Origin of the sequence: Paenibacillus albiflavus, assembly GCF_004344915.1 — a bacterium.
Taxonomy (GTDB): domain Bacteria; phylum Bacillota; class Bacilli; order Paenibacillales; family NBRC-103111; genus Paenibacillus_AM; species Paenibacillus_AM albiflavus.
The window spans coordinates 1-57,671 of sequence record NZ_SKFG01000016.1 but is presented as its reverse complement, the minus strand read 5'-3'; the positions used below and the strand labels follow the sequence as shown (position 1 = coordinate 57,671).

Below are 57,671 nucleotides of genomic sequence, written 5' to 3'. Positions count from 1 at the left end.
TAGAACCAAAGCGTTCAACTTCTTGACAGCCCGATCATATGTATGTTATAAAATCAATAATTAACAACTTGATAAATTTGATGACGAGAACGAGTAAGTTGTAGATCTGATCTTCAGAGAGCTGGTGCATTGCTGAAAGCCAGCGTTCAGGTAACAGCCCAAAATCATCTCTGAGAAACAAAGCTGAACATTGATTGTGATCAGTAAGCCTAGTCGGAATTCCACCGTTACAAGGAACACGTATGATGGTACGTTGATGGAGTGCTATGATCATAGGGCAATGACCTTATGATTGTGGAATTTGGGTGGTAACGCGAGTAATAACTCGTCCCATATTGGGGCGGGTTTTTTTGTGTTTTATTGGTCTGTTTTTTCTTGGCTTTTGAAGATGAATATTGTGATAAGGGGTTGGAATCGATGAAGAAGATTGATGTCAAAGAAAAAGCAAGAGCACGCGAGCTGCGTGTACTGCAGAACTGGAAAGAAAAAGATACGTTCAAAGAGTCTATTCGTTTAAGAGGAGACAGCCCGGCTTTCGTATTCTATGAAGGCCCTCCAACTGCAAATGGCGTACCCCACATCGGTCATGTACTTGGCAGGGTAATTAAGGATTTTATCGGTCGGTACAAAACGATGTCTGGTTTCAAAGTTATTCGTAAAGCAGGCTGGGATACGCATGGCTTGCCTGTAGAGCTCGGAGTTGAGAAGCAGCTTGGCATTTCGGGCAAACAGGAAATTGAGAAATACGGTGTTGAGAAATTCGTGCGCAAGTGCAAAGATAGTGTGTTCGAATACGAGAAGCAGTGGAGAGAACTAACGGAAGCTATCGGTTACTGGACAGATCTGGATAACCCTTATATTACATTGAAAAATGAGTATATCGAAAGCGTCTGGAACATTCTATCGACCATTCATGGTAAAGGCTTGTTATATCGCGGACATCGAGTCAGTCCTTATTGTCCTTGCTGCCAAACGACGCTCAGCTCTCATGAAGTGGCGCAAGGCTATGAAGATGTCAAAGATCTAAGTGCAACTGTGAAATTCCGCTTGAAAAATTCAAGTGAGTTCATACTGGCTTGGACGACAACACCTTGGACATTGCCTGCGAACGTCGCACTAGCGGTGAATCCAGATTTAGAGTATTCCCGTGTGAAGCAGGAGAATGAAGTATTTATCATCGCAAGCAATCTTGTCGAGGATGTAATGAAAGGCGATTATGAAGTTGAATCTACTTTAACTGGTGCTGAGCTAGTGGGTAAGGCTTATGAGCCGCCATTCAGCTATGCAACAGTCCCAGGCGGGCATGTTGTCATTGCCGGTGATTTTGTCAGTGATTCAAGCGGTACAGGGATCGTGCATATCGCACCTGCTCATGGTGAAGATGACTATAAAGTAGCTAGACAGAACAGTATTGGTATGCTGAGCGTAGTAGATACTGCAGGTAAATATACCGATGTTGTTACAGATTTGGCTGGACGATTCGTTAAGGACTGTGATGTTGATATTGTTAAGCTGCTAGCTGAACGCGGACTTCTGTTCTCGAAGCAAAAATATGAACATAGTTATCCATTCTGCTGGCGCTGCAAATCCCCACTTCTTTATTACGCAATGGAAAGCTGGTTTATAGAGACCACAGCAGTTAAGGATCAATTAATTGCGAATAACAATGAAATCGATTGGTACCCATCCCATCTGAAGGAAGGTCGCTTTGGCAAGTTCTTAGAGGATTTGGTGGATTGGAATATTAGTCGTAACCGATACTGGGGAACACCGCTGAATATTTGGACATGTGAAGATTGCCAATCGGAGTATGCGCCAAGCAGCTATGCTGATTTGAAAAATCATGCTGTAGGAGACATCGGGGATCATCTTGAGCTTCATAAGCCATATATAGACGATGTGAAGCTGAAATGTCCGAAGTGTGCAGGAACGATGGAAAGAACATCTGAGGTTATCGACGTATGGTTCGATAGCGGTTCAATGCCTTTTGCACAGTATCACCATCCTTTTGATAACGAGGAGCTGTTCCAAGAGCAATATCCTGCGGATATGATCGTGGAAGGTATTGATCAGACAAGAGGCTGGTTCTATAGTTTGCTTGCGGTTTCAACTTTATATAACGGGCAGACGCCTTATAAATCTGTATTAGCAACAGGTCACGTGCTAGATGAGAACGGTCAGAAAATGTCCAAGAGCAAAGGGAACGTCATCGACCCTTGGGAGATAATTGAGGAATTGGGTACGGATGCGTTCCGTTGGTCGCTATTAGCAGATAGTGCACCATGGAATAGCAAACGATTCTCCAAGCAGATCGTTACCGAAGCTAAGTCGAAGGTGATCGATACCCTTCATAATACACATGCGTTCTATGCGCTGTATGCGTCACTTGATTCATTCAATCCGGATGAACATGAGCAATTGCCTAAAACGAATAAATTGGATCGTTGGATCATATCGAGATTGCATTCGACGATCAAAGCGGTTCATACAGGACTTGAAACGTATGATTTCATGAATCCTGCCAAATTAATTGAAGCTTATGTTGATGAGCTAAGCAACTGGTACATCCGTAGATCCAGAGATCGCTTCTGGGGCAGTGAGATGACGGCTGACAAAATCACCGCTTATCAGACATTGCAAGAAGTATTATTGACATTAAGCAAGCTTATCGCTCCTTTTGCGCCATTTATTTCCGAGGAAATATTTGAGAATTTGGGTGGTCAGGGCAGCGTTCATCATACGGATTATCCGATGGCAAATGAATCTTTAATTGATTTGCAATTAGAGAAGGATATGGAAACGACTCGTAATATGGTTGAATTAGCGCGCAATATTCGGAATGAGGTGGCGATTAAGACACGTCAGCCATTGTCCGAAATGTTCGTATCCATGGATGATGATTTTGACTTAGAAGCGTATAGTGCAATCGTGAAGGACGAAGTGAACGTCAAAGAAATTCATATCGTGCATAGTGATAGTGAATTTGTTGAACTGTCCTTTAAGCTGAATCTGAAGATTGGCGGGCCGAAATATGGTAAGCATGTAGGTTTGATTCAAGGCTACTTGCAGAAGCTTACGCCAGAACAAGCTCGTGCAGTATCGCAGCAAGGATTTGTCGAGATAGCAGCTGCTGATGGCGAGAACCTGCATATTACAATCGATGAGTTATTAGTTCAGAAGCAATCGAGAAAAGGCTTTGCATCCGCGTCTGGCTATGATCTCGCAGTAGCACTGAATACAGAAATTACCCCAGAGCTGGAACAAGAGGGTCTCGTTCGTGAGGTTGTGAGGGTTATTCAAGATTATCGCAAGAAACTTGATCTGCCAATTGAACAACGAATTCAATTGGTCCTGGATGTAGCTCCAGAAATTCAGCATGCCATCACGAATAACGAAAGCTTACTATGGGATAATGTTCTGCTGTTAAAGCTGTCATTTGGCAAAAAAGACAATATGGAATACGCCACATTCGGTGATCAAGCTGTAGGCATGTGGATTGAGTAGAGTAACCTGTCGATTTTCACATAAACGATAAAAATAACATGCCACATTCCTGTTAATTTCGTCGCGTACAATATTGACATATCCGTCTTACTCGTTGAGCATGATTGTCACTAAAAAACGAAGAACAGCAGCTAGGAAATATGCCTAATTGCTGTTCTTTGCGCTTTATTTGAATTTACGCCAATCCATCTTGCTATTCTCAAGAAGATGCTCGAAATTGTTGTCGAGGCGCTTTTGCTCTTTCTTGCGAGCTTCTTCAGCTTGCTTACGCGCTTCTTCCTTCTGCTTGGCCTCTACTTCTCTCATTGCATCAGCTTGTGCTCTAAGCTTGCTGACAAGCTCTGGATTAAGCAAATCCTTGAGCGTTGCAGGTTTATCTTCCTGTAGAGCTGCTGATCTAGCGGAAGCGGGAGTCTGTCTGTTTTTCTTAGCCATATTCATCACCTCGGTTGTTAGTTATCAACATTTTAACATAAATGAAATATTCCTATTATGGCAAGTGTAAATTCTTTGATTTCAGATATTCAAAAACTATCAGTATCTCAACAAGAACAGTTGCATTTCATGGAGGATAAATTGTAATGATAAAAAATAATTTCAAAATAGAACACATTCCAGCAATTTTGTGGGGTGACAAATCAGATAAGTTATTTGTGGTGGTGCATGGTAACATGTCAAATAAGGCAGATGACTCGATTATTGTATTTGCAGAAGAAGCAACAGCAGTAGGTTATCAAGTGCTTAGTTTTGATTTACCTCAACATGGTGACCGTAAGGATGATACTTATCTTTGCAAAGTTCAAAACTGTGTTCAAGACCTTAACACAATTATGACCTATGCAAAATCGTTATCAAATAATATAAGCATTTTTGCTTGTAGCATGGGAGCATATTTTTGCCTATTAGAATATAGCCGTGAGCCGTTAAAGCAGTGCTTGTTTCTCTCTCCTGTGGTAAATATGGAACGTATCATAAATAATATGATGACATGGTTTAACGTAAGTGAGAGTAGACTAAAAATAGAGAAAGAAATATCTACACCTATTGGACAAACTCTCTATTGGGATTACTACTGTTATGTGAAAGAACATCCTATTGTTGCTTGGAATAATCCAACTTCAATTCTCTATGGTTCAGAAGATAACTTATGTGAGTTTGACGTTGTATCTGAATTTAATAAACGTTTTAACTGTAATTTGCAAGTAATGGAGAATGGAGAACACTATTTCCATTCTGAGGAACAGTTGCAGTATTTCAGACAATGGCTGAAAAAACATATTTACGTTAAATGATAATAAAAAATGATTGATGTATAAATTTCTTTAAAAGCGAATTAAGGGAAGTCAAGATGGCTTCCCTTAAAAGTTATTTAATTTCAACATTGTTTTAAAACATCGCCCAATATAAAAACCTTAAGGATCTGCCACGTTGGCGAGCTCCTCCTTTTTTGTCGAGCCTTCTGTCTTCAAAAAAGTATTGCTATAGTAGCACTATAGATGGCTTTCTTGATCTACACCTTAAAATTTTGAATTTTCTAAAAATTGTTAAATAATAATAAGAACTAGGTACTAATCTAATATGAATTATAGTAAATTCAAAAAATTGTCACCAAATTCCTAAATTATATGAAATGTTTATGATAGAATTAGAATAATTTTTTAGCGACATGAATTCATATAATATAGCATTTTTTATAGCATTTTTCGTTTTATTTAGACATTTTTTTTCAATAAATTTCTTTTTTCGCTAAAAGAGGTAGTGACAAACTAGTCAAATAGTCTTATTATATACAAAAATGAGAATTTTGCACTATACTTTAACAGAGTGAAATGAAGGTGAGCAACATACGTGAAGCAATTTTGGAAGTAAAGGCGCTTAAGACAGTGTTTAAAGATAGAAAGAGTGAGAAAACCATTGTCGATGGCATTGACTTTGAAATTGGACAGAATGAAGTAGTCGCCCTGGTCGGCGAGTCTGGCTGTGGCAAAAGCATGACTTCCTTGTCAATCATGCAGCTTCTGCCAGGGGATGGTGAAGTAACCGAAGGAGAGGTCTGCTTTCGCGGACGTAATCTGGTTGGTCTGAAGAACAAAGAGATGTCGAAGGTACGGGGTCGGCATATCGCGATGATCTTTCAAGAGCCAATGACCTCTCTGAATCCCGTACTAACCATTGGTGTACAAATGACGGAAGCGATTAAAAGGCATCTGGGGCATACGAAAACAGAAGCAAACGAAATCGCAGATAACTGGCTGCGCAGGGTAGGTTTTCCAGAGCCGACCAGAATTCGCAAGGAGTACCCTCATCGTCTGTCTGGCGGTATGCGGCAGAGAGTGATGCTGGCCATGTCGATGGCCTGCAAGCCAGATCTGCTAATAGCGGATGAACCAACGACTGCACTGGATGTAACCATTCAAGCCCAAGTGCTAGATTTGATTCGAGACTTGATTCAGGAGTCCAGTATGTCCGTTCTTTTCATTACACATGATCTGGGAGTGGTAGCCGAGATGGCACACCGTGTCATTGTAATGTACGCTGGACAGATCGTAGAAACCGCTGATGTTCGCACATTGTTTACCTCTCCATTGCATCCTTATACCAAAGGATTGCTGAATTCCACTCCTCGTATGCAGGGAGCAATTGAGAAATTGTCCCCGATTCCTGGTACAGTACCTCAAGCAGGCAATTTTCCAGCTGGATGCCGTTTTGCAGACCGCTGTTCAATGGCAACAGAGGCATGCAGAGCTCAGATGCCTGAATTGAGGGAGATGGGTTCGGGTCATAAGGTACGATGCATCATGGTTTAGCAGACGTAAAGGGGGATATAGAACGTGAGTACTCCACTTCTTGAAGTAAAAGGACTCAAAAAGCATTTTAGGATAGGCAATAGCTCCAAGAATGGCGCAGTTAAAGCAGTTGACGGAGTTGACTTTACAGTTAATAAAGGTGAGACATTGGGAATCGTAGGCGAGTCTGGCTGTGGCAAATCGACAGTTGGCCGATTGGTTTTACGTTTGCTTGATTTGACCAATGGCCAAATACTCTTCGACGGTGTCGACCTTGGTAAATTGAATCAGCGGCAGCTTCGCCCGCTGCGCAAAGATCTACAATGTGTTTTTCAAGACCCATATGCTTCTCTTAACCCACGTATGACAATTGGTAAAGCTATCGCAGAGCCTTTAATCATACAGGCAGGATTAAGCGGACAGGAAGCCATGCAGCGTGCAGAAGCTTTAATAGAAATGGTAGGACTGAGAGCACAAGCTTCGAGGCTATACCCTCATGAGTTCTCGGGAGGCCAGAGGCAGCGCATTGCTATTGCCCGGGCCATTTCCTTAAACCCTAAACTCATTGTAGCGGACGAGCCTGTTTCTGCCCTGGATGTTTCTGTCCAAGCTCAAATTGTCAATCTGCTTGGTGAGCTGCAAACGCAAACCAAAGTGTCCTACTTGTTCATCTCTCATAATTTGAGCATTGTGAGACATATCTCTGACAGAGTGGCAGTAATGTACTTGGGACAAATCGTAGAGACGGCTAGCCGTGATCAGTTATTTGATAATCCGAAGCATCCCTATACGCAAGCGCTCTTGTCAGCTGTTCCTGAACCTGACATAGAAAACAAGCGAGACCGAATCGTTCTAAGCGGTGAAGTCCCAAATGCGGCTAATCCGCCATCAGGATGTCCGTTTCATCCTCGGTGCCCGCATGCAGTTCAACGCTGCAGCGCAGAGAAGCCTATTTTTCGAGAAATTGAGCCGGGGCATTATGCATCGTGCCATTTCATATAAAAACAATTATACAATGAGGGGGATTATTTTTAATGTTGACAAAACGTTCTAGAAAGTTACCAACTATTATGCTTGCAAGTGTCATGTCAATAGGTTTGCTATTGTCAGGCTGCGGGTCAAGCAACAACACGGCCAAGACTGATCCATCAGCAACGCCTGCCGGTACGGCACCAGCGAGTACGCCTGAAGCACAGAAGGGTGAGAAAGTGGATGGCGGAGAAATTATAACTGCCTACCTTGCAGAGCCTCAGGGATTTATCCGTTTCTGGGCGACGACTACAACATCAAGTGAATCAATTGATTTGGTGTTCAGCACTTTGTACAAATTTAACGAAAAACAAGAGATTGTACCAGATTTAGCAGATGGTCAGCCAACATTTTCAGACGATAAAATGGAAATGACAATCAAAATTCGTACCGATGCTAAGTTCTCAGATGGTCAGCCGGTAACTGCAGATGATGTTGTATTCACATATAACATTCCGCTTAGCGAAGATTATAAAGGTCCTCGTAAAGGAACTTTTACGTCTGTAGATAAGGTTGAGAAGGTAGATGATGCTACAATCAAGTTTACTTTCAAAGAGCTGAATGCTGGATACATCGATATGATGCCTTATAACATATTGCCGCAGCATTTATTGAAAGATACGCCAATTAAAGATATGGACAAGTCCGAATTTTTCAAAAATCCAATCGGTTCTGGTCCTTATAAGCTAACGGAATGGAAGGCGGGGCAATACCTGACCTATACACGTAATGAAAATTACTATAATGGTAAACCTGCAATTGAAAAAATTACGACTAAAATTATGGCAAATGCCAATGCAATGATGGCACAATTGCAGACAGGTGAACTGAACTTTGTAGCGGTACCACCAGATAATCTTTCTGTTATTGAGCAGTATGCCCAAACAAGCGGTAATATTAAACTGCAAAAAGGTATTAGCTCTAGCTCATACAGTTTCGTTGGTTGGAACTTGAATAACCCGTTATTCCAGGACAAGAAGGTTCGTCAGGCGTTAACGATGCTAATCGATCGCCAAGCTATTGTTGATAATGTTGCAGAAGGACAAGGTAAAATTGTAAACAGCGAGACGCCTCCATCTTACTGGCACTATACAGATGATGTGCCTAAATTTGAGTATAACGTTGAGAAAGCCAAGGAATTGCTTGCAGAAGCTGGATGGAAACCGGGTGCCGATGGAATCATGGTTAAAGACGGCAAGAAATTTGAATTCGAGATGCAGAATATCCAAGGTAACGTAATCCGTGAGAAAGCGATGACAGTTATTCAACAACAACTGAAAAAAGCTGGAATTATCGTAAATACTCGTCTATTTGAAGGCTCTGCTTTCACTAAAAACTTCCAGGGTAAAAATTTCGAAGCGATTTACTACGCTTGGAGTATCTCCGGTGACCCGAATCCAAAAGGTATTTGGCATTCAAGTGAAATCGAAGGCGGTTTGAACACAGTATCATATAGTAATCCAGAGGTTGATAAGTTGATTGACGAGGATTTGAAATCATTTGACATGGCTAAGCGTAAAGAATTATTAAATAAAGTTGATGCATTAATCGCAGAAGACCAGCCGTATACATTCTTGTATTCTCCAACGACTACACTAGCATATCCTGCTAAATTAGAAGGATATAACCCGAATAGAGATTCTCTTAAAGAGGTCGAGAAATGGTACTTCACTAAGTAAGACAAAGTATTAAAGAAAGAAGTGAAATTCGGTGGGCAAATATGTACTACGACGATTACTTAACGCCATCCCGATTCTGATCGGCATCACGATCATATCGTTCACCATTATTCATATGGCTCCGGGAGGGCCACTATCAGCCATTGCCGAAGATCCGACTATTAAGGCTATCGATAAGGAAAATTTAATTGCGTCCTACGGTCTTGATAAACCTCTTCCGGTTCAATACTGGGATTGGTTGACAGGAATGCTGCAAGGGGATTTTGGTACTTCCTATCTGAAGAACGAACCTGTGACCAAAGTAATTTTGGAACGTCTTCCGAATACGTTACTTTTCACTATCTCGAGCTTTGTTGTATCCTTATTGATAGCAATTCCACTCGGCATTATATGCGCGATCAAGGCGAACTCTCGCCTTGATCGGATAGTTTCGGGATTTAGCTTTGTAGGCATGTCGATACCTGGATTCTGGCTAGGGCTGATGCTTATTATGTTTATTGCCGTCAAGCTAGGCTGGCTTCCTTCAGGCGGAATGCAAACTATCAACGCAGAGTTCAGCTTATGGGATCGCATTGAGCACTTGATTATGCCGGTGTTTACATTAGCGTTGGCTGAGGCAGCGGTCTGGACGCGCTATATTCGCTCCAGCATGCTGGAGGTAATCCACCAGGATTATATGCGAACAGCCAAAGCTAAGGGATTAAGTGGAAGTCGGGTGCTTAATGTGCATGGCATGCGGAATGCATTGATGCCAATTGCGACATTACTCGGTTTGGCTATTCCTGGTTTATTTGCCGGTTCATTAATTTTGGAAGCTATTTTTACTCTTCCAGGAATGGGCCGACTATTCACAGAAGCTGCTTTCCAGAGAGATTACCCTGTATTGTTCGCGATTACAACGATGGGAGCTTTCTTGACGGTTGCAGGGAGCATTATATCGGATGTCTTGTATGCTATTCTTGATCCGAGGGTCAGCTTAAGTAAATCGGAAGTGAAGGGGTGAGACGATGAACGTAGTTATTTCGCAGAACAATCCAGTCATAGAAAAGCCTAAGAATCGTTCATGGGAACGATTTAAACGGAATAAGCTGGCGATGATCAGTCTCATCATTCTAATCGCGCTCATTATACTTTCGGTGTTAGCTCCTCTTATTGCTCCTTATGATCCAGCAGAACAGGATTTGCTGAGTCGGCTTCAGGCGCCAAGCTGGGAACATTGGTTTGGAACGGACGATCTGGGACGCGACTTGTTCAGTCGGGTGCTTTACGGTGGACAAGTATCACTTGCAGTGAGTATTATTTCTGTTGTGTTCACCGTGATAATTGGAATAACGGTAGGATCGCTTGCTGGTTATTACGGCGGTAAGGTAGATAGCATATTGATGCGTTTCGTCGATGTCATGCTTGCTTTTCCGACAATTTTCATGCTGATTACCGTGGTTACGCTCTTAAAACCCAGTCTGATGAATATTATTATCGTACTGATTGCTTTTGGGTGGATGGGTAAAGCCAGACTTCTCAGGGGGCAAATATTGTCCGTGAAGAATCGTGAGTTTGTAGATGCAGCTCGCACAATCGGAATGTCCGATTTCCGAATCATCTTCCGTCATATTTTGCCTAACTCACTGTCTCCTATTCTGGTATCAGCAACCCTGCAGATGGGTTCGATGATTCTTACAGAATCGAGCTTAAGCTTTCTAGGTCTGGGTATTCAGCCGCCAACGGCTAGCTGGGGCAACATACTTCAAGGTGCTCAGAGCTTAAAGATCATGATGGAGGCTCCTTGGGTACCATTCATGCCAGGCTTTATGATTTTCTTGACTATTATGTGCTTCAATTTCGTTGGTGACGGACTGCGAAGTGCGTTTGATTCTCGCTAGAACGCGATATTCATAAGGAACACTTTGTGGAATTTGGGTGGTAACGCGAGTTTAACTCGTCCCTTAATGGGACGGGTTTTTTTGTTTTATCGAAAATATATGGAAGTACAAATTCCCTTTTAATATAAAAACTTGAGGACCTGCCCCGTTGGCAAGGTCCTCCATTTTGTCTTTCTATAATAAACCGAGCAATCGCTCGTTTTGCAGCAGATGATGCCGATAATGCATTTCAATTAATGTGAACCATTCAATCGCGTTTAGACCTCCAAATCTCGGATGGGCAACAAGGTTAGTTGCTGGAATTGCGGCGATCGTTGGTTCAATCTCCTGCATTCGATTCAATACCTGCTGAAAGCCTAGGACAAGCTGTTCTTTACTCGTTGGCTGACCGGGTGTGTACGCAGGAGAAGGCGGGACAGCAACGCGGATCGGAGGGAAGCTGCCTAGCGCGAAGATCGATTCTCCAGCTTCACTTTTACCCTCGATGATCGGCTGGCTTCTATCCGTCTGCAGTTCACGGCAAAGTTCAATGTTCCTAATCTGCATATGTAATGCGGAATTAATGAGGTGGACATACATTTGACCTAAAGACCAATCTGTCTCATCTGTCTTATAAGTGAGCTGTTCCATCGTAAGCTGATCTAGCTGATTTAGGTAGAATTGAGCTGTCTCCTCTAATTTGTGCAGTGTTTGGTTCGTATCGATATTCATTGTTCAAGCTCCCTTCAGGTAATAACTCAACTATATAACATCGCTACTGACAGCATTATGTCAGTAGCGATTTAATAATTGTACAGCTTGATTCCGAATGAGCTGAATGAGCGAGTCAGGTCCAAGCACAGTGGCATTTGCTCCAAAGCCAAGTACCCAGGAAAGCACTTCTTCAACCCGTCTCACACGTAAGGTGACGAGCACCCCATTCTCATGATGAACGATAGATTCCGTATAATAATAGGATTTAATCTGCCATTCTTCAGCTGCTTCAGGCTTGATCAGAATTTGCACGGCAGTGTCTCGGTTATCGACAGGTTTGTAGGCGTGTAGACGAAAATCAGCAGGACGGGAGAATGAGTCCTCAAGTACGATGAGCTCAGACATCCGATTCAAGCGAAAGTGGCGGATATGCTGTCGAAGATGACAGTAGGCAATCAGTCCCCATGCATGATTCACATAAACAAGCGCATACGGATCAACCGTTCGATCACTATGGCGGTTGCCTTCTAACTCCGTTATTCCCTTCGTATAATGAAAACGCACCCTGCGTTCATCGATGACAGCACTTCGTAATGCAGCAAGAATATCGCCGTGCAACTCATGATCCACTGCTGCTTGGGTCGTGATCATGCGAAGACTCTGGCGAACTCGTTCGACTTTAGCCTTGATCGCTTTGGGCAGAATGACTTCGATTTTATCTTTAGCTGTCCTAGCCTTGGAGCGGTATAAGGCATCGAACTGCTGCTCAACGAAATCGAGCCCTAGGAGCACAGTTGAAGCTTCTTCTACCGTTAAACTTATGGGCGGCAAGAAATAACCTGCTGCAAGTGAGTAGCCTTGACCAGGTGCTCCAATAATGGGGACACGGGCTTCGCTTAACGCCTGCATATCCCGATAAATTGTTCTCGTGCTCGTTTCGAATGTAGCTGCCAAATCCTCGGCACGCTGCGTTCCTTTGTGCTGTAGCTCGAGAATGATTGCAAGCAATCGATCCGTTCTGTTCAACTTGATCCACCTCCTAGTAATGTGATGAAGGAATGTAGTACCAAAATCTCTTTTCAAAAACAACTGAACAAGATATAGTTAATAAGGGGAATTTATTACCAATTAATTGCAAATCGTTCGTAACCAGAACTGCTTAACCAAGGGATGGAGGAGCACAATTGAATAAAGTCATTGAGGTTTCCAATTTGCGCAAGTCATATGGCACTGTTGAAGCGGTTAAAGGCATCGATTTTTATGTGAATGAAGGTACCCTTTTTGCCTTTCTTGGCCCTAACGGTGCAGGGAAGTCGACGACCATCGATATCATTTGTACACTATTACAGCCAAATAGCGGCAAAGTGCTGATAAACGGTCTTGAGCTTGGTAGGGATGATGATCGAATCCGTTCCGCCATCGGCGTTGTTTTTCAAGATAGCGTGCTTGATCCTTTGCTAACGGTCAAAGAGAATTTAATGACAAGGGGCAAGTTCTATGGAATGTCATCTACCAAGCTGAAACAAGCGATTGATGAAGCAGCACATGCAGCAGATGTGATGGATTTTCTCAATCGTCCCTACGGGAAATTATCAGGTGGTCAGCGCAGAAGAGCTGATATTGCTCGTGCTTTGGTGAATACACCTAAGATTCTGTTTCTGGATGAACCTACTACTGGTCTCGACCCACAGACAAGAAGAAGCGTATGGCAGACGATTCAGAAATTGCAAAAGGATAAAGGAATGACCGTATTCCTCACTACTCATTATATGGAAGAAGCTGCGAATGCTGACTATGTAACGGTGATTGATCATGGATTAATTGCAGCACAAGGCACGCCGAGCGAGCTCAAGGAGCGATATAGTACGGATTATTTGAAGCTGACAGCTATTGATCCTGATCAGCTCACACAAGTATTAGATGCTTCACTTACCCAGTATACCATGGCGCAAGGCGCCCATTTGATCAAATTAACTTCCACGATGGATGCGATTCCATTGCTGAATACATATGAGAATTACATTAGTGGATTTGAGGTTGTTCGCGGTACGATGGATGACGTATTCATCACGATTACAGGATCGGAGGTGAGGGAAGATGTGGAACATCGCACAGCGTAATCTGAAAATATATTTTCGTGATCGGTCGGCTGTCTTCTTTTCTTTGTTAGCGGTGTTTATCATTATTGGGTTATATGTATTATTTCTTGGAGATAATCTGGCAAACAGTCTAAAAGATGCAGGTGAGTATGCTAAGCCGTTAGTGAACAACTGGATCGTAGCTGGCTTACTGGCGGTTACCTCCATTACGACAACTATGGGCGCATTTGGCATCATGGTGGAGGACAGAGCGAAGAAGATGCTGAAGGACTTCGCAGCCTCCCCAATTAAGCGCTCTTCTTTAGCTGGGGGATATATTCTTAGCTCTGTGTTCATTGGGATTATCATCAGTATCGTAGCCCTGATTCTCATCGAAACGTATGTGGTTGTCGATGGCGGGCAGCTATTAACACTGCTAAAGCTGCTACAAGTACTGGGTATAATCGTGCTATCAGTAATTTCAGGTACGGCGTTGGTGTTCTTCTTAGTTACCTTTTTTAGAAGTCAAAATGCCTTTGCCACCGCAAGTACCGTCATTGGAACTTTGATCGGTTTCATTACAGGGATCTATATTCCGATTGGATCTCTACCTGATGCAGTACAATTCGTTATCAAAGTTTTTCCTGTCTCACATGCTGCAGTATTGTTCAGACAAGTTTTTATGGAACAATCGATGGCAGATGCATTTGCTAACGCGCCAGCGGAAGTAAGCAAGTCATTCCAAGAGACGATGGGTGTGACCTATTCGTTTGGTGACTTCACAGTTAGCCCGCTCATGAGTATATTGGTGCTCCTAGCGACAACAGTAATTTTCTATCTACTTGCCATTCTTAATCTTTCTCGCAAAAATAAATAAAAAACGAAGAAGGCAGTCTGCAAAATAGCGGACTGCCTTCATGATTATAGCGAAACAACTTGTTTTTGCTTTTGTTTAAAATACACCCAATGCTTGAAGCCGATCTCGAGAAGACGTTTGCGAACGAGCTCGAATTCATCAGATACACGGCTTGGAACATGTGCGTCGGAACCAAAGGTAACATCAACGCCGTAATGCAACGCCATTTCAAGCATGCTGTCTGATGGATACCAGCCGCCGACATCTTTCGTTTTGCCAGACGTATTAATTTCAATTGCAAGCTGATTCTCGGCGATAACCTTAAGCGTTTCTTCGACTTTAGGTGTAGGAAGATCACTGAACGCAGGGTAGTAAGCTTTCATCGCATCGATATGACCGAGAATTTGAAACATGCCGCTGCGTGCGGATTGTTGAATAAGATCGTAATATTCCTCTTTATGCTCAATCTGCTGCTCTCTGTTCAGACGTTTCCAGCGATTCTTGTTGAATATGCTGACGCCGCCAGATTGATGAACAGAACCGATAATATAATCAAAAGGATAATTCTTATATACATTTGCATAAATGTCAGCATGCTGAGGGAAGAAGTCGGATTCGACACCAAGCAGAACATCAATGCGTCCTTCGTATTCTTTTTTGAGATTCAGCACTTCATTTACATAGTCATCAAATTGGCTTTTCGCCATCGTAATTTTTGGAAAAGGCTGATCTTCATCTGACGCAAAGTAAGGAGAATGATCGGAAATGCCAATCACATCTAATCCAGACTGAATAGCTGCTTCAATATAATCACGAATTTGGCCATCTGCATGACCGCAACGTTCATGGTGTGTGTGTAAATCAAATTTCATATCATGAATGCCTCCTGTACGTATTACATTCGTTCCTATAGCCAGACTCTATTCGGTGCCGATAAACTGCGTTTCGGGCATGCCTTTCAAATCTCGCAGGAATTGCTGCATGGCAGAATTGACATATCGTCCTGACTTATACATCAGACCAACGGGATGCGTAATGTCAAATTCATCTACCTTAATACAAGCTAGTGTGCCTGTACGAAGCTCTTTGGATGCAGACAGCTTAGAGATAATTGAAGCTCCGAGGTTAAGTTCAACCATCCGTTTGACCTCCTCAGAACTGGACACCTCCATTACGACATTCGGAACTAAGCCATAGGATTTGAAAACTTGCTCAACGAATCGTCTTGCGGCTGTCTCAGGCGTTAATAAGATAAAAGGGACATTCCTTAAATTTTCGACAGATAAATGACTGTATTTGCTAAGTGGATGCGCATGGGAAACGATTAATTCAAATGTATCATAATAAAGGGGTGACATTTCCAAATTGGGGTTTTTATCGAACAGATAACCGATACCGATATCAATAGAACCATTTTCAACAGCCGCCATAATCTGTGAGGAGTTCATCGAGTGGATCGCTGTTTTGATGTTCGGATATTCCTCTTGGAAGTAGGATAGGATTCTAGGCAAAATCTGCATAGCAATAGAAGTTGTCGTTCCAATCTGGATGTGACCTTGCGGAATTTGGCTCATATCGGCAAGTTTCTGCTTCAATTCATCGACAGTGCCTAATATTTTCTCTGCATGCTCAAGGAATAACTTACCGCTGTCAGTAAGCGTAACTGGCTGATTGCGATCGATAAGCATGGTTCCAAATTCGTCTTCGAGGCTTTTGATTTGGGCAGAAACAGCGGGCTGGGTCAAGTTAAGCATCTCGCCTGCTTTTCTGAAGCTCATCGTTCTTGAGATCGTTAATAACGTTTCTAATTGGTTTATGTTCACGATCAAGCCCCCTCCAATATTATAGATAAATTTTATCGAAAATATGATCGGTATAATTAAAGTTTCTCATAACCATTATATGACATCATCTATAAGGTGGGCAATGCCCAAACAGAAGATTTCAAATTAATTTGTGGGTTGAATCAATTTCATAACTGATCTAAAAATGATAATTGAAACTATATATAGACCGAGTAAACCGTTCGGATCTATATATACTCTTGATTGAAGCAGCTAAAGGTATTATGAAATTGATTCGATTGACATCGCCTTGTGGAGCAGCTCATCCAGCCCATGGCAGACGAGGTCAGGCTGCACGCCTGCTGCTTCGGCGTGCTCACGCCAATTGCTCACTGTGGCAAGGCCAGTGAGCATCAGCGCGGTGCGGCAGCCTGCGGCCGCACCGCCGCCAATATCGGTGACACAGTTGTCACCGACGACTAAGGTGCGGTCTGCGGCCGCACCGAGACGAGCCATCGCATATCGCATGATGATAGGCGATGGCTTGCCAATCACGACTGGCTGCACGCCAGTCGCGCGTTCTATGGCTGCGGCGATCGAGCCTGCGCCTGGCAGGAACCCGCCATCTGATGGCAGCAGATGGTCTGGATTCGTGATGATCGACTTGGCGCCAGCTCGAATATGTCTGACCGCTGCGGTCAGCTTCTCATAATCGAACTTGCGGTCGATCCCCTGTATCACCACATCAGGGGCTTCATCAACAAGCTCGAAGCCTCTATCTTTTAGTGCTTCACGTAAGCCTGTTTCACCGATGACGAACACACGTTTGCCTTGTTGCTCCTCGTCCCAATATTGAGCGGCAGCTTGTGCTGAGGTAAAAACATCTGTTTCCTCAGCGGGTATTCCCATTCCTTGCATATGCCTGGCTACCTCTGCTGCTGTACGTGTAGAATTGTTCGTCATAAGCAAGAAAGGCAATTTGCGTTCTCTTAGCTGTTGAATAAATAGATCCGCGCCAGGAATCATCTCAGTACCGCGAAATAATGTACCGTCCAAATCAATGATGAATGCTTGCATGTTAAGTTCAATCCTTCCGAGTTAACTAGCCTCTGTTGTTGGAACGGGCAAGAGAATCTGCACCTCTGTACCCTTATGTAGCTGACTATCAAAACTAATAGTTCCGCCGTGCGATTCGATAATTTTATAGGAGACCATCAGACCAAGGCCTGTCCCTCTTTCTTTTGTAGAATAGAAGGGCTCGCCAAGCTGCTCCAATCGATCCGGAGCAATTCCGCACCCGTTATCTTTAATGGATATTTTGATTTTATGATGTTCGATAAGATACTCGAGGTGAATGACAATTTCTCCACCGTTAGAGATCGATTCAATCGCGTTCTTCATGACATTAATGAATACCTGCTTGAGCTGATGGGCGTCACATAGAATAGAGGGGATTTGCTGCGATTTGATACTCATTGTAACACGAATTGAGCCTATATATGCTTGCAGCTTTAGCAGTTCAATTGTATCTGCGAGAATATCTTCTATTTGATTGGCTTTGAAAACAGTTGTTTGAGGTTTAGCGATAAACAGAAACTCATTCACGATGGATTCGATGCGTAAAAGCTCGCGTTCCATAATCGAAACATAGTGATGCTCTTTAAAATTGGTTTTGGGAAATAGCTGGAGGAACCCTTTAAGCGCTGTCAATGGGTTGCGTATTTCATGAGCGACTCCTGCGGCAAGCTGGCCAGCCGCAGCTAATCGATCCGATTTACGCAGCAGCTCCTCTTGTTCCTTGTAGTCGGTAATGTCTTTGAACGTACAGACGATCCCCGTTTGGTTGCCATTGCCTTGAAGAATGGGCGAGACAGCTAGTATTGCAGGGAAGGAGGAACGATCCTTGCGAATCAAGGTCATCTGATTAAAGTTCAGATTATGCCCTTCAAACAAATTACACTGAATTTCTCTGCATATGATCAATTTTGAAGTGTCGTCTGAACTGATTGAGCATGCTTGGCAGTGACCGATCTTTTCCATAAGCGGATATCCGAGCGCTTCGTCGCTCGACCATCCTAGCATGTTCTCTGCAGCGCGATTCCAGAAGCTGATCGTTCCATTCTCATTTACCCCCACAATGCCCTCAGTAACGGAGTTTAATAGCAGCTGATAGTGCTTATGCAAGCGTTCAATTTCTTTTTTGTTCTTATTAATCTCCGTGATATCCTTACATAGAATGTAGATCCCGACAATCTTATCGTTCGCTTTCATTGGGATAAACGTCATATGCACCTCAATCAGGTCTCCCTGTTGATGCTGTAAATTCATTTCAAGACTCCAAGAATTGCCGCGCATAGCCTCCATATAATAATAAGACAAGTATTCTTGCTGCAGGGGATCAAAGAAATGATTCCATTGCTTGTTCTCGTAGTGCTCAAGCTTATAGCCAAAGAACCTCTCATATTGCTGATTTAGATTGATCACTTTACCTTTTAAATTTACGGTAATAATGGCATCCACATGACAATCATACAGGGAGCGGTATTTCTCTTCACTGACCGTAATTTTATTCAAGGAATAAATTGCCACAACAAGAATGATGACGACGAAAATGACTAATTCTAGGCGAACTTCAGTGTCTGGATTGCGTAATGTATCGGATAAAAAATATAGCAGCATGATGTAGATCGTACAAGCCATTACAAATAATGCAGCTTTGGCATTAAGCACCCATTTAAGAATTAGATAATAGAGGCTGCGCATAGACTGTTTAAGCTCCTTCTGAGTAGGATTTACAGTAAATGTGTCGAAATTAGGGATAGACTACACCTATTTTATCAGTAATTATTTGTATTTGATAGAATAATCTGAATATTATTGGAGGGAAATAAAGTGCTGGAACCAAAGCCAAGATCGCGTATGAGGCTAATTATCGGTACACTCTTTTTTAGACTACAAAGAAGGATGAACTGGTATTGGGGCAAACAAAAGTATGCACGAACACGAAATCAGCAGTTGTTGCCTTATGAAGCTGTCGTACATCAAACTCCACTAAGAAGAGAACTGCAGTCCGTCGACATGTGGCTTCAAGATAATAAAGTGATTAACTTGCGTATTGCAGTTGCCAAATTAAATCGAATCATCATTCGGCCAGGGGAAACATTCTCTTACTGGAGACTGATAGGCAAACCTACGCGGTCCCAAGGATATGTGGATGGGATGATTCTTAGCCAAGGTAAGGTTACCGTAGGAACAGGCGGAGGCTTATGCCAGTTATCTAATTTAATTTATTGGATGACATTGCATACGCCACTATCTGTCACTGAGCGCCATCGACATAGTTATGATGTGTTCCCTGACTCGGGAAGAACGCAGCCATTCGGGTCTGGGGCGACGTGTTATTACAATTATGTGGATCTGCAAATAACAAACGATACGGATGCGGTCTACCAGCTTGATCTTGCAGTAACGGATCATCAGCTAGTAGGGTCCTGGCGAGTTTCAGAGGAATCCAGGTATCAGTACCAAATATATGAGCGCAAGCATTGGTTTACGCAGGAGTATTGGGGTGGGTATGTCCGTCATAACGAAATTGGTCGCAGGACGATGACTCTGGAAGGCGATATATTGCATGACGAGCTTCTTACTGAGAATCATGCCCTTATGATGTATGAGCCTTATCTACCAGAGGCAAGCGGTAATGGATAGTAGAGAGATAAAAAAAGATGAACTACACCTGTTGTGGGAGTTCATCTTAGAGTTTGCCTCATCTGGACAGATTCTCCAGGCACTAGCTTGACATAGATACGTTCTGGTTCAACCTTTGATCCTGCAATTAGCTTCAGCAATTGATCGGAAGCAGCAGCCCCCCATTTATGCTTGGAATAATCGATTGTTGCAAGTGTTGGCTGCGTATATTGGGTTAGTTCAATGTTATCGAATCCAATTAAATGAATATGTTCCCCAATTCGCAGGTCGGTTTTGGCAACAGCATTATAAATGCCGATTGCCATCTCATCATTCAGGCAGAACACGGCTACAGGCTCTTTATATTCATTAATAATCTGCTCTGCAGCTTTCTCTCCTGACGATTTAATAAAACTCCCTTGGATCTCAATGAATTCAATGGGTTCATTGCGTTCTATCGTTTGAATAACAGCTTGAAGACGCTGATTGGCATCAAACGAATCCTTGGGTCCTTTAACTACGTAGATTTTGCGATGTCCGTTCTCTATTAAGTATTCAATGGCGAGAGTAGCTCCTGCTTTGTTATCGAGTAGTACCTGACTGATATTGGGATGATGGAGCTCGCGATCAAGAACGACTAATTTATGCCCTCTTTCGGCGTATTTAAGCAATTCCTCGTTCTGAAAATGGGAATCGAGCACAATCGCGCCATCAATCATCTTCTCGGGTAATAGCCGATGAGAAGGGGTTCCGCTGCATACAATTAAGTCATAGCCATTCTTATTTAACACTTCTTTCATACCTTGTAGGAGGTCACCATAGAAAGCGCCAAAATAATCTGTCAAAAAAGCTCCGATTAATTTCGTCTCTCGCTTTTTCAGGTTTCTTGCTGCTGCATTAGGAACATAGTTTAATTCTTTAGCTATTGCTAAAATTCTGGAAGAAGTTTCAGCAGTAACTTTGGGGTTCCCATTCAGTGCATAGGATACTGTTGAAATTGAAACTCCAGCTTCCTTGGCGATATCTTTAATACTTACCACAACATTCTCTCCATTCAATGACTCAATCTTAAATCTCATTCTACTATAGCAATGGCGATCTCGAAAGATCGCCATTGAAATTATCTAATAGCAGTTTTCAGCGATGATACATTTTACTTCATATTAAAGTTGAATAAGCAGCTCGTTGCTTTCAAGATTCATCAAACGGCAAAGCTCTTGTTCTTCAATACGAATTCCGCCCTGACGGTATGGATTCGGAACAGGAATGAATTTCGTTTCATATCCATTGATGGTTACGCCTTGAATAGGCTGTCCAGTAATTCGGTAAATGAAGCGTACTTTCTGACCGTTTAACTCATAATCAAATTGCATGCCATCACAGGTTTGCGGAAGTACTGGATCCAGGATCAGATCCTGCCCCTCATGTCTAATACCAAGACAATTTGAAATCAATTGGTTCAAGTAGATTCCAGGGCCGCTGGAATAAATTCTCCATCCACCTTTGACCGCAACTTTCCCTGTTCGAAGCTCATCAAATCGTTCTTGTGCTTCGTAACGTGTATTGAATTTACCATCCGAGCTGCTGAAGTAAGCATTGCTTTGTCTTAGCTCAGCATTAGGGACAATCGACTGAATGCCGACAGGGTTAATCATTTCTAAACCTTTCCAGGTTTCTTCGGACTTTCCTAGCTTCGCCATCGCTTCAACGAAACGAATATGAGCATGAACGTATTGAAGTCCGACCTCACGACCGAAGTTGGAGGCTTGCTCAGCACGTTTGAAATGTGTGCTTACCCCTCCGACATATTTAGCTGGCTTATTCATTAAGCGAACACCATCTGGACAATAAAGCTCTTTCTTAATGAGCTCATAATGAGCGTCAGCCTGCTCCTTTGTCAGCAGTTCAGCAATCATACTGCGAGTCATAGGCAGTAATCGATATTGAATACCTGTCGTAGTATCCGTCGGATGCAGCATGTATTCAGCTTTGCCTGGCTCCTCCATGTAGACAAATCCAGGGATAACATCGGTTTGCAGCATATATTGATTGAAATCCTTTTGGATGCCTGCAGCAAGCTCTTGCAATTCAGTGGACAATGCCGAATCTTTTTCCGCAAGTACACTTGATAGTTGACTCAAGGTCTGATAGGTTAGGGCAACCGTCCAGCTACTGATCATGTATTGTTTTAATTGCGCATTGGCTGGCTGCAGGGTATCATCCCAGTCTCCATCGCCGTACGCTGAAAGATGTGTATCGTGCAAGAAATGATTCTTAATATATGCAATCTCTTTTTTTGCATGGTCAGCTAAAGAGTACTTGGCATCTGTAAACTCAGCCGTATGACGATTCGTATAAGGAAGCAGTTCTTCCAAAATACTGTAGTCATGCGTATTGTGCAGGTAATCACCCAATACTTTAAGTGGCCATACAATGATATCGCCATGACTTTCTTCTTGTTGAATCTTGTAATATTGATCGAACATAAACCATTGCGGCCAATTGCCATCATCCTCGTATTGGTGGCTATAGACTTGTTTAAGAATATCGCGTACCCGATCATACTTTTGCATTGCCATGAAATACTCTGTAGGACCTTGGCATACATCACGAGTCCCCCAAGCAGCGCCGCCATATTGTTCAAGTCCATGAGGGACAGAGTAGTGTACGAGCATGTTGTGAGTGTACCACCAGGCAATCGCATTTACTTTTTGCAGATTGTCAGAAGTACCTTCTGCAATTGATAGATGGAAGCCGTTCATGACTTTACGGTAGTATTCACGATAACGTTCAATTTCGTTCTCAGCATTTGCATGAAGGATCGGTGACTGCTCGTTATGAAGTGCACCTCGAACTGTCATACTCCATTCCTTGCATGCGTTCAGCTTAAGAACGACGAGAGAAGCTGAGCCTGCTGCAATTCCTGAGACTAATGCAGTTTCATCTTGAATCGCAAGCTCAGTTCCGAACACTTTCATGCGGTAGTTCAGTTCAGGTAGGACGGAGGCACTATCCGATTCCGCATCTGCGCGGAATGTGAGCACATCAGCTTCTTGGTTCATATGGAAAGGAACCAAATATTCATTATTGTTCATGGATACTTGATTAGTCACCATGAATGTATACGCTTTGCCGCTAGTTGATCGAACTTGAAGATGAACCTCAGGTGTATCCACGGTTGTGAAGTTTGTGATGATCAGCATGTCATCTTGCATTTTGTAATACCAGCGAGCATAGTTAAAGCCCATTTCGAACATGGAAGGCATCGTTAATAGACGATATTCACCACTTTGCTCGATATAGATGCGCTGTCCAGATGTTTTCATCACATTAAGAGCATTACGCGCATTGGTCAGCATTTTATTAGAAGAGGTGTTCCCGAGTACAAGCTGTGAATTAAAAATTCCATACATATAGGATGTAGTTGTAAGGATCTGATCGTTCAATCGATCGTTATTCCCAGTCATGAGAATATGACCATGCGGACGTTCGATCAGCAGCTCCTTGGCTTTAAGCACGACATGCTCATACGTGTCGGTAAAAAAGGAGAGAAGCTCCTCTCCTTGCCATTCTTCTTGCTCGCGGTTAGGGAAGAGATTCTTCACTTCTTCAATCGTCATAGACTCGGTTAGTAAAGGTGTTCCAATTGCGGAAGCAAACGATGCCTTGTGAACAGGCTGAGCAGCTTCCATTGCTTGTATTTTCGATGCTTGTGCCCAAGCCTGCTTAAGCTCATTGCTGAATTCAAGCTCGGTAATCGCATGAGGATGGTTCGGACGATATAAGCCATAGAAGACAAATTGAGATGAACCATCTAATCGAACACGCTCAGATTGCAATGCCGTATAGGCAAATTCGTACTGATAGACTTCGTTCGCTAGGCTCGCTTGTGTCAGAACAGCTGCTTGATCGCTTTCCTTATACGATAGCCCGAAGAATTGATAGCCATCTGTGGAATATCCAGCTGCTTTTGTTAATGAGCCTTGCTGAATATAAGGAAATTCACCTTGCTGCGGTTGATTTTGACGAGAACATACAACATAACCAAGAGCCGTATCCTCAAAAACTGTGTGATCAATATATTGAGAGAGGTAAGCTTCATTGGTGCGAACTACACCTTTGTCAGCGATTCCAAGATCCTGTCCATAAATCACGTCAATTTCCTGTCCTCGTCCTTCAACTTTAACATCCCAGAACCAGATATGCTGATCGGTTAAGGTGAAGGTGACTTGATACTTTAGCTCACGTGCAGTACCTGTCCAAATGATTTGAGAATCTGAATGACTCATCTTACTAGTAGAATGAATCCCTATCATTGGAATCGCTTCAATGCCGTTTGCCGTATGGAGTCGCAGATATAGATTATTTAGCGAGCCGTCAACTGGATTGGCTACCCATTGATTGATCATACGGTTAAGAACGGTAATTTCACGAATATCGCCACTCGGCATAAAAGTAAACGTCATTTCGTTTGAGGAAAGCTGATAATTGTTGCTAGAAGTATTGGACATATGAATCACTCACTTTCCTTAGTTAGTGTAAATTTCAGTTCTTGGACTTCTATGCTGCTTGTTCCTACATATGCGATAAAGTCACCTGGATCGCTTGTATATTGCAAGTCATGATGATGATATCTAAGCTGCTTTTCAGTTAATTCAAATGTGATTTCTTGGCTTTCGCCTGGTGCAAGTGTTATTTTGCGGAAGTCTTTTAGTTCTTTCACAGGGCGAACTACATCACCGACGAGGTCACGTACGTAGAGCTGAACGATTTCTTCACCTGCCATGCTGCCAGTATTCGTTACCCGCACTTGGATAGTTAAAGGCTTGTTAACTGACATTGTGCCTGATGAAATTCGAGCTTCGCTGTAATCGAAGGTTGTATAGCTTAGACCATAGCCAAATGGGAATAACGGCTCATTCGGAATGTCTAAATATTGAGAGACATAACGCACTTGTGCATCAGGTGCACCTTGTGGTCTGCCTGTACGATAATGATTATAGTAAACAGGAATTTGTCCTGTAACATAAGGGAATGACATCGTAAGCTTAGCGGAAGGATTGCGTTTGCCATACAGCAGCTCAGCGATTGCGATGCCGCCTTCCGTTCCTGGATACCACGCTTCAAGCACAGCGTCGACTTGATCGTAAACACCATGTAAATCAAGGGGACGTCCATTGAACAGAACAGCTACCATAGGCTTGCCCAATGGTTTAAGCTTCGCTATGAGCTCCAATTGAATTCGTGGAAGCTGAATATCCGCTCTGCATCCTGCCTCACCGCTCATTAAAGAATCTTCGCCAAGCGCGAGCACAATGACATCAGCATTCTTTGCAGCAGCTACAGCGGCTTCTAGTTCAGCTTCTGTACCAGTCTCGATTCCGCATCCTTGACTTATACGGATATTTTCCGGATCGCTAACAGTGATCATACCGTCAAATAATTGAACAGCTTCTTCTTTTGAACCTTGCCATGACCAAGGCCCAAGAATATCTCCATTCTGAGCGAAAGGACCAATCAAAGCGATCTTCTGCTCTGCTTTTAAAGGCAGAACGGAATCATTCTTAAGCAGAACACAGGATTTCGCTGCTGCATCTCGCACTGCTGCCCGGTGTAAATCTGACATAATAATGAGTTGCTCTTGCTCTACACTTGCGCCACGAGTTGGATTGTCAAATAATCCAAGCGTCTGCTTGAGCTTCAAGATTCTAAGCACAGCTTCATCAATTTGCGCTTCATGAATATGTTCTTCTTCTATAAGCTGCTTAAGATGATGCACATAGGCTGATGTCATCATTTCGATATCAATACCGGCTTGCATCGCTTTATAAGCCGCTTCTTTCAAATCTGCTGCCACACCATGTGGAATTAACTCCTTGACTGCTCCCCAATCGGAAATTAGCACGCCGTCAAATCCCCATTCTTCTCGAAGCAGCCCTTTTAATAACCGCTTGTTGCCTGTAGCAGGAATGCCATCCACCGTGTTAAAAGCAGCCATCACCATTTGACATCCTTCATCTAATGCTGCTTTATAAGCAGGCAAATACATCTCACGCAACTGCCATGCCGACATATCGACCGTGTTGTAGTCACGTCCGCCTTCTGCAGCACCATAAGCCGCAAAATGTTTGACACACGCAGCAACACGTGAATGATCATTCGTTAGATCCTTGCCTTGAAATCCGCGAACAAAGGCTCTTGCGTACTGACTGTTCAGATAAGGATCTTCACCTGTTGATTCCATTACTCTGCCCCAGCGAGGATCTCGAACGAGATCAACCATTGGCGCATAAGTAACATGTACCCCAGCAGCGGAAGCTTCAGCAGCAGCAATCTCAGCGCTTTTCTCCGCTAATTCCATATCCCATGAGCAGCTCAGACCCAGTGTAATGGGGAAAATTGTTCTATAACCATGAATAATATCCGCCATGACGAGCAGCGGGATTCCTAGACGATTCTTTTTTAAATGTGCCTCTTGAACTTGGATAACTTCTTTGGCACCGGATAAACCTAGTACAGAGCCTGAATTATGAATCATATCATCTGTGATTCCCATAGCTTCCATCGGACCTGTAATTTGACCTTCACTCTCAGCACCTTCATAAAAAGGAGTTGAAAGCTGCATGAGCTGACTGATTTTCTCATCCAAGGTCATCTGCCTTATCAATGAAATTAAGTTGGATTCATTCATATGCTATCCTCCATGATGAATGGGAGTATCCCAATTATTATTTGTAATAAATTCAACGAACTATGTTGATCGAAACGTTTCAAATTTGAACAAATTCATTATAAACAGCTTTTTTTATGTCGTCAATAAAGCATTATAAACCATTATAAGCAAAATCGAAACGTTTAAATTTTTTATAAAAAACTATTGAATGCGATTTCATAATATTATATAATGACTATCGAAACGTTTAGATTTTATAATTTCACACGGATATGATCCGGATGATAAAACGGTTACGCTTTTATCAAAACGTTTCTCTAATAGTTTTTTTGTTATATTGTTTGATTAAGGGGAAGTCATTCTGATGTTAGGAGGGCTGAAGGGTCTTGGCATAATGAATTCATAATTCATGTTTAGATTGATCAAGATATAACAAATAATTAGCAATTGATATGAACTAGAATCTGTTAGGAGGCATTTAAACATGCGTAAAACATTAGCAATTGGTTTGGCATCATCTTTACTTCTTACTGGCGTATTAGCAGGTTGTTCTTCAAATAATAATGCGGAGTCTCCTGCACCTGAGGGAAGCCCGGCAGCAGGCAAAAAAGTTACAATTAATGTATGGGGAATGGGAGAGGAAGCTAAGTCCCTACCACAAATGGCTGAGTTGTTCGAACAAGAGAATCCGGATATCAAAGTAAATGTACAAGCTCTGCCATGGGATACAGCTCATGATAAACTATTAACTGCAGTTGCATCCAAAAAAGGTCCGGACGTTGTTCAAATGGGAACAACTTGGATTCCTGAGTTTGCAAATGCTAAAGCACTTAAAGATTTGACTCCATACTTAGAAAATTTCCCTGAAATTAAAAAAGAGAATTTCTATGATGGATCCATTCAAACAGGTACTTATGAGGATGCCTATGTAGGTGTGCCTTGGTATATTGATACTCGCGTCTTGTACTATCGTACAGATATTTTAAAAGAGATTGGCTATAATGAGCCGCCTAAAACTTGGGATGAAATGTTGGCTGTATCCAAGAAGCTAGCTGAACGCGGCAACAATAAGTATGGCTATGCCCTTGATGTGAAAGAACAATCCCTAGGATTTATGTTCGCTCGTCAAAATGGTGCAGAGCTGTTCGACGCAGACGGTAAGCCACAATTCAACCAACCTAAATTTGTTGAAGCTGTTGAGTACATGGCTCAGTTCTTTAAGGATAAATCCGCTCCAGTCGATATCGGTATGGATGCCGTTCAAGCGTTCCGTGGAGATGGCGTAGCTCCTATGTTTATTAGTGGTCCTTGGATGATTAATCTAATTAACGATCAAGCACCTGAATTGAAAGACAAATGGGCAACAGCTGTACTTCCGCAAGGTAAGGAGAATAACTTCTCATCACTAGGCGGTTCTAACTTGTCCGTATTTGAATACACAGAGAATGCTGATGCAGCCGTTAAGTTCGTTTCATTCATGAGCAAGCCTGAAACCCAAATCAAGTGGATGGAGCTTACAAACTCACTTCCAGCAGCTAAGACTGCATGGGAGGATGATAAATTGAAATCCGATGCTAACTATACAGTGATTGGCGAGCAATTGAAAACAGCTGTTCCAATGCCGCTTATTAAGCCATTTGAAGAAATCGCTCAAAACTTCTTAAGCAGTTTCGAGCGCGTATATCGCAGCAATGCTGATGTTCAGAAAGAAATGGATGATTTCAACAAAAAAGCAGAAGAGATTTTGAAGAAATAATAAGAAGATTAAAGCTAACCGACTTTACCTAGTCGGTTAGCTATCATTAGTATGATAGTCTTCTAAAACGGAGAAACGTTTCTTCTTGTTGTCGTTGCTTTTACCTTGAACTATAAGGAAGTGAATGTCTCGATATGAAAGGCTTGACGACCTCTAAAGCGCCTTACTTTTTTATTGCACCTGCCATCATTTTGCTTGTTATTTTTTCAGTTCTGCCTATTTTTATTGCTCTGATTATTAGCTTTACCAATATGGATTTAGCCGGGCTAGCAAATTACTCGAATGTAGAGTTTGTCGGATTCAAGAATTACTTGAACGTTTTAGCGGATCCTGTATTTTTAAAATCGATCTTTAATACGTTGTTCTATGTTGTTATTGGTGTTCCTCTCGTCGTACTTATTTCCATGAGTATTGCGGTTCTTATTAATCTTGGTACTTCCAAGTTCTTTAAAGTATTTCGTGTTGTATATTATCTTCCGTCTGTAACGAACGTTGTAGCGGTGGCTGTTGTATGGGCGTTCTTGTATAACCCATCTTTTGGTTTATTCAACTATTTATTGGATCTTATAAATTTGCCAGCGGTACCATGGCTGACAGAGCCGACAATTGCGAAAATTTCATTAATCCTTCTCGCATTATGGAGAGCGATTGGTTTAAATATGATTATTTTCATCGCTGCTCTGCAAGGGATTCCGAAGTCTTTGTATGAGGCAGCACAGTTGGATGGAGCGACAACCTGGCAGCAAATCGTCAAAATTACGGTTCCGATGCTGCGCTTTGCGATCTTCTTCGTATCCATTACGACGATGATCGGATGGCTGCAATTTTTCGAAGAACCATTCATTATGACGAAGGGCGGACCGCTCGATGGAACGATGTCAGTTGCTCTTTTCATTTATAAGAATGGTTTCCAATTAAGTAATTTCGGGTATGCTGCAGCAGGCTCTTTCGTATTGTTTATTGCGATTATTGCAGTCACACTAATTCAATATCGTATGCAGAACAAAGAGTCTGATTATTAAAGAATGGGGGTAAAGTCGTGAAATCTGCTGCTGTGAACACACGTCATAAAGCACCGAACAAAGATCGACTGTTTCAGTGGATAGCAGGAATTATTCTAACGTTGGGAGGCATTATTTTCGTTATTCCCTTTGTCTGGATGATTTTCTCTTCACTTAAGACTGAAAATGAAATTATCCTCATTCCACCGACTCTGTTCCCGAATGAGGTTACGTTTGAGAACTTTAAGAATTTGTTTACCAACATGAATTTCTCCGTATACTTAAAAAATACATTGATCATTGTTTTCTTCTCATTCATTGGGATGTTCTTGAATGCGATGGCAGGCTATGGTTTTGCTAAATTCAAATTCAAAGGCAGTAACAATCTATTCATCATGGTGCTCGCAACGATGATGATTCCAGGACAAGTTACCATGATTCCTGTTTATTTGATTCTGAACAAAATGGGATTAACGAATACGATGATCGGTATCGTGCTGCCAGCTCTAGTAGGCGCATTCGGGATATTTTTGTTTAGGCAATTTATGTCGACGATTCCGAATGAATTGCTCGAAGCGACTCGAATTGATGGAGCAGGTGAGTTTAGGATTTTCAATCAAGTTGCTCTACCTATATCCAAGCCGATTATTGCGGTACAAGGCATTCTTACATTTATTGCAGGCTGGAACAGCTTCTTGTGGCCGCTCATTATTGCAAGTGACGAGAAGTATTATACGCTCTCCGTTGGATTGTCTTTGTTAAAAGGCCAGTATGGTGGTCAGAATGCACTGCAAATGGCTGGTGCTGCATTCATGGTTATACCCGTTATCGTCGTGTTTATCGTCTTTCAGAAGAGTATTATCGAGAATTACAGCACTTCAGGAATTAAATAATCGAATATGAGAAAGCCTTGAGTGAGCAGTATGGCACGCTCGAGGCTTTTTTAGCAGTCTTAAGAAACACGTTGGTTCATAAAGAAGCCGTTTTTTCTTGCTGTATAAAGTCGATTTTACCGTTACTGTATATTAGAAAATCGTCATAATAGGTATACTTCTTGCATTTTTTTAGATATAATGTAGAAATAAATAAACATATTCCTGCATCCTGTAATTAAGGGGTAAACTAATGAAAGCAGAGTTAATTAATCCATTTCTAGAATCAGCACGATTTGTCATTGAACAGGTTGCTAACGTTAAGCCTACAACTGGACAATTAAGTGTTAAGAATATAGGCTTGCTTGATCAATACATTTGGATCCAAATCGGTATGACAGGGCAATTAGAGGGTGATATCGTATTTGGATTGGAAGAAGCTGCAGCACTTAAAGTTGTATCTGCTATGATGGGTGGATTTATCCTGCAGGAAATGAATGAAATTGTACATAGTGCCATCTCTGAGCTTAGCAACATGATTTCGGGTAATGCGACTACATTGCTCTATAATCAAGGGGTGAAAGTGGATATTACGCCGCCTAAGCTGATGGAATCTTTACAGCGTAACTCCATTGACGGCAAACGTGCGCTAACGATCCCACTCCTCATGGATGGAATAGGGGAGCTTAACATTCAGGTTATTATTTCTTAACATATTACAAAATAGAGAAAAGTTATGGGGCGGCTTACGGGTCGTCTATTTTTTTTAGTGATAGAATGTTCTTCTTGAAATGGAGGGTACTGACATTGGACTTGCGCAATAAAATTGTCGTCATCACGGGTGGAACAAGCGGTATTGGAGCTGAAATGGCAAGACAGTTCGTTAAAGAAGGTGCAATTCCCGTTATTACAGGCAGATCGCTTGAACGTCTGCAGGTAATGGCAGAAGAGTTTGGTGATTCAATCGGAATTTATGCTTTTGATGTAAGGGATGAAGCATCAACTCAGCAGGCGCTAGAACAAATTGAACAAAAGTATGAAACGATTGACATTCTGATCAATAATGCAGGTTTTGGAGTGTTCGAGACGTTCGTCGATACGCCTGTTGATCGTTTTATGGATATGATGGACGTAAACTACATGGGGATCGTTCGTTGTACCAAGCAGGTTCTGCCGGGCATGCTCAAACGTGGGCAAGGCCATATCGTGAACATTGCTTCAATTGCAGGTAAAATGGGGACGGCTAAATCAACGGGCTACTCCGCTTCTAAGCATGCTGTACTTGGACTGACGAATTCATTGCGACAAGAATTAACGGGTACAGGGGTAAAAGTAACGGCTATTAATCCTGGGCCGATTGATACGCCATTTTTTCATACAGCAGATCCTACAGGGAATTATGTGAAAAATGTGAAGTCATTTATGTTGAAGCCTGATAAAGTAGCGCAGGTTGTGATTAAAGCTATTAAACGTGGCAGTGCCGAACGTAATATACCGAATTTATTTGCTGTTGGTGTTATCATGTCACAGTTATTCCCGCGTACGTTCGAACGATTTGCCGCTCGTTTTTTGAACAAAAAATAACGGTTTACAGATCATTTGTCTGTAGTGAAGTGATCGCTTATAATGGGACGAAGATAATGAAGCATTCGTAGAGAAAAGAGGATCGTATTTTGACATCAACTAATGGATTTCGTGATTTAGGTATAGAAGATAGATGGTTGCAAGGATTAGATCAACTCAGGATTATGACGCCAACGAATATACAGGCGGAAGCGATTCCGGCCGTTCTTGCAGGCAAAGATGTCGTGGCTCAGTCACAGACGGGAACGGGGAAGACGCTTGCTTATCTGCTGCCGATGCTCCAGGCAATTGACCCTACGAGCAAGCATCTACAAGCATTGGTACTAGTCCCTACACGTGAGTTAGGGATGCAAATTCTCCAAGTAATTGATTCGCTAACGAAGGAAATACCGGCAGAACAGCGTGTTCGCTCACAGGCATTGATTGGGGGAGCGGCGCTGTCTCGTCAGGTAGAGAAGCTTAAGGAACATCCGCATATTGCAGTAGGGACACCGGGAAGAATTGTGGAACTGCTAGGTATGCGCAAGATAACCGTACATTATGTAAGTACGCTAGCCATTGATGAGGTCGATCAAGTATTGGCGCTTGGGTCTGCAAGTGATGTGGATCGTATTCTCAAAGGTATGCAGCGTGATCGGCAGCTCTTGTACTTCTCTGCAACAGTAACGGATGATGTGTATCAATCCGCTCAGCAGCGGATGCAAGATCCCGTTGAGGTTGCTATTAATCCTGAACAGCTAACTTCAGCGACAATTGGTCATCAATATTATGTGTGTGAGCAGCGGAATAAGTTAGATACGCTGCGGAGGCTTGTACATGTCATGAAGCCGAAGTCAGGCATTGTTTTTGTGAATGCGACCTCTGACATTCAAGATGTTGTATCGAAGCTGCAGCATATTGGCTTATCGGTAATGGGTCTGTCTGGAGATGCAGGCAAGGGGGAGCGCGCACAAGTCATGCAGGCTTTCCGGGAAGGCAAGTTTCAATTGCTGCTAGCTACAGATGTGGCAGCCCGTGGACTTGATATTGAAGGCATTACGCATATTTTCCATCTTGATCTGCCTGTTAATAATGAATACTATCTACATCGGGTCGGACGCACAGGACGAATGGGACGAAAAGGGATGGCGGTATCGATCGTTTCCCCGAAAGAAGTATGGATCGTTGAAAAAATTGCCAAGCAGCTTCACATCACCATTCAGCATAAGGAGATGTTCGGTGGGAAAATCGTTGAACCCGGTGAAGCTAGACATGAATATAAAGCAAAGCCATCCGCAGCGAACAGCAAATCCACTCCAGTAAGTAAGCAAAAGGCGAATTCCGCATCGATTGCAGGAGCAGCGCCAAAACCTGTGGGTGACAAGCAGAAGCCAATCGCATCAAAAGCCCAGCAAGCTGCAACACCTCGAAAAAAGAGCAATAAAGAGATCGAACGGGAACGCAAGAATAAGGGTGCGCCTAAATGGCTCAAAGCCAAGCGGGAAGAGAAGCAATAACTAGACAATAAAAACATAAACAAATTTTAACGAATCGAGGGATGAGGGCATCCCTCGATTTTTTTATCGGTTATAGCTATTGAAGGGTTTTTCGTTGACACTATGCATTTATTAAATTAATATATGAATATATATTCATATATTAATTTGTGAGGTGTTCACATTGATCTATGACGTTATTGTAATTGGAGCAGGTCAAGCTGGTCTAACGATGGGATATTATTTAAAGAAGACCCCTTATACATTTTTGATTCTAGATGAGAGGCCACGAATTGGGGATATGTGGCGAGAGCGGTATGACTCACTAGTGTTATTTACGACACGATCTTATAGTTCCTTGCATGGATTGAGGATGGAAGGCGCACCCGATGGTTATCCAACGAAAGATGAATTAGCCGATTATCTGGAGCAATATGCCAGAACATTTGATTTACCCGTACAACTGGATACGAAAGTGAGCCAGATGAAGAAGCAAGATGACCTATTTGTTATACATACGCAGGACAAAACGATAGTAGCAAGAAGTGTCATTGTTGCCTCAGGACCTTTCCAATATCCGAATATTCCTTCCTTGTCGCAGACGTTGTCCAAGGAAATCGTCCAATACCATTCTTCCGAATATAAGAGCCCTAAGCAATTGAAAGATGGTCCTGTACTTGTGGTAGGCGGCGGCAATTCTGGTACACAGATAGCTGTTGAATTGTCAGAAACTCATGAGATCTACCTATCAGTTGGACAGAAACTTCGATTCTTACCTAGATCGTTCCTGAATCGCAGCATTTTCTGGTGGGCGGATCGAATCAGATTATTGCGAGCAAGCCGTTATTCAAACATCGGTAGTAGGCTTCAGCGTTTAGGTGACCCGATATTCGGCTATGAGCTTAAGGCTCGAATGAAGCAGGGCGCTATCAAGCTGAAAGGCAGAACTGCCGATGCTCAAGATGATGTAATATCGTTTGATGATGGCGATACACTTAAGGTGAGAAATGTGATTTGGGCAACGGGTTTTCGCTCAGATTACGCATGGATTCACATCCCAGAGCTGAATATGCCAAGTGGCGCGCTAAAGCATGACCGAGGAATCACTAACATTACAGGTTTAATGTTCCTCGGGTTGCCATGGCAGCATCGTAGAGGCTCTGCACTCCTATTAGGCGTTGGTGATGATGCCCATTATTTATATCAATACATCATGAAAGCTCCTTAATTTCCATAGGCTTAATTGGATTAAATAAGAACGGTGCTCCCTGCAAATAGTCTCTTATTAATGCTTGAGCGTATGGCTGCTCGGCGATCAGATTGGCTGTTTCACTTGGATTAGAGGCATGGTGACAGTAAGTCTCGATCATGGACATAATGAAGAATGTTTCGAGTAGTCTTACATAGTCAGTTTCAAGCTTGCGAATGCTTTCGTAGCCTTGAATGAGTTTACTTCTGATTGGTGGATGTATGCTCAGTATCGTATGTGCTAGATCATATAAATAGTAGCCGTGACCACAGCGTCCGAAGTCGATTGGTCTTGGATCGTCCTGATCGACAACGATATTACCCGTATGTAAATCTCCATGTACGATTCCAAAGTTCAGCTTGGTTGGCTGTATATTAGCTAGCTCAGACACAATTTTCTCAGATGCTGCTACATATTGTGTCCAAGCTTGTTCGGATAGAAAACAGGAATAGTACTTTCTAAGCCTATCAAATTCACGACGGAAGTGGTCTGCTCCCCACACGGGTCGAGTAAAGTCTGATGGTGGTATAAAGCTTGCAGTTGCTTGATGAAGACGCGCTGCCATTACACCCATGCTGTAAGCTTGCTCTTCCGTAATTTTGCCATTCACTAGCTCTCCTTCCACCCAATGCATGATTGTAACATACGGTCGACGGTACCCTTCATCTGTCTCTATCTCCAGTACATAGGATCCGTGCGAATTAGGTAATCCTTTAGGCAGAACAAGATCAGCAGACTCGTTCATTGATTGAAGCAAAGCAAGCTCCGATTGGAGTTCTTGTTTGTTCAAGCGATCAGAATGTATGCGAAGCAGATAGCTTTGAGAAGTAGTCGTCTCAATTTGATAGGTAATCGTATCGGAGAGTTGAATAAATGTTATTCGTACCCACTCGATGTTGAATTGTTGTAAGGCGGATAAAGCAACCTTCCTGCCACGAGCAAGTAGAGCGTTTCTTTGTTCATTAGTATCGAATTGAAAAAAAGGAATCATAAAATCCTCCTGTAACCATGTTATCTCTCTTATCATAATGAGAGAAATAGCCAGAAGGATATGGCAAGAATGATTAGAATGATTTTTACACAAATAAAGAAAAGCCACATCAGAACGAATTCCAATGTGACCACAGGTTATTCCTTTTTGCTATAAACAATACGTTTGATGCTATCGAATGACAGATGGAATTGCTCAGCAAGCTGCTCAATCGTGGCACCAGCCGTAAATTGACGACGAATGTCCTGATTTCTATCGTTTAAGTAAAGCCGATTGCCAGATTTTTCGCCCCATTTGCGATGCAATTCTTCAGGTTTAGGGATGTATACCATTCCCCCAGGGATATACTTCTGTATTTCCTTCAGCAATTCCTCGGGAAAGACCATTTCTGCATTGACATACTGCATATGAACTTCGCTCCTTAAATATAGGTAATCTCTAAGGAAGCAAAGTCTATTCAACGAACAAGTATCATTCAATTTTAGGACGGTAACTTTATTCTAGCTCTGTGCAAACAACCGCCGTTGTTCATCGTATAGACTTTGCACAGAGCGCATACTCAACCTTGCCATGATTGGGACTCCCTTCGACATGATGACTTAGCAATTATCTCCATTTACATTATACACCACAATCTTCAATCCTCCTGCAAAAATTGCTTGCGTGTGCTGGATTCCCCTATAATGAAACAATGTAAGATCAGATAAGGGAGTAAGAATCTATGTTCAAAAAATTGTTTTATACGTTCATCATCATCCTATTTGTTATCGTTGCCATTGTTGTAGGTGCTGTAATCTATGCAAAGCCTGCGCAAGATCTGGATTGGAGCTACTCCAAAGTGTCACTTACGGATAAAGCGTGGCAAATGGCTAAAAGCTTAAAGACGGAGATGGTCCTATCAGAAGAAGAAGTTAATAGCTTGTTCAAAGAGCGGTATAAGGATAAAGCTAAGCTGCCTCATGATATCCAAATCACGGGAATCCACTTTAATCTGCGAGGGAATACAGTGGATGCGGATGTAAATTTGCTATGGAAAGGATTTGTGGAGGCAGGTGCAAAAATTCGATTTGATATGGAGTGGTCAGATGGCAAATTGATTGTTCGCCATACCCAAACCAAAATTAAGAATATAACTATTCCGCTCAGCACCTTGCAGCTTCCAACAATCGAGGTCCCAATCGATGATAAGCTTCCAGCGCTTACTGCGATTAAAGACCTCAAGTTTGAATCTGATCATATCCGTGTTTTATTCAAATTGAAGATAAAATAAACCTCTAACTAAGCATATCCCAACTTTGATGACTTCAGCTTACGTATGTAGTTGGTGCTCCGCAATAGTTGGGATCTTCTTACTATCGTTGTTATTCTTGAGCTTATTGGGACGCAGCGGCCACCAATTCGCTTCCCCGAACCAGATGGTGATTGATGGAATCACAAGTCCCATCATAACGGTGGAGTAGATGAATAATCCGATGACGATACCCGCCCCTAGCTGAAGTAAGGTTGTAACCCCAGATGGCATTAATGCTGCAAAGGTGCCAGCCATTATGAAGGCTGCAGATGTGATAACACCGCCTGTTGTTCGCATCGATTTGCTTAGAGCATCTTTAACGCCACCTTGCCCAAGCTGATATTCCTCTTTGAAGCGGGACATGAGAAAAATATTATAGTCCACGCCGAGCGCAATTAGAATGAGGAACAGGAAGAAGGACACTGACCAAGACAATCCCTCGGAACCGAGCATTCTGACAAAAATAAATTCCAGAATCCCCATCGTAACAAGGTAATTAAAGGCAAGTGATAATAGTAAATACAAAGGCATTACGATGGAACGCAGCAGAATGATGAGAATGATGAAAATCCCTGCTAGCATTAATCCGCCAGTATAGATGAAATCATTCGCTGAAATCTCTTTAAGCTCTGTGTATGTTGCGGTATTACCTGACATTTTAACATCCAGTTCTTGTAGAACTGTCCCTTGAACACTTTGCTTAATCGCAGATTGGATGATCGGAATGGAATCCATCGCTTCCTTGGAATAAGGGTTGATATCAAAGACTATCTCTAATTTGGCAATCTTGCCATCTTGGGAAATGTAGGTGTCGACTGCTTTTTGCAGTTCCTGATTGTCACTCAGCATATTGGAAGGCAAATACCAACCAGCAATTTGTTTAGACCCATTCGTAACGATTCCTTGCTGAGCATCTGCAATTTGACCTAATCCGTCACTCATTTTCGTAATAGCCGCAGTTCCTTCGCCTAATCCTGATGAGAATTGTGCAATTCCTTTCTTTAGCTCGCCAACCCCAGAAGCAATTTGCGTTTGTCCTGTTGCCAGTTGACCTAATCCGTCTGAGATCTGCCCTACGGATGGAGCTATTTGCGAAATGCCCTGATTTAAGCCCTGCAAACCTTGCTTGGTTTGGGTCAACCCGCCAGCTATTCCTTGAGACTTGGCGATAATGCCTAAGTATAAAGAATCTTTGGCAAGATCAGGGTAATTTTGCATGAGTTCATTCAGATCGTTATTCATCGAATTCGAAGTTTGCTCCAATTGTGAAGCTGCGCCAGCTAATTGCTGAGCGCCTTGTGAGGATTGACCCAGTCCTCCGCGGATTTGATTTAAGCCTTGTTGTGTTTCTTTCATTTTATTCGCGATTAAGTCAGCATTTTGCTGTAATTGTGTAATGTTATCCACATTCTGGTTTATATCAGTCTGAGCTTTTTTCAGGCCATCGCCTAGCTGAGAAACACCTGAGCGAATATCTGTAATCGCCTTAGTTGTTTGTTCGAGCTGACTAGGTACAGTTAGCTCCGTAATTTGCTTACCCAGCGGCCTTGCTGCTGAACGAACCTCTTTGACATGTGGAAGTTTACCAATATCGCTGCTTACCTTCTCGAATGCTGCAATGCTTTCGGCTGATCGCATGGAGGTAGCCGATGTAAGGACGGCAGTAACAGGCAGCACTTCACCGGAAGAGAACTTCGCCTCTACGGTTCGAAAGCCCTTGACAGCGGATGCGTCCTGATTCATTTCACCCAGATCATCGAAGGATCGATTGCCTTGGAATAGCAGGGTGATCGGCGCAAGGATGACCAAGCAAACAAGAAGTACGATTGCTGGACGCTTCGTGGCAAGCTTATTCATTCCTCCCCATACTTTGGAATCGCGATGTCCATTGCCTTGCTTTAGCTTCACTGGCCAGAACATGGCAGGTCCGAGAATCAGCATAATTGCGGGTGCTAATGTGACAGCAGCGAGCAGCGTGATTGCGATCCCGACAGCGACCCCTGCAGCGGATTGGTAGAGACCAAATTTGGCGAATCCGATAAGAAAGAAAGCGATGAATACGGTACTGCCAGCATACAGAATCGTTCTGCCTACAGATTTAACGGTTTGAATAAGTGCAAGAACACGGTCAGAATTCTGCGATAATTCCTCACGGAATCGATGGATGAGCAGGATACAGTAATCCGTACCTGCACCGAACATGACGGCAATTAAGAAAGTTTCCGTGAAGGTGGATACTGGTAGTCCGAGCTTAGTCAATAAAGCCACAATCCCGCGCGTAATAATGAAGGACGCTCCAATGGTAAGCAGTGGAACGAAAGGCGCAATAGGTGATCGAAAGACGATCAGCAGAATAACAATGACCAGTATAACGGTCAGAATTTCAGTCTTGCGCAAGCCTTCTTCTGCTGAATGACTGTAATCGATATAGATGGGTGCTGAACCCGTGAAATCAACGGATGCACCTTGAGGGACATCCTTCATCAGTTCTTTCAGCTTCACTATACTGTCAGCCGTATCGGCGACTTGCACTTCTTTGGGTAATTCAATGACTAACAATTCGGTCGTATGATCTTGTGATACGAACTTATCGGCTAGAGAAGGATCATCGAATTGGGAAATAACGCCTGTAATGCCTAAAGTATCTTGATCACTGTTCATTTCGGAGATTTTGTTCTTTAGCCAGGTTTGATCCTGTTCCGTGAGCCCGCCATCGCGATTTAGTACGATAATTGCATTAGATTTAGACTGGTGGTCAGGATTCATGGAATCAAGTATTTGCTGAGCTTGAGCAGAGGCAGCATCCTTGGGAATGAACCGCCATTCGGTTTGGCGAACGATTTGACCGAGATCGGGCAAAGTGAACCAAGCCGTAACTGCTGCGGCAATCCAGATAATAACGATGAGCCATTTGATCTTGGCTAGCCCGTGTAGCCACTTGTTAACCATAGTACACCTCTCAATCCGATATAAGGTTTAAATTTCCATATCTAATCTTATTTATAACTGAAAAATGACTGACGGTCAAGTATTTAGGGATCGTTTATCTCATCCTATTTTTGAAGGTTTGTTGAACATCAAGATCTGAATGTCGAATCTTCCTGTACACCTGTGATTGTTAATCTTGTATACTTAAAGTCAATAAGGACAATGGCATACTCTATGGATAAAGCAGGTGAAAAACAATGAATCGTGAAGATAAGAAGCGGTTAACGCGTCAGAATGTGCTGAATGCAGCGATTGAATTGTTTGCTGAGCAGAGTTACGAGGCAACAACGATTACACAAATCACGGAACGTGCTGGCATTGCGAAGGGAACTTTCTTTAACTATTTTGCCAATAAAGAAGATTTAATTTGTGATATTCAAGTGATTTGGGCTGTCGAAGAGGTTCGTCGGATCAAGGAGCAGCCAGGGCTATTAATTCCGCATATCCGTTATTTAATTATGCAGATCGATAAATTTCATGCATCGAGACAATTAATGCTTGCTGTGAACCAGGGCATAATATCAAGCCCCAAAGCAATTCGTAACCAACTTGAGCAAATTGATGAGCTTGTTAAAGCATTGACAGAAGTGATTGAAGAAGGGCAGCGTCGTGGGGAGTTTACTAGCTCTTTGCCAGCAGCAATGATCTGCGAAATCGCAATTCAAACGTATCTTGGAACTCGATTATATTGGTCGATGGGTAGAGGTGACTCCAATCTGGGCACTCAGATGGTGGTAACGTTCGAGCTGTTTTTTAAATCTATTATGGCTTGATTCATGTTATCCTGCACAGCAGAGGGGGGAGCTGCTATACGTTACTTAGCTAATAAAAAATGGGCGATCAGCTTGGTGGTTCTGCTCGGTGTGTTCATTTATTTAATCGGATATTTTGGCTATGCCTACTATAACATTCAGGAGATTGTTACAGAAATTGCAGATATCAGCCATGAGACGAAGAGGCCCAAGCATATCGTGCTCATTTCGCAGGAGCTGGATAATCCGTTTTGGCGAACAGTGGAGAAGGGCGCGCGTGAAGCTACGAAGACTTGGGACATGCAGATGGAATACATTGGCCCAATTCGGCTTAACGAGGAGGAGCAGACCAAACTGCTGGATAAATACATAGCTGCCAAGGTAGACGGGATACTCATTCAGGGCGTTCAAGGGGATGCTTATCGCAAGCTGATTGATAAAGCGGTGATGAAGAATATTCCCGTAGTTACGGTGGATACAGATGTCCCTGATAGCAAGCGTATTTCTTATGTAGGCACGGATCATTATGATGCGGGCAAGCAATTAGGCGAACGTCTCCTTAGATCCTATGGAACCAAAGGCAATATTGGGATTATTCTTGGCAGCAAGGATTCCCTCAGCCAGAATCTTCGATATAAGGGATTCCTTTCGGCGATTGATGCTTATCCGGATTTGAGAATCAGCGCACTGGATTTTTCCAATCTTTCAAGAATAGGTGCTGCTCAGGCTGCGGAAGACATGTTAATGAATCATCCTGATTTGGATGTGATGGTTGGGTTCAGCGCACTTGATGGGCTTGGTATTTTACAAATAATTAATGAATTGAAAAATCAGAATAGTATAAAAGTATTTGGGTTCGATGATTTGCCAGAAACGAGGCAAGCTCTTGCTATACAGGAGATTGAAGCAAGCGTTATGCAGATGTCCTATTTGATGGGGCAAGAAGCGGTTCATGTGCTGCATCAATATTTTGATGGGGAACAGGTTCCTGATATTCAGTACATGGAAGTCAAAATACTCGACCACACGAATGCGCTGCGAGGGGGATAACAAGTGAGTATTCGGATGAAATTGTTCATATTTATCCCTGTCATGGTCATTATCGTCAATCTTGTGACCGTCATTATTTATCAAAGCGGCAGATCAATACAAGAAAGCTATAATCTAATGCTGGATCGCATCCTTCTCTACAAGCAAATTTCCTATAAAACTGAAGATAATCTGCGCGTGCTCAGCAGTTATGTCGTTGAGAAATACCGTTCGCAGTATATCGAATTTTTGGAACTCCGAGCTGAGCTGCAGATGTTAAAGGGCAAGCTCTCTGAGAAAAAGCGAAATGCGGAATATAATTTGGCACTCGACAATTATATGAATATCTTGCAGACGTATTTGGATGCGACGGATACCGTGATCTCCGCATTAGATGAGAATGACATGCAGACTTATAGCAGTGCCTATGAAGAGGCGGAGAAAACAGCTACTTATATTAAGGAAGATCACCAGAACCTGGTCGATATGGAGCTTAGCTTCTACCAGCCTTTATATAAGAAAATGCTGCTCACCAGTAATAATATGTATCAAATCGATCAAGCGCTCTTGATTACGAATTTAGTGCTCTGCTTCGTATTTACGATCTGGCTGTCTCGCAGTATTACGACCCCGATCGGTAGATTATTGCATACAGCACGCCAAATTTCGAAAGGAAATTTGGAGGCCCCTCCTCCACCCATTCATAGCACTGATGAAATTGGTATTTTGACGGTTGCCTTTCGTCATATGCAGCTTAATATTAAAGAATTAATGATTAGGGACCAGAAACGAATGGAGCAGGAGCGGCTTGTGAAAGAGCTTGAGATCAAAGCATTGCAAAGTCAAATTAATCCGCATTTTCTATTCAATACACTTAACGTGCTCTCACGTTTAGCAATGCTAGAAGGTGCAGAGAGAACGAGTGATTTAACAGTCTCCGTATCGAATTTATTACGTTATAATCTGCGCAAGCTAGATCAAGCCGTGACGCTGCAGGAGGAAGTAGATAATGCGAGGGAGTATTTTACCATTCAGCAGGCACGCTTTCGTGACCGCATTACATTCCTTACCGAAATCGAAGAGTCCGCATTAGTGCAAGTCATTCCAAGTATGACACTTCAACCGCTGCTTGAAAATGCATTCGAGCATGGAATTGAAGGAATGGAGGATGGCGCTTATATTAAGCTAGTGATTAATCGAGAAGGAGATCAGGTCGTTATTCGAATTATCGATAATGGCGCTGGAATGAGTGAAGAAACACGGCTGTTGCTGCTGCAATTCGATTCCAATACACGCTCAGACATTTCACGAAACAATTCGACTGGATTAGGGACAAGAAATGTTTTTAGAAGATTGCAATTATTTTATAGTGTAAATGATTTGATTGAAATTGAGAGTACAGAAGGTCAAGGAACGACGATTGCTATTCGGGTACCCTATCGAACAAAGGGGGAAATGCACCATGTATCGCTTGCTAATAGCGGATGATGAAGCGCTTGAGCGCGAAGGACTGGAATGGATGATTGCCAGAATGATGCCAGGTGTTTTTGAAATTATTCATGCAGAGAATGGGAGAGTAGCGATTCAGCGTATTGAGCAGTATCGACCGGATATCGTGCTGATGGATATTCAGATGCCAGGGATCAACGGGCTAGAAGCATTGAAGCAGATTCGGGCGAACCATCCCACTATGAAAATTGTGATCGTGACGGCTTACGATTATTTCTCTTACGCAAGGGAAGCACTTCTTCTTGGGGCTAAAGAATATATTCTAAAGCCAGCCAAGCGCGATCATATGATTGCATTCCTGCAGAAGCTTGTCGAGGAACTTGAGGCTGAAAAGCATAAGCGTGAGTCTGAACTTCGGATGACGGAGAAGCTGCTGCAAGTGATGCCAATCGTGGAGAATGAGCTTGCCCTCATGCTGATGCTGGATCGCAGCAAGCATACACGAATTGCTGAGCTTACCGCATTGTTAAATATTGATCTAATTTCAGCTTGGGTAATTGTCATTGCGTGGAATGAGGAGGAGCAGAGTGGCTTAAACAAAGTGGCATTAGATAAATGGATGCACAGTGTAACGAGCTTTATCAAGTCAAGAGCTAGCTGCATAATTAGTCCGATGATTAATCAGCATTGTGCGATATTCATGCTGGAAGATGAAGTTGGAATGCCGATCGTACATAAATTAGGTGAGATAATGGATAAGCAATTCGGGGATGGAATGGTCATGGGCATAGGAACTTTGCAGAGCGGTGTGGATGGAATTAGACAGTCCTACCGTGAGGCCTATACATGCTGCTCACAAGTAGACTATCATGCGAACACTAGATTACGAAGATATATAGATTTATATCCTGACACGATTGCGATCGATTCATTTGCTGCAAATCAGGATGAAGTGACTTTTTTGATAGGTTCGATTAAGCAGGACAGAGAACAGCAGACCTTATCTGTCATCGATCGTGTACGACAATGGATTGCGGAGCATTATCAAGAGGATCTCTTTATGGAGAGTGTGGCGGAGCTGGTTCATTTAAGCCCTTATTATTTTAGCAAAATGTTTAAGCAGCATGTTGGCGTTACGTTCATCGACTATTTGACTGAGATTCGCATTCAGAAGGCTAAGGAGTGGATTGATGAAGGCTTGCTTAGTCTCAAAGAAATTTGCTATGAGGTAGGGTATAGGGATCCCAATTATTTTAGTCGAGTGTTTAAAAAGGTTGTAGGCATCACACCAACTGAATATAAACAGAGTAAGGCGCTGTGATATGTTGTAATCACGCATATAACTAGCATTATTTTGTTTTGAAGTTAAAAAAGTGCTAGCAATTGAAGGTAAGCTGATTTATTTGTACGAGACTCAAATAAAATCTAGTTAAGCAGCAAAGCAGTGCAGGATTTAGTTGAAGCTTTTTCTCTAATAAATGTGCTACGATTCGAAATGTAAGCGAATACATAAGCGTTCGCATACCATCTATTTGAAATATAAGGGGGATATGAGTATGAAACATAAGACACTAACGGTTCTATCTAGTGCATCAATGATAATGGGATTACTAGCAGGCTGCAGTTCATCTTCTGACTCCACTACGCCAACATCGGCACCGACACCAAAACCAACTAGCTCGTCATCTTCACCAATCGCAATCGCGCCAATAACGCCGATACCGCAATCGACTCCTGCTACTTCATCTAATAAATCAGTTGAAATTTTTAGCTGGTGGACAGGTGCAGGGGAAGAAGCAGGACTTAAGGGACTAATCGAATTGTTTAAGAAGAAGCATTCGGATATTGAAATTGTGAATGCAGCAGTAGCAGGTGGGGCAGGAACGAATGCCAAAGCTGTGCTAGCTAGCCGCATGCAAGGTGGAGATCCGCCAGCGACATTCCAGGTTCATGGCGGTGCTGAGCTTAACACGGGTTGGGTAGCAGCCGGTAAGATGGAAGGTCTGAATGATTTATACGATCAAGAAGGTTGGAAAGATAAATTCCCTAAAGATCTAATTGATCTTGTAAGCCATGACGGGACTATTTATTCCGTACCTGTTAACATACACCGCGGCAACGTCATTTTCTACAATAAGAAAGTATTTGATGATAACGGGATCAAGCCTCCCAAAACATTTGATGAGTTCTTCGCAGCGGCTGAGACGTTAAAAGCTAAAGGCATCACACCTCTAGCACTTGGCGACAAGGAACCATGGACAGCAACTCAAGTGTTCGAGGACGTGTTATTAGGCAAACTAGGTGCTGAAGATTATCGTAAGTTGTGGACAGGGGAGCTTTCCTTTGAAGATGCCAAAGTGAAGGATTCACTTGAAACCTTTAAGAAAATGCTGAGCTACACCAACAAAGATCATGCGGCTCGCAACTGGCAGGATGCTGCACAGCTTGTTGCTAAAGGCGAGGCTGCAATGAACATTATGGGCGACTGGGCCAAAGGCTACTTTACAACAGATTTGAAATTGGAAGCGAACAAAGACTTCGGTTGGATCACGACACCAGGATCAGAAGGAAGCTTTATGGTAATTACCGATACATTTGGTTTGCCTAAGGGAGCCAAAGATCCAGAATCCGTGAAAGAATTCTTGAAAGTGCTAGGCTCTGTTGAAGGTCAAGACGTGTTCAATCCGCTCAAAGGCTCAATTCCAGCCCGTGTCGATGCAGATGTCAGCAAGTATGATGCATACGGTAAGCAAACGATCGAAGAATTTAAGACAGCTAAACTAACCGCTAGTATGGCGCATGGTTCGGCAGCACCAGAAGGTTTCGTAACACAAGCTAACCAAGCGATTAACATTTTTGTGACGAAGGGCGATGTTGATCAAGCAGCTAAAGCTTTGCAGCAAGCTGCAGCATCGAGTGGAATGGTTAAGAAATAAGCAACAATTCATGGAGTCAGGTGGCATTCGTGCCATCTGACCCCAATTGTTTCTTCACGGAATGGAGGGTCATACATGCAAGGCAGCGTATCTACACAGCAGCAAGCTGAGCTTAAACTCGCCATCAAGCCTAAACCGCATAAGTTTAAAGTGAGTAAACTCATTCCTATTCTTATGATCCTTCCATCCTTAATAGCGATTGCTATTTTCGTCTATGGGTTTATCGGTTGGACGGGATATGTATCATTATCCAACTGGAATACTCTGGTGAAGGATTTATCCTTTGCAGGATTAAGCAATTTTAAGTTTTTATTTGAAGATTTCCGTTTCCAATCAGATTTACGCAATACGCTTATGTTTACAATTCTGTTCATTGCGGCAACCACCTTGATTGGCATGTGGCTGGCGGTTATGGTCGATAAGAAAATTCGAGCGGAAACGCTATTTCGGAATATATTTATTTTCCCGATGGCCTTGTCGTTTGTCGTAACGGGTGTCGTATGGCAATGGATTTTGAGTCCATCTACAGGCATTAATCTCATTCTGAAGGGTTTATTCGGACTTACGGATGATCAAGTACCTGCGTGGTATACAAGCACCGATATCGTGCCTTCCATTCCATGGGGGCAGATTGATTTCGGCTTGCCGATTGCGATCATCGCTGTTGCGATTGCGACGGTTTGGCAAATGTCAGGGTTTACAATGGCGATGTATTTGGCGGGCTTACGTGCGATTCCAGAAGAGCTGAGGGAAGCAGCACGTATTGATGGAGCGACGGAAAGACAAGTCTTCGCCAAAATCATTTTGCCACAGTTAACACCCGTGACAGTAAGCGTGTTTATTATTTTGGGGCATATATCGCTCAAAATTTTTGATTTGATATTTGCAATGACAGGGCCAGGCGCTATGTTCGTTACGGATGTACCTGGTGTATTCATGTTCGAGACGACGTTCAGGGGCAATCACTATGCGCAGGGTGCAGCAATCTCGATGCTCATGCTAGGTTTCGTATCAATCTTGATTATTCCTTATATCTGGTCTAGCTTCCGTAAGGGAGGGAGCTCATGAAGCCGAATATCGTAAAGCGAGTTTTCTTATACCTGATTCTTGGCATAATGGCATGCATGTACTTGATCCCGATTTATGTATTGCTTGTAACGAGTTTTAAAGGGACAGCAGAGATTACGCTCGATCAAATGTGGCATTTACCAAGTAGTCTGGATTTTGGTGGGTACGCTAAGGCGCTGTCTAAGCTTGCGCCAAATTTATTGAATAGTCTGTATTTAGCTGTTCCAGCAACTGTGTTATCCGCGCTCTTGGGCTCATTGAATGGTTATGTATTGTCAAAGTGGAGATTTAGAGGAGCTAATGTTTTGTTTGGTCTCATGCTATTCGGAATGTTTATCCCTTATCAAAGCATTCTAATCCCGCTTATTCAATTTTTGCAGTCCATTCAATTATATAACTCCATTCCTGGCTTAGTTCTGGTACATGTCGTCTACGGTCTTCCGATCTGTACGCTCATCTTCCGTAATTTCTATGCAGGGATTCCCGATGAAGTGCTGGAACAGGGGAAAATTGATGGCAATGGTTTTTTTGGACTCTACCGTCATATTATTGCTCCATTATCCATTACAGGCTTTGTCGTAGTGGGAATATGGCAGTTTACAAGTGTTTGGAATGAATTCTTGTTCGCAGTAACCTTAACGACGCAGAAGCAGCAGCCGATCATGGTTGCCTTGCAGAATTTATCCGGCAGTCAGATTGTAGAGTGGAATGTGCAAATGGCAGGTGCTCTCCTTGCCGCATTACCTACTTTGCTCGTCTATGTCTTGCTTGGCAAGTACTTCGTGAGAGGCTTATTAGCAGGATCCATTAAAGGGTAGCAAGAAAGAAATCAGCAACTTTAGGCGTAATGGCCTTAAGTTGCTGTTTTTCTTCTTCTTATTTATTTAAATCTTGAACGCCTTTATAGATCAAGTCGAACAATTCTTCGATGTTCTCTTCTTCGATACAAGAGAAGGCGACACGCAGATCGGTTTCGCCTAGTGCGATTGTACCGATTCCATATTCATCAAGCAGATGCGTACGAAGTGTTTCAGCATCAACGGTTTTGAGCTTTAGACACATGAAATAGCCGGAGTTGAACGGATAATAATCCCAAGCTGATTCAAATTTACCTGAATCCAGCACGCTTTTGACTTTATTGGCGCGGCCTTTCATAATATCATATTTCTCTTGTCTTTGCGCAGCAAACTCAGGAGATTTAAGCGCATGTAGCACGAAGGTTTGAGAAGGGTGTGGACCTGAGGAAATCGTTGCACGGATGATTCCCATCGTTTTTTGCTCAAGTGCACTTAGAAGTGCCTGGCTGTTGCCTCCATATGTAATAAAGCCTACGCGGAAGCCCCATACATATTCCTCTTTAGTAGCACCGTCTACTTTAATCGCAAGTACACGCGGATGCAGATTAGCCAATTGACCAAATAGGGATTCGTGCAAGGAATCTTCAAAGAAAAGTCCGAAATAAGCATCATCTGTCACGACAACAACGTTAATACCAGCTTCAGCTCCTGCAAGAATTGCAGCGACAATCTCACGTCCCTCAGCCGGTCCTGGTGTGTAACCTGTCGGGTTGTTCGGGAAGTTCAGAACGACGAATGCCTTGCCTTTGGATTGTTGTGCGAGAATCGCCTCTTTCAATCCTTCGCTATTGAATGTACCTTGTTCATTGTATAGCGGATAGTTGACGATTTGTGCTCCGCGACGGATGCCAAATGTCAGCTCGTAATTCTCCCAATTCTTATCTGGAATAATCACGACATCGCCAGCATCAGCGAATAAGTCTGCTGTTACACTAAGTCCATGCGTTAGTGCGTTCGATACGATTGGATTGCCAAAAGTTTTGTCAGCCAGCTCAGGGTTGTCAGCGATCATTTTTTGACGCCATACGCTTCTAAGTTCGGGCTTACCAGCAGGTGGTGCATATTCGTAAATATCTTTGGGATCGTATGCATTTAGTGTATCTTGTATCACTTTAAGATGCATCGGCTGTCCATTCTCAATTGCGATGCCGATCGTTGCATTATATTTCTTCGCTTTCGTCTTTGCTTCTGCAGATTGGCTTAGAATGCCTTCTTTGGGAAAATAAATTTGTTTACCGATGTTAGATAGCATGTCGTAAACATGTGGGTTCTCACGTAGCAAAGTTTCATTAAGCTGTTGGGCTAGTTCGTTCATGACGTCCCTTCCTCTCAAACCGTAGCGTTATTGAATTTAATTCTTGCGGTTATTATATCATTCTGCTCTAATTTCGTCACTTTCTGAGTGGAATGAATCAAATAATTCATATAATTTTCATAATACGGTATACCCCCCTGTAGTATAATGAGAGAGATATTAAAATGATAGTGGGGGTTATTTGATGATAAAGACTAGAAACCTATTCCTTACGGTTTTGATCGGCAGTATGCTTGTCCTTACAGCTTGCGGTTCTAAGTCAGAAGTACAGTCCAGTCAGATGCATGCCCCTAACGGTGATTTGCAGGAAACAACGGTTAATACGAGCACTTTGCCTAGTTTTCTGGATAACAAACCGGATATTTTAAGACAAGCCTATGAAATCGCAGCGGAGCATGCAGAGCTGCTGGAGTGGATTCCGTGCTACTGTGGCTGCGGACGTAGCGCAGGGCATAAGAGCAATAAGAATTGTTTTGTTAAGGAAATACAAGGCGATGGTTCTGTCGTGTGGGATGATCATGGGACACGCTGCAATGTATGTGTTGAAACAGCGGTAATTTCAGCTAAACTAAAAGTAGAAGGCAAATCGGATTTAGAGATTCGCCAGCTTATTGACGAAAAGTATAAAACAGGCTACGCTAAACCAACGGATACTAAGATGCCGATTTAATGATGAAGTTGGAGGTGCTGGGATGTTTCAGGCTGAGTTTTATTCAGGTACCAAACAAGAGAAATATGAGCAGCTCATTAAACAACTGCGTGCTTTGTTAGAGGGTGAACCGAATCGAATTGCTAACTTAGCGAATGCGGCTGCCCTATTAAATCAGTTCCTGACCAATATTAATTGGGTAGGCTTCTACTTAATAGATGAAAAAGGGGAACTAGCGTTAGGCCCATTTCAAGGTCTTCCTGCGTGCACCAGAATACCGTTAGGTCGAGGTGTATGTGGAACTTCGGCATTGAATCGCAAGATACTGCGTGTTGCGGATGTACATGAGTTCCCAGGACATATCGCCTGTGATGCTGCATCTCAATCGGAAATCGTTGTGCCTCTTGTAAAGGACGCGCAGGTAATTGGCGTACTAGACATCGATGCACCGATTAAGGATCGATTCGATGCTATAGATGAAGAGTGCCTCGAGCAATTCGTAGACGTGCTGGCCTTGTATATTTAGTTTTGTTCTACGTTGGTTGCTTATGGATCTTAAATAATATGGGCTGAATTGTTAGTCAGATGACTATCAATTCAGCCCTTTGTATTTGTATTACTTATGCTTCTTCGGTCCAAGAGCTTATTTTCTTGTCAGAAGGGAGCATGAAGGATAGTAATCCTAGCAGCGGCAAGAAGCCTACAATTTGAATAACTGCTGAGATATTGAAGTATTCGATCAATTCGCCAATTGCTAATGCCCCAATTCCGCCAAGTCCAAAAGCAAGGCCGATAATAAGTCCTGAAACGAGACCGACACGCCCTGGCAATAAGGATTGTGCATATACGACTGTAACAGAGAAGCTGGATGAAAGAATGAAGCCTGTGATGGCTAATAAAGGATATAACCAGTATTCATTTGCAAAGGGCACAAGCATCGCGCATGGTGCTGTACCTAGCATGGATAAGGCGATTACATTGCGTTTGCCGAATCGATCGGCGAGCGGACCGCCGAAAAATGTACCTACTGCTCCAGCAATTAAGAAGACAAGCAAGTAAATTTGTGCATTTCCCATCGATATTTTGTATACCTCTTCCAAATAGAAAGCATAAAAAGAAGAGATTGAAGCGGAATACCAAGACCGAACGAGAACAATTGCGATAAGCAAGATCATAGCTGTGATGATCGCCTGTTTACGCTCGGGATTCATCGCTCTCTTTATTTTCGCTTTGGAAGGCAGTGAAGTTGTCTGTAATACGCCGCGGTACCATTTAGCAACATATAATTGTAAAAGCACACCGAACCCAGCAACAAAGGTGAAGAAAATAGCTCCAATTTGACCAAGTGGAATTAGGATCCATTTGGATATGACAGGCTGCATCGAAGAGCCTGTATTTCCGCCAACCTGAAAAATAGATTGCGCAAGGCCTTTACGCTGACCTGCGGCTAAATGCGCGACACGTGATCCTTCCGGGTGGAATACGGCTGAACCAAGCCCAATGAATACAACCCCAAGCAGAACAAGCGCATACATTGGAGCTAGACTCAGCAGCAGCATGCCGATCAGGGATAACAGCATGCCTATTGGCAGCAGCATAGGAGTCGGCTTGCGATCTGAATATAGCCCGAATACAGGCTGCATGATCGAAGAGGTCAACTGAATGGTGAAGTAGATCCATCCGATTTGGGTAAACGATAGGTTCATCGATTCTTTAATAACAGGAAAAATCGCCGGAACGACCGATTGTAGCGTATCATTGCACAGATGGGCTAATGATATCGCGAATAGAATGCGATATGTTGTTGCATTTGGATTGGGTGAAGATTTAGGAACAGTTGCTGGTTGCCCGGCAACCGTGTTTATGCCACTCCCCATCGTTAATCATTGCTCCTTTGGATTCAATTCTGTTTCGAGATGTCCGTTAGAGTCCCGAGCTTCTCACCCATTTTAACTTTGCTACCCACTTCTAGATCTTCTCGAGGAATGAATGTATCATTCTCCATTAATAGAACAACGGTAGATCCGAATTCGAAGTAAGCAAGCTCGTCACCGCGTTCTAACTGATTAGGCAGTTCACTTACGTACTTAATAGAAGATACGTTAAGAGCGCCTACCTTAATAACAGCAAGCTCACCTTTATCATGCTGCATGATGGTGATGAGTCTTTCGTTACGGCTTAGTGTCTTACGCATGTAGCGAAGACCAAAATCATTAACCGGATATACTTTACCAGGTACATGTTCTTTTTCGACAATTGTCCCGTTAACAGGACTGTGGATACGGTGGTAGTCTGTAGGAGACAGATACAATACAAAGTAGAAGCCCTGCTCATAATTGATCCTGCGCGGATTATGGTTCAACAAATCTTCAACAGTATAATCCTGTCCTTTGACATTAATGATCTGACCTTCTTTAATGGATCCCATTCCCGTTATTAAGCTATCGACGGGTGAGGTGATGAGGTCAGTGCCCTGGTCGATTGGACGAAGTCCTGGCTTTAATCTACGCGTGAAGAAATCATTGAGGGATTGATATTCATGCAAGTTCTTCTCTGCATCTTCTATCCGAATTCCATATGATTTAGCAAACTTCGGAATGAAGTTGCGGCTCATTTTGGACTTGGCAACATGACCTGTAATTTGAGAAACCCACTTTCGTGCTGAAAGCTCTGTAAGCAGGCGGAAAAACGGTTTAGACATCGGTTCTTACTCCAATCTCCTTGTAATAATCAATATCTTGCCATAGATCATGGTTTTACGCAATCAAGAACGTAAACTACCAATATGATGGAAATTGTGATATGATGTTAAATTGTGGGATCTCATAATTATTTTTCAGAAGGAGTTGTAAAAATGCAATTTTCAAACAAGATCGTTAAAATTTGGACTGCCATTGTACTTGTGGGGGCACTCGTATTAAGTGGTTGTTCTGCAGAACAGCTTAAAGCTGCAGAAGTTTACAAGAAGACACAAGAAGCTAGTCAGAAGCTAGATAGCTTTGGCATGGACATGGATATGAAGATGAACATGGCTGCTGGAACAGATAAGATGGATATGAATACAGCAGTTAATGCTAGCATCATCATGAAGCCTGATTTACAAATGGATATGCTAATGGACCTCAATATGGCTGGACAACAAGTCAAAATGCAGATGGTTCTAGTCAAAGATGGACTATTTGTTAAAGATCCATCAAATGCTTGGACTCAAATGCCTAAAGAACAAGTAGATTTGATGATGGGCAGCTCGAAGGAACAATACGATCCTTCCGCGCAACTCGATCAGTTGAAGCAATTTGCTGATGATTTCTCTATGACAGAATCTAGTGAAGCTTATACATTAAAACTAGAAGCTACAGGTGAGAAGTTTAAGAAATTTATGCAAGAAGAGATGAAGAAACAGCTAGCTTCCCAACAAAATATGGGCGCTTTAGCTGAGAATATGCCTGAATTCACATTTAACAAAGCGGAATACGTATTTGTGATTGATAAAAAAACTTTCAATCCGAAGGAAGTTAATATGGTACTAGATGCTGAATTTACAGTTGAAGGTCAGAAAGTTCAAATGAACATTGATATGAAAGCCACGTACAATAAATTTAATGAGATCAAGGAAATTAAACTTCCAGAAGGTGCTAAATAATATCCCTTCTTCCACTAATTCATAAGAGCCTATGCATGCTGCTTAGCGTAAAGCAGTTATGTGTAGGCTTTTTTTTGTAAGCATATGACCAGTAATTGGGTGTTTGCATATGTTACAAGAGAGTATTACTTGAAAGGAGTGCCTTATGAAAAAGTGGAAAAGCCGCAGTAACGGAAAATCATCTACTCCTAAGCAAAGCAAATATGATTCGAGGACAAATGAATTAAGCTGGCTCGATTTAGATCGGAAGCAAGCCCACAAAACGAAAGATATTCTAGGGACTGAACCTGAGCAGACAGAAAGTGATAATAATACGATAACTGAAGCAAATAAAATATTGATTTCATTCGCGCATACCGCTGAACTTGAAGCTCCTGCAATAGTTCCGACACCTATACCTGTAGTTCTAAATGTTGAAAAAAAAGTCAATAAACAAGTGCCACCTGTTGTGGAAGGTAATACAGATATAAGAGTGGTAATGGCGCATCGGAAAAATGGGCGAACCACTCAGCCTGTTGTTTATACGGATGATATTGTTGAGGCTGCGGTAACGAATGAGAAGATCGCTTCAAGAGCAATTGATGAATCGAAGATAAAGCCGCAAAGCATCGGGACGAAATTGTTAAAGGATTACTCTGTTGATCAATCCAAGATAGCACCAAGTGCAGTTACAGGTGAGAAAATTGACATAGGTGCAGTTAATCAACAGCATATTGCGCTTTATGCAATTTCGGGTGATAAGATTCAGGATCGCACCATTACGGGAGATAAGTTGATCGATTCTTCGATCACATCGAATAAGTTAGCAGTTGGAGCTATTGATTCGACCAAAATTGCTTATCGCTCGATTCAGGCAGTTCATTTAGCCGAGTTCAGCATTTCACCAGAGCTGATTGAGGATCAAGCGATTACATCAGATAAAATCAAGAGTGGTGCTATTCAACCTAGACATTTGGTGAATCAGATTATTGATACAGCTAAGCTTGCCGATGGCGCGATTGCCACTGAGAAGCTTCGTGATCAAGTGGTTACGGCAGCCAAGTTATCACCTCAGAGTGTTTCTTCGGTTCATTTGAAGGATGACGTTATATTGCAGCAGCACTTAACTGAAGGGGCTATTCAGAGTGAACATATTGCCATTGAGCAGATTGTATCAGAACATATTGCTGCCAAAGCGATAAAAACGAATCATTTAGAAGACGGTACCATAACCTCAGATAAACTTGCTAAGTATTCGATTGATTCAGCTCATTTGAGGCATGGTTCTGTACAGAAGGAGCATTTGCCAAACGAGGTTATTCATGAAAAGCATCTCAGCAATAATTCAATTACAACACGCAAGCTTGCTAGAGGTTCGGTAACTGAAGATATCATTGCTGATTTTGCAGTAAAAGGTAAGAAAATAGCAGAAAATTCCATAACTGCTGAAAAGATAGCAGAGGAAGCTATCGATTCGGAACATCTCGCGAAATCAGCGGTTACGCGGGATAAAATTGCAGCTGAAGCTATACAATCCTCACATATTGCTTCAGGTGTAATCGGCCCAGCACATATTCAGATTAAGGCGATTGCTACAAGCATGCTGCAGGATGGAGTTGTTACTTCAAGTAAGCTGCAGCAAGGCTCGGTGCAAAGTCAGCATATAAGCGATAGCGTCATTCAGACCAATCATCTGGCAGCACATGCCATTACAACGTCCAAATTAGCACCAGAATCCGTATCATCGGATAAGCTTACGGATTACGCAATCATTACGAGCAAGCTTGGTGATGGTGCAGTTACGAGCAGTAAACTCGCTACCGGCAGTGTGCTGAGTTCACATATTGCCCATCATGAAATTACAACAGATTTACTTGCAGATGGAAGTGTGACCTCCACGAAAATTCAGGATCAAGCGATTGCTGCACAGCATTTGGCTCATCAAGTCGTAAGCGCCGACAAGCTGATGCATGATGCTGTTCAAGCTGAACATATTTTAGCAGGTGCAATAAGATCTGAACATCTGGAGCATTATGCATTGCATAAAGAACATTTAGCAGATGCTTCTGTCGATACGCGAACTATTATAGCGAAAGCTGTAACAGGGGAGAAAATTGCTGACGAGACCATATCAGGCGACAATCTGATGAATGATACGATCGGCGGCAAGCATCTTCAAGCCAAAACAATCGAAGGTTTCCATCTTAAATTCGGTTCGATCTCGCAGGAGCATTTGCAAAAGGGCATCTTTACTTTAGAACAGTTAAGTGATCGAAGCATTGATGGAACGAAGCTCAAGGCAGCGTCTATACAGACCGAGCATATGGAAGATGGAGCAATTACTTCTGATAAAATTGCCAAAGCTTCTATAGGCTCGAGTCATCTGCAGCCGGAATCCGTCCAAACGAACATCCTTGCAGATGGTGCCGTGACTTGTGAGAAGATAGCGGATGGATCGATCATTGGAACGAAGCTTGGTAAGGAAATTATTCAGGCTTTGCATCTTGTACCGAACTCGATTCAATCACAGCATCTGCAACGGTCAGCCGTACAACGTGCCCATTTGGCGGCAGAGTCGGTTACCAGCGAGAAGCTTGCGCTAAACTCAATACAAGACGTGCATATTGCTGAGAAAGCGATCAATACCTTTCATTTGGATAAACGTGCCGTCGGTACTTCGCAGCTTGATGATGAAGCGGTCTCTACTGCTAAATTGCAAGATCACGCTGTGACTACGGATAAAATTGCCGATGAGAGTATTACGAGCAGTAAGCTTTCAGAGGAAGCTGTTACATTCGAGAAGCTGGCACGATCGAGTGTGGATGGCAGTAAACTGCGCTATGAAACGGTAAGAACCGAGCATTTGGTTGACGCTGTGGTAACTAGGGAGAAGCTTGCGCCTTCTTCTGTCACCGAGCCAATTCTTGCCGATCATTCCGTTACGACTAAGAAACTGGCTCCGCAAGCTGTCGGATCGCTTAATATCGCTGAACGTTCCATTGTGGCAGAGCACCTGAATGATGGACTAGTGAAAGAAGAACATTTGGCTGACAGCTCTGTTACAAGTTATAAAATAGCTGGCAACAGCATTCATGCGATACATTTGGCCGATCATGCTGTCATTAGCAGTGCAATTTCACCTGAGGCTATTGAAAGCGTGCATTTGGCTAAAAAGACTATTCAATCAGCGCATTTGGCGAATCAATCTATTACATCGGATAAATTGCAAGATCGAGCTATCGTTTCAAGGCACTTGGCTGATCAATCCGTAGGCAGTCGGGAACTGGCATCTGGGTCTGTTTCCTTTGATAAATTAGCGGATGATTGTGTGGACAGTACGAAGCTCCAGACTGGGGCTGTACTATCTGATCATCTACATGATCAAGCGGTTACTCGTTATAAAATTGCCCGTGGAGCAGTTCTAGACACACATTTAGCTGAAGAATCCGTCACTAGTGAGAAGCTAGCAATGCAGGCAGTATTCGGCGTCCATCTTGCCAAAGGAATTATTGACTCCTCTCATCTAACGCCAGGTTTGATCTTGGAATCGCATTTGGCACCTGGTGCCATCGCAGGTGATAAACTGGCTGACGGGACCATTGGCTCGAATAAACTAACAACGGGCTCGATTAATACAGATAACTTGCAGCATGAAAGTGTAACATATGAGAAGTTATCTGCACTCAGCGTAGATGGGGCGAAAATTCGTCCGCATTCGATTACTGCCATCCATTTAACGAATGATATGATTGATTCGGATCATTTAAAGAAGCAAATCGTGCTGAGTGATCATCTGACAGATAGCAGCGTAACAGGTGATAAGCTGGCACCAAATTCGGTGAACAGTGATCATATCGAAGCAGGCAGCATTGACTCTGTACATTTGATTACAGACGCTGTGAACGAACATCATCTGAAGGATCATTCGATTTCCGCAGGTAAGCTGCAGGATGGTTGCATTTCGAATTCGAAGCTTGCTGTCAATAGTGTGCAGACGTCCAATCTGGAGGATGAATCCGTCACATATGACAAACTTGCTATTGGAAGTGTGGATGGTTCAAAAATCAGACATTTCTCGATCTCGACCTTGCATTTGAGTGAAGGATCAGTCACTAAGGATCGGATATCACCGGGATCC

Annotated in this window: 46 protein-coding genes and 1 other annotated feature (1 of these 47 running past the window's edge); of the genes, 30 read left to right on the top strand and 16 right to left on the bottom strand. The window is 42.7% G+C overall.

The features are described from left to right. Both E0485_RS15655 and ileS read left to right on the top strand, forming a co-directional pair. A protein-coding gene (locus E0485_RS15655) for a SulP family inorganic anion transporter (protein WP_132419004.1) crosses the window boundary here: on the top strand, window positions 1-26 show its final stretch. It extends 1,705 nt beyond the left edge of the window; the window shows 26 of its 1,731 coding nt (coding positions 1,706-1,731); its start codon lies beyond the left edge, outside the window; the stop codon is at window positions 24-26. 45 nt (window positions 27-71) lie between these two features. After that, window positions 72-336: a binding site (T-box leader), on the top strand. A gap of 81 nt (window positions 337-417) precedes the next feature. Beyond that, window positions 418-3,504, top strand: a complete 3,087-nt coding sequence (gene ileS, locus E0485_RS15650) for an isoleucine--tRNA ligase (protein WP_132419003.1) — start codon at window positions 418-420, stop codon at window positions 3,502-3,504. A 165-nt stretch (window positions 3,505-3,669) separates the two neighbouring features. Here the strand turns inward: ileS and E0485_RS15645 are convergent, their stop codons facing one another. Further along, complete coding sequence (locus E0485_RS15645; protein WP_132419002.1) at window positions 3,670-3,939, bottom strand: YqkE family protein; 270 nt, start codon at window positions 3,937-3,939, stop codon at window positions 3,670-3,672. Window positions 3,940-4,085: 146 nt separating this feature from the next. Here E0485_RS15645 and E0485_RS15640 point away from each other — a divergent pair, with 146 nt between their 5' ends. From E0485_RS15640 to opp4C, 6 genes are all read left to right on the top strand, one after another. Beyond that, on the top strand, window positions 4,086-4,796 hold the full coding sequence (locus E0485_RS15640; protein WP_132419001.1) for an alpha/beta hydrolase: 711 nt from the start codon (window positions 4,086-4,088) through the stop codon (window positions 4,794-4,796). A gap of 552 nt (window positions 4,797-5,348) precedes the next feature. Continuing rightward, window positions 5,349-6,311 (top strand): ABC transporter ATP-binding protein, encoded by a 963-nt coding sequence (locus E0485_RS15635; protein WP_165921208.1) that lies wholly within the window; start codon window positions 5,349-5,351, stop codon window positions 6,309-6,311. 24 nt (window positions 6,312-6,335) lie between these two features. After that, window positions 6,336-7,292, top strand: coding sequence for an ABC transporter ATP-binding protein (locus E0485_RS15630; protein ID WP_132418999.1), 957 nt, complete (start codon window positions 6,336-6,338; stop codon window positions 7,290-7,292). Between the two features lie 32 nt (window positions 7,293-7,324). After that, window positions 7,325-8,998, top strand: a complete 1,674-nt coding sequence (locus E0485_RS15625) for a peptide-binding protein (protein ID WP_132418998.1) — start codon at window positions 7,325-7,327, stop codon at window positions 8,996-8,998. A 31-nt stretch (window positions 8,999-9,029) separates the two neighbouring features. Further along, complete coding sequence (locus E0485_RS15620) at window positions 9,030-10,001, top strand: ABC transporter permease (protein WP_132418997.1); 972 nt, start codon at window positions 9,030-9,032, stop codon at window positions 9,999-10,001. A gap of 4 nt (window positions 10,002-10,005) precedes the next feature. Next, a complete protein-coding gene (gene opp4C / locus E0485_RS15615; RefSeq protein WP_132418996.1) occupies window positions 10,006-10,878 on the top strand; it encodes an oligopeptide ABC transporter permease in 873 nt (290 codons plus the stop codon). A gap of 174 nt (window positions 10,879-11,052) precedes the next feature. Here the strand turns inward: opp4C and E0485_RS15610 are convergent, their stop codons facing one another. After that, complete coding sequence (locus tag E0485_RS15610; RefSeq protein ID WP_328591320.1) at window positions 11,053-11,589, bottom strand: DinB family protein; 537 nt, start codon at window positions 11,587-11,589, stop codon at window positions 11,053-11,055. 60 nt (window positions 11,590-11,649) lie between these two features. After that, window positions 11,650-12,597, bottom strand: a complete 948-nt coding sequence (locus E0485_RS15605) for a helix-turn-helix transcriptional regulator (RefSeq protein ID WP_132418995.1) — start codon at window positions 12,595-12,597, stop codon at window positions 11,650-11,652. Window positions 12,598-12,755: 158 nt separating this feature from the next. Here E0485_RS15605 and E0485_RS15600 point away from each other — a divergent pair, with 158 nt between their 5' ends. Together E0485_RS15600 and E0485_RS15595 are read left to right on the top strand one after the other, a co-directional pair. Further along, window positions 12,756-13,691, top strand: a complete 936-nt coding sequence (locus tag E0485_RS15600; protein WP_132418994.1) for an ABC transporter ATP-binding protein — start codon at window positions 12,756-12,758, stop codon at window positions 13,689-13,691. Continuing rightward, on the top strand, window positions 13,669-14,526 hold the full coding sequence (locus E0485_RS15595) for an ABC transporter permease (RefSeq protein WP_132418993.1): 858 nt from the start codon (window positions 13,669-13,671) through the stop codon (window positions 14,524-14,526). Before E0485_RS15600 ends, E0485_RS15595 begins: the two co-directional genes overlap by 23 nt. 44 nt (window positions 14,527-14,570) lie before the next feature. Here the strand turns inward: E0485_RS15595 and E0485_RS15590 are convergent, their stop codons facing one another. The 4 genes from E0485_RS15590 to E0485_RS15575 form a co-directional block, all read right to left on the bottom strand. Continuing rightward, on the bottom strand, window positions 14,571-15,377 hold the full coding sequence (locus E0485_RS15590) for a histidinol-phosphatase (RefSeq protein WP_132418992.1): 807 nt from the start codon (window positions 15,375-15,377) through the stop codon (window positions 14,571-14,573). A gap of 48 nt (window positions 15,378-15,425) precedes the next feature. Continuing rightward, a complete protein-coding gene (locus E0485_RS15585; protein ID WP_132418991.1) occupies window positions 15,426-16,328 on the bottom strand; it encodes a LysR family transcriptional regulator in 903 nt (300 codons plus the stop codon). Window positions 16,329-16,571: 243 nt separating this feature from the next. Further along, entirely contained in the window at window positions 16,572-17,366 is a 795-nt protein-coding gene (locus E0485_RS15580) for a TIGR01457 family HAD-type hydrolase (protein ID WP_132418990.1), read from the bottom strand. A gap of 21 nt (window positions 17,367-17,387) precedes the next feature. Beyond that, complete coding sequence (locus E0485_RS15575) at window positions 17,388-19,052, bottom strand: PAS domain S-box protein (RefSeq protein WP_132418989.1); 1,665 nt, start codon at window positions 19,050-19,052, stop codon at window positions 17,388-17,390. A gap of 156 nt (window positions 19,053-19,208) precedes the next feature. Between E0485_RS15575 and E0485_RS15570 the strand changes: the two genes are divergently transcribed. Further along, window positions 19,209-19,997: a VanW family protein gene (locus E0485_RS15570; RefSeq protein ID WP_132419101.1), complete on the top strand. Its 789-nt coding sequence runs from the start codon at window positions 19,209-19,211 to the stop codon at window positions 19,995-19,997. Between the two features lie 41 nt (window positions 19,998-20,038). On the opposite strand, the gene E0485_RS15565 is transcribed toward E0485_RS15570, so the two are convergent. From E0485_RS15565 to E0485_RS15555, 3 genes are all read right to left on the bottom strand, one after another. Beyond that, a complete protein-coding gene (locus E0485_RS15565; RefSeq protein ID WP_132418988.1) occupies window positions 20,039-21,016 on the bottom strand; it encodes a LacI family DNA-binding transcriptional regulator in 978 nt (325 codons plus the stop codon). A 123-nt stretch (window positions 21,017-21,139) separates the two neighbouring features. Continuing rightward, window positions 21,140-24,487: a GH36-type glycosyl hydrolase domain-containing protein gene (locus E0485_RS15560; RefSeq protein ID WP_132418987.1), complete on the bottom strand. Its 3,348-nt coding sequence runs from the start codon at window positions 24,485-24,487 to the stop codon at window positions 21,140-21,142. Window positions 24,488-24,492: 5 nt separating this feature from the next. Continuing rightward, complete coding sequence (locus E0485_RS15555; RefSeq protein WP_132418986.1) at window positions 24,493-26,667, bottom strand: glycoside hydrolase family 3 N-terminal domain-containing protein; 2,175 nt, start codon at window positions 26,665-26,667, stop codon at window positions 24,493-24,495. A gap of 466 nt (window positions 26,668-27,133) precedes the next feature. Here E0485_RS15555 and E0485_RS15550 point away from each other — a divergent pair, with 466 nt between their 5' ends. From E0485_RS15550 to E0485_RS15520, 7 genes are all read left to right on the top strand, one after another. Continuing rightward, a complete protein-coding gene (locus E0485_RS15550; RefSeq protein WP_132418985.1) occupies window positions 27,134-28,405 on the top strand; it encodes a sugar ABC transporter substrate-binding protein in 1,272 nt (423 codons plus the stop codon). Between the two features lie 134 nt (window positions 28,406-28,539). After that, a complete protein-coding gene (locus E0485_RS15545; protein ID WP_132418984.1) occupies window positions 28,540-29,427 on the top strand; it encodes a carbohydrate ABC transporter permease in 888 nt (295 codons plus the stop codon). A 17-nt stretch (window positions 29,428-29,444) separates the two neighbouring features. Continuing rightward, window positions 29,445-30,299: a carbohydrate ABC transporter permease gene (locus E0485_RS15540; RefSeq protein WP_235857593.1), complete on the top strand. Its 855-nt coding sequence runs from the start codon at window positions 29,445-29,447 to the stop codon at window positions 30,297-30,299. A 232-nt stretch (window positions 30,300-30,531) separates the two neighbouring features. Then, the gene (locus E0485_RS15535) at window positions 30,532-30,990 is read left to right on the top strand and encodes a chemotaxis protein CheX (RefSeq protein ID WP_132418983.1); all 459 of its coding nucleotides are present in this window, start codon (window positions 30,532-30,534) and stop codon (window positions 30,988-30,990) included. Window positions 30,991-31,085: 95 nt separating this feature from the next. Further along, complete coding sequence (locus tag E0485_RS15530; RefSeq protein ID WP_132418982.1) at window positions 31,086-31,862, top strand: SDR family NAD(P)-dependent oxidoreductase; 777 nt, start codon at window positions 31,086-31,088, stop codon at window positions 31,860-31,862. Between the two features lie 89 nt (window positions 31,863-31,951). Next, complete coding sequence (locus tag E0485_RS15525; protein WP_235857592.1) at window positions 31,952-33,358, top strand: DEAD/DEAH box helicase; 1,407 nt, start codon at window positions 31,952-31,954, stop codon at window positions 33,356-33,358. Between the two features lie 166 nt (window positions 33,359-33,524). Further along, window positions 33,525-34,565: a flavin-containing monooxygenase gene (locus E0485_RS15520; protein ID WP_132419098.1), complete on the top strand. Its 1,041-nt coding sequence runs from the start codon at window positions 33,525-33,527 to the stop codon at window positions 34,563-34,565. Here E0485_RS15520 and E0485_RS15515 read toward each other — a convergent pair. Continuing rightward, on the bottom strand, window positions 34,549-35,577 hold the full coding sequence (locus E0485_RS15515; RefSeq protein ID WP_132418981.1) for a phosphotransferase enzyme family protein: 1,029 nt from the start codon (window positions 35,575-35,577) through the stop codon (window positions 34,549-34,551). The genes E0485_RS15520 and E0485_RS15515 overlap by 17 nt on opposite strands. A 137-nt stretch (window positions 35,578-35,714) precedes the next feature. Next, window positions 35,715-35,984 carry a CD3324 family protein gene (locus E0485_RS15510; RefSeq protein WP_132418980.1) on the bottom strand — a complete coding sequence of 90 codons (270 nt, stop codon included), beginning with the start codon at window positions 35,982-35,984 and terminating at the stop codon, window positions 35,715-35,717. 314 nt (window positions 35,985-36,298) lie between these two features. Here E0485_RS15510 and E0485_RS15505 point away from each other — a divergent pair, with 314 nt between their 5' ends. Next, window positions 36,299-36,847, top strand: a complete 549-nt coding sequence (locus E0485_RS15505) for a hypothetical protein (protein WP_132418979.1) — start codon at window positions 36,299-36,301, stop codon at window positions 36,845-36,847. A 39-nt stretch (window positions 36,848-36,886) separates the two neighbouring features. On the opposite strand, the gene E0485_RS15500 is transcribed toward E0485_RS15505, so the two are convergent. Then, the gene (locus E0485_RS15500; RefSeq protein WP_132418978.1) at window positions 36,887-39,817 is read right to left on the bottom strand and encodes an MMPL family transporter; all 2,931 of its coding nucleotides are present in this window, start codon (window positions 39,815-39,817) and stop codon (window positions 36,887-36,889) included. Between the two features lie 236 nt (window positions 39,818-40,053). Here E0485_RS15500 and E0485_RS15495 point away from each other — a divergent pair, with 236 nt between their 5' ends. From E0485_RS15495 to E0485_RS15465, 7 genes are all read left to right on the top strand, one after another. Then, window positions 40,054-40,629 (top strand): TetR/AcrR family transcriptional regulator, encoded by a 576-nt coding sequence (locus E0485_RS15495; RefSeq protein ID WP_132418977.1) that lies wholly within the window; start codon window positions 40,054-40,056, stop codon window positions 40,627-40,629. 3 nt (window positions 40,630-40,632) lie between these two features. Next, window positions 40,633-41,658, top strand: a complete 1,026-nt coding sequence (locus E0485_RS15490) for a substrate-binding domain-containing protein (protein ID WP_132418976.1) — start codon at window positions 40,633-40,635, stop codon at window positions 41,656-41,658. Window positions 41,659-41,661: 3 nt separating this feature from the next. Continuing rightward, window positions 41,662-43,125 (top strand): sensor histidine kinase, encoded by a 1,464-nt coding sequence (locus E0485_RS15485; RefSeq protein WP_235857591.1) that lies wholly within the window; start codon window positions 41,662-41,664, stop codon window positions 43,123-43,125. After that, window positions 43,100-44,407, top strand: a complete 1,308-nt coding sequence (locus E0485_RS15480; protein WP_132418975.1) for a response regulator — start codon at window positions 43,100-43,102, stop codon at window positions 44,405-44,407. The genes E0485_RS15485 and E0485_RS15480 overlap by 26 nt, the downstream gene beginning before the upstream one ends. 235 nt (window positions 44,408-44,642) lie before the next feature. Beyond that, window positions 44,643-46,022 carry an ABC transporter substrate-binding protein gene (locus tag E0485_RS15475; RefSeq protein WP_235857590.1) on the top strand — a complete coding sequence of 460 codons (1,380 nt, stop codon included), beginning with the start codon at window positions 44,643-44,645 and terminating at the stop codon, window positions 46,020-46,022. Window positions 46,023-46,097: 75 nt separating this feature from the next. Next, a complete protein-coding gene (locus E0485_RS15470; RefSeq protein WP_132418974.1) occupies window positions 46,098-47,090 on the top strand; it encodes a carbohydrate ABC transporter permease in 993 nt (330 codons plus the stop codon). Next, a complete protein-coding gene (locus E0485_RS15465; RefSeq protein WP_132418973.1) occupies window positions 47,087-47,908 on the top strand; it encodes a carbohydrate ABC transporter permease in 822 nt (273 codons plus the stop codon). The genes E0485_RS15470 and E0485_RS15465 overlap by 4 nt, the downstream gene beginning before the upstream one ends. Window positions 47,909-47,966: 58 nt before the next feature. Here E0485_RS15465 and E0485_RS15460 read toward each other — a convergent pair whose 3' ends face one another. Beyond that, the gene (locus E0485_RS15460) at window positions 47,967-49,262 is read right to left on the bottom strand and encodes an aminotransferase class I/II-fold pyridoxal phosphate-dependent enzyme (RefSeq protein WP_132418972.1); all 1,296 of its coding nucleotides are present in this window, start codon (window positions 49,260-49,262) and stop codon (window positions 47,967-47,969) included. Between the two features lie 184 nt (window positions 49,263-49,446). Between E0485_RS15460 and E0485_RS15455 the strand changes: the two genes are divergently transcribed. Together E0485_RS15455 and E0485_RS15450 are read left to right on the top strand one after the other, a co-directional pair. After that, window positions 49,447-49,932 (top strand): PCYCGC motif-containing (lipo)protein, encoded by a 486-nt coding sequence (locus E0485_RS15455; RefSeq protein ID WP_132418971.1) that lies wholly within the window; start codon window positions 49,447-49,449, stop codon window positions 49,930-49,932. Window positions 49,933-49,954: 22 nt separating this feature from the next. After that, window positions 49,955-50,437 carry a GAF domain-containing protein gene (locus E0485_RS15450; RefSeq protein WP_132418970.1) on the top strand — a complete coding sequence of 161 codons (483 nt, stop codon included), beginning with the start codon at window positions 49,955-49,957 and terminating at the stop codon, window positions 50,435-50,437. Between the two features lie 94 nt (window positions 50,438-50,531). Here E0485_RS15450 and E0485_RS15445 read toward each other — a convergent pair whose 3' ends face one another. Both E0485_RS15445 and asd read right to left on the bottom strand, forming a co-directional pair. Beyond that, a complete protein-coding gene (locus E0485_RS15445) occupies window positions 50,532-51,788 on the bottom strand; it encodes an MFS transporter (protein WP_132418969.1) in 1,257 nt (418 codons plus the stop codon). A 23-nt stretch (window positions 51,789-51,811) separates the two neighbouring features. Beyond that, the gene (asd, locus tag E0485_RS15440; RefSeq protein ID WP_132418968.1) at window positions 51,812-52,612 is read right to left on the bottom strand and encodes an archaetidylserine decarboxylase; all 801 of its coding nucleotides are present in this window, start codon (window positions 52,610-52,612) and stop codon (window positions 51,812-51,814) included. Window positions 52,613-52,765: 153 nt separating this feature from the next. Here asd and E0485_RS15435 point away from each other — a divergent pair, with 153 nt between their 5' ends. Beyond that, window positions 52,766-53,554: a DUF6612 family protein gene (locus E0485_RS15435; protein ID WP_132418967.1), complete on the top strand. Its 789-nt coding sequence runs from the start codon at window positions 52,766-52,768 to the stop codon at window positions 53,552-53,554. A 145-nt stretch (window positions 53,555-53,699) separates the two neighbouring features. Next, window positions 53,700-57,671 (top strand): hypothetical protein (locus E0485_RS15430; RefSeq protein WP_132418966.1); only part of this gene is annotated, 3,972 nt, incomplete at its 3' end.

What these genes read in the sequence shown, in the direction of transcription:
- ileS (WP_132419003.1), top strand. Translation starts at nt 418, where the DNA reads ATGAAGAAGATTGATGTCAAAGAAAAAGCAAGAGCACGCGAGCTGCGT.
- E0485_RS15645 (WP_132419002.1), bottom strand. Translation starts at nt 3,939, where the DNA reads ATGGCTAAGAAAAACAGACAGACTCCCGCTTCCGCTAGATCAGCAGCT.
- E0485_RS15640 (WP_132419001.1), top strand. Translation starts at nt 4,086, where the DNA reads ATGATAAAAAATAATTTCAAAATAGAACACATTCCAGCAATTTTGTGG.
- E0485_RS15625 (WP_132418998.1), top strand. Translation starts at nt 7,325, where the DNA reads ATGTTGACAAAACGTTCTAGAAAGTTACCAACTATTATGCTTGCAAGT.
- opp4C (WP_132418996.1), top strand. Translation starts at nt 10,006, where the DNA reads ATGAACGTAGTTATTTCGCAGAACAATCCAGTCATAGAAAAGCCTAAG.
- E0485_RS15610 (WP_328591320.1), bottom strand. Translation starts at nt 11,589, where the DNA reads ATGAATATCGATACGAACCAAACACTGCACAAATTAGAGGAGACAGCT.
- E0485_RS15595 (WP_132418993.1), top strand. Translation starts at nt 13,669, where the DNA reads ATGTGGAACATCGCACAGCGTAATCTGAAAATATATTTTCGTGATCGG.
- E0485_RS15590 (WP_132418992.1), bottom strand. Translation starts at nt 15,377, where the DNA reads ATGAAATTTGATTTACACACACACCATGAACGTTGCGGTCATGCAGAT.
- E0485_RS15580 (WP_132418990.1), bottom strand. Translation starts at nt 17,366, where the DNA reads ATGCAAGCATTCATCATTGATTTGGACGGTACATTATTTCGCGGTACT.
- E0485_RS15575 (WP_132418989.1), bottom strand. Translation starts at nt 19,052, where the DNA reads ATGCGCAGCCTCTATTATCTAATTCTTAAATGGGTGCTTAATGCCAAA.
- E0485_RS15570 (WP_132419101.1), top strand. Translation starts at nt 19,209, where the DNA reads ATGAGGCTAATTATCGGTACACTCTTTTTTAGACTACAAAGAAGGATG.
- E0485_RS15560 (WP_132418987.1), bottom strand. Translation starts at nt 24,487, where the DNA reads ATGTCCAATACTTCTAGCAACAATTATCAGCTTTCCTCAAACGAAATG.
- E0485_RS15555 (WP_132418986.1), bottom strand. Translation starts at nt 26,667, where the DNA reads ATGAATGAATCCAACTTAATTTCATTGATAAGGCAGATGACCTTGGAT.
- E0485_RS15550 (WP_132418985.1), top strand. Translation starts at nt 27,134, where the DNA reads ATGCGTAAAACATTAGCAATTGGTTTGGCATCATCTTTACTTCTTACT.
- E0485_RS15545 (WP_132418984.1), top strand. Translation starts at nt 28,540, where the DNA reads ATGAAAGGCTTGACGACCTCTAAAGCGCCTTACTTTTTTATTGCACCT.
- E0485_RS15535 (WP_132418983.1), top strand. Translation starts at nt 30,532, where the DNA reads ATGAAAGCAGAGTTAATTAATCCATTTCTAGAATCAGCACGATTTGTC.
- E0485_RS15515 (WP_132418981.1), bottom strand. Translation starts at nt 35,577, where the DNA reads ATGATTCCTTTTTTTCAATTCGATACTAATGAACAAAGAAACGCTCTA.
- E0485_RS15510 (WP_132418980.1), bottom strand. Translation starts at nt 35,984, where the DNA reads ATGCAGTATGTCAATGCAGAAATGGTCTTTCCCGAGGAATTGCTGAAG.
- E0485_RS15505 (WP_132418979.1), top strand. Translation starts at nt 36,299, where the DNA reads ATGTTCAAAAAATTGTTTTATACGTTCATCATCATCCTATTTGTTATC.
- E0485_RS15500 (WP_132418978.1), bottom strand. Translation starts at nt 39,817, where the DNA reads ATGGTTAACAAGTGGCTACACGGGCTAGCCAAGATCAAATGGCTCATC.
- E0485_RS15495 (WP_132418977.1), top strand. Translation starts at nt 40,054, where the DNA reads ATGAATCGTGAAGATAAGAAGCGGTTAACGCGTCAGAATGTGCTGAAT.
- E0485_RS15490 (WP_132418976.1), top strand. Translation starts at nt 40,633, where the DNA reads ATGTTATCCTGCACAGCAGAGGGGGGAGCTGCTATACGTTACTTAGCT.
- E0485_RS15480 (WP_132418975.1), top strand. Translation starts at nt 43,100, where the DNA reads ATGTATCGCTTGCTAATAGCGGATGATGAAGCGCTTGAGCGCGAAGGA.
- E0485_RS15475 (WP_235857590.1), top strand. Translation starts at nt 44,643, where the DNA reads ATGAAACATAAGACACTAACGGTTCTATCTAGTGCATCAATGATAATG.
- E0485_RS15470 (WP_132418974.1), top strand. Translation starts at nt 46,098, where the DNA reads ATGCAAGGCAGCGTATCTACACAGCAGCAAGCTGAGCTTAAACTCGCC.
- E0485_RS15465 (WP_132418973.1), top strand. Translation starts at nt 47,087, where the DNA reads ATGAAGCCGAATATCGTAAAGCGAGTTTTCTTATACCTGATTCTTGGC.
- E0485_RS15460 (WP_132418972.1), bottom strand. Translation starts at nt 49,262, where the DNA reads ATGAACGAACTAGCCCAACAGCTTAATGAAACTTTGCTACGTGAGAAC.
- E0485_RS15455 (WP_132418971.1), top strand. Translation starts at nt 49,447, where the DNA reads ATGATAAAGACTAGAAACCTATTCCTTACGGTTTTGATCGGCAGTATG.
- E0485_RS15450 (WP_132418970.1), top strand. Translation starts at nt 49,955, where the DNA reads ATGTTTCAGGCTGAGTTTTATTCAGGTACCAAACAAGAGAAATATGAG.
- E0485_RS15445 (WP_132418969.1), bottom strand. Translation starts at nt 51,788, where the DNA reads ATGGGGAGTGGCATAAACACGGTTGCCGGGCAACCAGCAACTGTTCCT.
- asd (WP_132418968.1), bottom strand. Translation starts at nt 52,612, where the DNA reads ATGTCTAAACCGTTTTTCCGCCTGCTTACAGAGCTTTCAGCACGAAAG.
- E0485_RS15435 (WP_132418967.1), top strand. Translation starts at nt 52,766, where the DNA reads ATGCAATTTTCAAACAAGATCGTTAAAATTTGGACTGCCATTGTACTT.